Genomic DNA, 49,709 nt, shown 5'->3' with positions numbered 1-49,709 from the left:
TGTCATTTTTATGTCCTCTTCGCCAGTTTGCCTTTTTTGGGGCTTAAATTTTAAATTAACAAAGCAAAACAACAAGTAACATAAATTTTAAAATATTGCAACCTAAAATTCGATATAGTGTCTATACAACCAAAAACTGCTATATCCCTGAATGGGATGCGTTCCAATAGGTGAACATGGCTTTCGCAGGCAGTTGCTACTATGCGGAAAGCGTGATAGAATGGCAACCAGATTTGTCGGCAGCAACTTTCCGAAAATACAAAGATATTGCCGACAGCATATTTAATAAAATTGAAACCAGTATCTGGGGCGACCAAATGGCTGTGACATACTCGATTAAATCCCAAGATGGCAGAATTGTCAGCAACTTGTCTGTCGTCGAAATAAAAAGACTTTTTGACGAAGGAAAAATCAACGATCATGACATGATTTCAAAGGATGGCAGCGGGCAGTGGCATCCAGCTTATAGATACAAAGGAGGAAGTCAGAAAAATGATTCCAGTCGGCAAGTGAATAATCAGATCACTCCTGCTTCTGTTTCGCCATCGCCAAGGCCAGAAAGCAATACGCAAGAGACCAAGATGATTGCTGCGGACTCCACGGTGAAAAGCAAGCAAGATGAGGATCCTGCCGCGCTGCCGTGCAGTGAAGAATCAGAAATTCAAACAAGATCATGCGCGAGGGAATCGAAAACAACATGGGTTGAGGCTATCAAAAAAGTTCTGACGTTATCATCCATACCTCTTCATTACAATGAAATAACAGAGAAAATTATATCTGAAGGTCTATGTAAAAATCTTGGAGCAACGCCATCGAACACTGTCAACAGATATATAACATCTTCCATAAGAGACGATGGCGATTTTTCACCATTTATTCGTGCCGGAAGAGGTATTTTTGCCTTAAACTCTAACTTGCTTGACAAACAGTTAGAAATTTCAGAAGAATCTGCTGATGAAGAAGAAACGAAAGAATCGGAAGAACAGTATGAAATTATAACATCATTCGGCATGTTCTGGAGAAAAGAGTTCGTCGAGTGGAATTCAATGCCAAAAATTCTTGGTATGCAGCAGATAGGATCAAAGACTGTTGATTTCTGCAAACAGCTCGGTATCTATCTCCTCTATGACGGCAGGGAGGTCATTTATGTTGGCCGCTCAACGGACAGACCTCTCGGCAGAAGATTGTACGAGCATACCATTGACCGCCTCTCCTCCCGCTGGGATCGTTTTTCGTGGTTCGGACTGCTGCCCGTTTCCGACGACGGACAGATTGGCGTATTGCCAGACAATTACAAAGCGGCAAATCTGATTCCAGCCTTAGAGGCCATCCTGATTGAAGCCCTGGAACCGCGCCAGAACAGAAGGCGTGGCGATGACTTGGCCGCAGTCGAATATCTCCAGAAGGTTGATCCTGAAATTGAAAAGAAGCGAATCAAGGCGACGTTGGATGCAGCCTTGAACAAGCTATGACGACAATACCCTCTTCCTATCTCGCCTGCATCGGCCTTGGCTCCAATCTCGGCCAGCCGCTTCGGCTGCTGCGGGATGCGTGGCGCGCCTTGGCCGAATGCCCGGCCATCATGCCGCTGCGGCTTTCGTCGCCGTACCGCACCAAGCCGGTCGGCATGGACAGCCTGAACTGGTTTGTCAATGCTGCCGGGCTGCTGCGCACTGAGCTGCCGCCGGAGGCGTTGCTGAATGTCCTGCTGGAAATCGAGCAACGGTTCGGCAGAATTCGTTTCCCAGAACGCGCCGGATATCAAGACAGAACCCTTGACCTTGACCTGCTGCTGGCAGAGGAACTGGTGCTGCGGACGGAACGCCTCATCCTGCCGCACCCTTTCCTGCATGAGCGGCTGTTTGCGCTGGCACCACTGGCGGAAATTGCGCCGCAGCTCCGGCATCCGCTGCTGGGCCGGACGGTCGCCGAGCTGCTGACCGAGCTGGAGCAAGAGACTGCGCCGGGTGAGGTCGAACAGACGCGGTGGGAGGACTGACCGGCCATGAAGATCACCATCATTGGTGCGGGAGCGATGGGCTGCCTCTTTGGCGGGCTGCTGGCTGAAGGCGGGCAGGACGTGTGCCTGCTTGATGTTGGAGCGGAGAAGGTCAGGCTGATCAATGCGGAAGGCGTGCATATCCGCAAGGACGGGCAGGAGCGCATCGTCCGGGTGCGGGCCGTTCTTGATCCTGCCGCCATCAGCGCAAGCGAGCTGGCCTTGCTCTGTGTCAAGCACGGCCAAACTAAAGCGGCGGCGCAAGCAGCCGCCAAGTTGTCCGGCTGTCCGGCTGTGCTCACCTTGCAGAACGGCATGGGCAATCCCGAGATCATTGCTGAGGTGGTCAACCCGGAGCGGCTGTTGTGCGGCTGCACGGCGCAAGGAGCCATGCAGCTTGGGCTAGGCCGCATCCAGCATTCGGGCAGCGGCAGTACTTTCATTGGCAAATGGCCGCAAGGCAGCTCGCAGATTGCCGCGCAGATTGCCGCAGTTTTTTCTGCCGCAGGCATTGCTGCGGAAAGCACAACGGACATCATGCCTCTGCTGTGGCGGAAGCTGCTGGTCAATGTCGGCATCAATGCCATAACTGCCCTGACCGGCATCCGCAACGGGGAGCTGCTTGCGCTGGCGGCGACTCGCGAGCTGGTCACAGCCGCCGTGGATGAGGCCATGACTGTGGCCCATGCGCTGGCTGTGCCGCTGCCTGATGATGCGGCGGCCCAAGTTTTTGCTGTGGCGCAGGCTACTGCTGCCAACCGTTCTTCAATGGGCCAAGACGTGGATGCGCGGCGGCCCACCGAAATTGAGGCCATCAACGGCTGGATTGTCCGCCGGGCCGAAGAGCTGGGGCTGGCTGTCCCGGTCAACCGGACGCTGACCGCCTTGGTGAAGACCATCCAGCAGCACTACCGGTGAAAACATCCGTGATTTCTCCGCGCCAACCGGGTATCATGCCTTAATCCGGTACATCCTCTGCCAGCATTTTTGACTATGCACCTCGGCCAGCTCTTTCTTGTCGGTTTTGACGGCTGCACCCTTGACCGCAGCCCGTGGCTCAGTGCCGCGTTGGCGCAAGGCCAGCTCGGCGGGGTGATTCTTTTCGACCGCAATGTGGATGGTTCGGTGCAAAATTTCAGCTCGCCCGCTGAACTCCGCCGCCTGACCGCCGAACTGCGGGACCGAGCAGCAGAACCGCTGCTGATCGCGGTGGATCAGGAAGGCGGCAAGGTGCGGCGACTGAAAGAGCGGGATGGTTTCCCGGCCACGCGCTCTGCTGCTGAACTGGGCAAAGAGCCGCCGGAAAACACGACTGCGCAGGCTGCTGCCGCATTGGCGGCGACCTTGGCGGAACACGGCATCACTTTCAATCTGGCACCGGTCGCTGATCTCAATCTCAATCCCGCCAGCCCGATCATCGCCCGCTGGGAGCGCAGCTTCAGCAGCTCTGCCGAGCAGGCCGCCATCCATTGCCAAGCCTTTATTGAGGCGCACCGCCGCTGCGGCATCGCTTGCTGCCTCAAGCATTTTCCTGGCCACGGCAGCGCACGCGGCGACACCCATCTCGGCTTTGTTGACATCACCCACGACTGGCAGGACATTGAGCTGGAGCCGTATCGTCTGCTGATTGCGGAAGGTTGCGCTGACGCAATTATGACCGCGCATGTGACCCATCGCGGCTTGGAGCCAAACGGCCTGCCCGCCAGCCTGTCACCTGCGATAGTCACTGGCCTGCTGCGGGAGCGGCTGGGCTTCAATGGGCTGATCGTCACTGATGACCTGCAAATGAAGGCCGTCAGCGAGCAGTATGGCTATCGCGAAGCGGTGCAGCGTGCCGTTCTGGCTGGTGCTGATCTGCTGATAGTCGGCAATAACCTGCTCCGCCGCCCGGATGCGCATGCCGAAGGCATGGCGGCAGTTGCGGAGCTGCTGGAGCAGGGCCTGATTGAAGAAGAACGCATCCGCGCCTCGCTGGCCCGGATTGCGGAGCTGAAAGAAAAAATCAATGGAGAGCGGACATGGTGAAACAGGAAACGCACAGCGTGACTATTGGCTACATCCTCTGGATTTTTGGCTTTCTCGGTGTGCATCGCTTCTACTACGGCAAACCGATTTCCGGCACGATCTGGTTTTGCACACTGGGGCTGTGTGGCATTGGCTGGCTGATTGACCTGTTCCTGATTCCGGGCATGGATCGGGAGGCCGACCTTCGGTTCACGCCGGGTGCCAAGGACTATAACACCGCGTGGCTCCTTCTGGTTTTCCTCGGCCTGCTCGGGGCGCACCGCCTGTACATGGGCAAATGGCTGACCGGCATCCTCTGGTTTTTCACATTAGGCCTGTGCGGTTTCGGGTATCTCTATGATCTTTGGACGTTGAACGAGCAGCTCACGGTCATCAATGCGCAGACCGCCTGATTACGATGAGCCAAGGAGGGGATATGAAGAACGCAATTCAGGAAAAACGATGCTTGAACTGAAACCCGGCATGAAAGCTGTCGCTGTTGGCCTTGGCAAATCCGGCTTGGCGGCGGTGCAATATTTGCACAATCTTGGGTTGAAAACCGCTGCCTCGGAATATAAACAGCAGATCACGGCGGAAGAGCAGGCCGTGCTGGCTGAATGCGGCGCGGCAGTGGAACTCGGCGGCCACACGCCGGAATTTTTCGCCGATGCCGATTTGATTGTGGTCAGTCCCGGCGTACCAACGAATCTGCCGGTACTGAACGCCGCTCGCAGCCGGGGCGTGCCAGTGGTCGGCGAGCTGGCCTTGGCTGCCGGGCGTATTTCGGTGCCGGTGCTTGCTGTGACCGGCTCCAACGGCAAAACCACTGTCACCAGCCTGATCGGCCAGCTACTGCGCAGCTCCGGCAAAAAGACCTTTGTCGGCGGCAACATCGGCACACCAGTTTTGGACTGGCTGCGCGAGCCGGACGATGCGAAAGCAGCGGTGCTGGAGCTGTCCAGCTTTCAGCTTGAGATGGCGGGCGCGTTCCGGCCCAATATTGCCCTGCTGCTTAATCTTTCGCCGGATCACATTGACCGGCACGGCAGTTTTGAGAATTACGCCGAGGCCAAACGGCAGATTTTCGCCCGCCAAGGCAAGACTGATATCGCCATTCTTGGCGCGGACGATCCGTTAGTTGCAAGCAAGCCGGTGACAACTGCCGGAGCCGTGCTGTATTTCGGCACGCAGCCAGACTGTCGGGCTAAAATTGAAGGGCAGCAGGTACGGATTGAATCCGGTTTCGGCGCGGACGGCACGGCGGAGTTCTACGATTTGTCCGCCACCAGGCTCAGTTCGCTGGTCAACGCTTATAACGCAGCGGCGGCGATTTTGGCGGCGCGGGCCTTTGGTTGTTCTGTCGAAGGCATCAAGGCAGGTTTGGCAGTCTATCAGCCGCCGCTGCATCGGATGACTCCTGCTGGGGAAATCAACGGGGTTTGTTTCATCAATGATTCCAAGGCGACCAACATCGGCGCAGTGCAAGCGGCTTTGGCTGGCTTTAAGAAAGATGTGGTGCTGATTGCGGGCGGGCGGAACAAAGGCGGTGATTTCGGCGAATTGATTCCGGCTTTTCAGCAGCATGTCAAACAGCTTGTGCTGATCGGCGAGGCAGGGCCGGATTTGGCTGTCGCTGCCGAAGCCGCTGGAATCGGGCATCAATTCGCTGCCGACATGGCCGACGCGGTGTGCAAGGGCCTTGCAGCAGCCAAGCCGGGCGATACTGTGCTCTTAGCTCCGGCCTGCGCCAGTTTTGACATGTTCAATAACTACGAGCATCGGGGGCATGAATTCATGCGCTGCGCCGCCGAACTGGCAGCAGCTTTGCGCTGACACCGCTGCGACGCAGAAGAATTTGCAAGTCGCCGCCGGAACAGGTACTATTTTGCTGAAAAAACAGTCCGATTCAACCATTCATCCGCAGGAGCACAAAATCATCATGGCCGCTCAGAAAAAAAATACCAGCCAGCAGAAGAATTTCATCGTCACTATTGTGATCGTCCTGACTGCCGGAGCATTCATGCTCTTCACCGGCAGTGCTCCCGCATTTCTTAAGGAATACATTCCTGCGCCATTGCAAAATATTTTATATCCTGACAAGAAAAAAAGCAGCAGCAAGGTGCCGGATGTCAAAATCAGTGGACTGCCTGCGACTGAAGGCAACACCAAAATTGACTCCTTTGACAAGTCAAAGACGCTGCTGAAGAAGATGTACGTCTCCGCCCGGCATTTCACAGAGTTCTACTGCGGCAGCACCTATGACGAAGATTTTAATCTCGATCACAGCAAGAGCGGCTTTCATTTTCGCAAGAACGAGGAGCGGGCCAACCGGGTTGAATGGGAGCATATTGTCGCAGCGGAATCCTTCGGCCAGAGTTTTCCTGAATGGCGCGACGGCCACCCGGACTGCGTGGACAGCAAAGGTCAGCCCTACAAAGGCCGCAAATGCGCGGCCAAGGCCAGCAAGCAATTTGAGCTGATGGAGGCGGACATGTACAATCTTGTCCCGGCCATCGGCGAGGTCAATGGCGACCGCAGCAATTACCGTTTCGACATGATTCCGGGCGAAAAGCGCGAGTACGGGAAATGCAACATGGAGATTGAAGGCAGCGTCGCCGAACCGCCGGATGACAAATTTGGCGACATCGCCCGCACCTACATGTACATGGAGGCAGCCTACGGGCGCGGCGTGATTGCGCAGTCAAACATCAAACTCTTCGAGGCATGGAACAAGCTCGATCCGGTGGATAAATGGGAATGCGAACGCTCCCGGCTGATTGAGAAGATTCAGGGCAACAAGAATATGATTCTGGTGAAAGCCTGCAAAGAGGCTGGGTTGTAGTTTTTTGCCCTAAAACAAAAAAGTGCGGTGCTGCAAATGGCATCGCCGTTCTATAAAACAAGCGGAGCGTTCAGCCGTTTTAGGCATTCAACGTCAAGTTTTTCAGAAGAAAAAATGGCCACGTACTTATTGATATGGAATCCTGAGTATTATCCTTGGGATGATATTGCTGATGCGGCTCAGGAGATTAAAAAAAGAGGAGTCTTCTCAGGAGACGGGAGTACAGGATCACGGAAATCCATTCAAAAAGGTGATCGTCTTTTTCTTATTCGTTTAGGGAAAGAGCCAAAAGGCATCATGGCTTCTGGATGGGCTGCATCAGATGTGTATCCTGATACACATTGGAATAATAGTCAGACTCAGAAGGAAGCACTATACGTAGATGTAGATTTTGACAGAATACTTGTTCCTGGGATGGATTGCATAATAAATATTGACCTGCTTGAAAATCATCCTGTTTTAAAGAAAAAATATTGGCATCCGAGAGGGTCTGGGTCAGAGATTCCTGATGACGTGGCGAATGAACTCGAAGAAATTTGGAAGTGGGGTAAAGATAATAATCGCAATAAATCTAAAACATTTGACAGAGAAAACGTTCAGTCGGCTCAGAAGATCGCCGAAGAATTGCTTCCAGATGTTAAATTGAGAGAAAATATTCTGCATTTCTTGTCAGATGCGATTTTTTACGCCAATGAACTGAGATGTGATAATTGGAATATAAATCTTGATAAATATGGAAAATTTATAAGGTTTAATGTTGGCCAAGAATACTGCATAACTATATACAAAAAATATTCATTAGTACTCGTTCTGAAAGAAGTTTTAAATTTCACAGAGGCAGCATCTGTGAAATTTCAAGGGCATCAAGGAAAGAAAAAGATTATTTCCAATAATTTAAGAGAAACTCCCGACTGTCTTGCCAAAATTCCCGACTCTGTCGGCTGTCTTGTTTTGCATGAGCATATTGTTAATATTTTACCTTCCTTAGAAGAATCGAACAGACGTTTTATCGATTATGCGATACGCAACACCAAGATAACTTCGCTGATGAGAAGGACGCATTCCCGTGGATTAACTGCTTATTTGTCACAAGTGTTATCAAGTCGCACCCCTGATCCTGTTTACACTGCAATCGATGATTATTATTGAGAACAGGAGCAAATGGAAAAAGAAGTCAGAAAATTGAGTATTCACGATTTGGAAGAAAAAATAAAAAATGCAAACCGCTGCATTGAATCGTCACGATTACGTGTAACCGTTTTGAAATTTGAAAGAAATCCATATATTGCCGAGTATACAAAAAGAAAAGCGAACGGAATATGCTGCGACTGCAAGCAACCTGCGCCTTTTATCAGCAAATTGACGAATGAGCCTTTCCTTGAAACGCATCATATTGTTCCACTGGCTCAAGGAGGAGCAGACACCATAGAAAACACAGTCGCTCTTTGTCCAAACTGTCACAGGAAGCGGCATTACGGATGAACCGTATGGCTCCAGCTAAACCACAACTTATCTTCCTCTGCGCCAGCTGCGGTCATGAAAGCCGCAAATGGCTGGGCCGCTGTCCGCAGTGCGGCGAATGGGACAGCCTGCGCGAGCAGCAGGCGCAGGCCAAGCCGAAACTGCGCGGCTCGGCGGCGGCAGTTTTTCCGCTCAACGGCGAGGGCGGCGAGGAGGAAAAGCGGCTTGTCACCGGCATCAGCGAGCTGGACCGGACGCTCGGCGGCGGCATTGTGCCCGGCTCTGTCACCTTGATCGGCGGCGATCCGGGCATTGGCAAATCCACGCTCATCCTCCAGCTTTTAGCCGCGCTGGCCCAACAAGATCGCAAGCTGCTCTACGCCAGCGGCGAGGAGTCTGTCCGGCAAATCCGAATGCGGGCCGAGCGACTGGCAGTGCGGAGCGACAGCATTTTTCTTGCCGCCGAGACCTCGGTGCAGGCCATTATCCGGCAGGTGGAGGAGCTGCGCCCTGCCTTTCTCGCCGTGGATTCCATCCAGACCGTGTACAGCGAGGAGGTCGGCTCCGCGCCCGGCTCAGTCACGCAGGTGCGCGAATCTACCTCGCTTTTGGTCAATCTTGCCAAGCGCACGGACATGCCGGTGATCCTCATCGGCCACGTCACCAAGGACGGCAGCATCGCCGGGCCGCGTGTGCTGGAGCACATGGTGGACACCGTGCTTTATTTCGAGGGCGACAGCAGCCAGGTTTTCCGCCTCCTGCGCACGGTCAAGAACCGTTTCGGCTCGACCAATGAAATCGGGGTCTTCGAGATGAAGGAGAGCGGTCTGGCCGAGGTGGACAATCCTTCCGCGCTCTTCCTCGCCGAGCGGCCTGTCAACGTGCCCGGCTCAGTGGTCATGCCCAGCGTCGAGGGCACGCGGCCCATTTTGGTGGAAGTGCAGGCGCTTGTCAGTCCGTCCAGCCTTGGCACGGCGCGGCGCACCGCCATTGGCGCGGACCCGCAGCGGCTGGCCTTGCTCACAGCAGTACTGGAAAAGAAAATCGGCCTCACGCTCTTCAATCATGACATCTTCCTCAACATCGCTGGCGGCATCCGCATTGACGAGCCGGCACTGGATTTGGCGGTGATCGTCGCCCTGCTTTCCAGTTTGTATGAGAAGGTGGTTGATCCGGTCACAGCGGTCTGCGGTGAAGTCGGCCTGGCCGGAGAAATCCGCGCGGTCAGCCAGATGGAGATGCGCCTGCGCGAGGCCCGGCGGCTCGGCTTCAAGACCTTCCTCATGCCGGAATCCAGCCGCCGCCAGCTTGAAGCTGGCTCCGCTGAAGGCATCGTGGCGCATCCTGTCCGCACCGTGCATGAGGTGGTGGAGAAGTTATTTGTGTAAAACGCCATCATTTTACGCTGCGAAGTCAGCGAGGTACCGGGCGTTGCTGCTGCACTCTGTAGCGGCGCATCCAGCAGCTGTCGCCGTGATACCAAGAGCGAGTATCTCCCAAAACGACTTCTTCTTATCCTCATCAGCCATCTTCGCCCATTCCTCCTGCCCAGCAGCTTGACTTTTCTCCTGTATCAGGTCATACTCCAGAATTTTTCTTTAACCGCACCGACACGATGCTGGCCGCTGAAGAACATTCGGCAAATTCAGTCAACAATGTCAGGGCGCAGGCATCTTTCCTGCGCCCTTCAGATTTTCAGGCAGCGGCACAACCTAACCAGAGCGAATGATCATGGAACATCTTGAACGGACTAAGCCCGCCCATGAGTGCGGCATCTGCGGCATTTATGGCCATGAGGACGCGGCCAAGCTGACCTATTTTGGCCTTTACGCCCTCCAGCACCGGGGTCAGGAAAGCGCGGGCATCGCCGCAGGCAACGGCCAGCGCATGGCGTTGCACAAGGCGATGGGCTTGGTGCCGGAAGTTTTTACTGAAACCAGCCTCCAGAAGCTCTCCGGCCATCTCGCCGCCGGGCATGTGCGCTACTCCACCACCGGCGAGTCCTCAATCATCAACACCCAGCCCTTCATGGTCACGCACCAGGGGCTGCAATTTGCGGTTGCTCATAACGGCAATTTGGTCAACTCAATGGAGCTGCGCAACGAGCTGGAGAAGAACGGCTCCATCTTCCAAACCACGATGGACAGCGAAATTTTTATCCATCTGCTCGCCCGCAACATGCACGCCGGAATGGCGGCAGCCATCCGCGAATCCTTCCCCTGCATTCAGGGGGCGTATTCGCTTCTGCTGATGACCCCGGACACCCTGATTGCGGTGCGCGACCCCAACGGCTTCCGCCCGCTCTGCTTGGGCCGCTTGGAGAACGGGGCGCATGTGGTCGCCTCGGAGACTTGCGCCCTTGACCTGATCAACGCCGAGTATGTCCGTGACGTGCAGCCGGGCGAGGTGCTGATCATCAATCAGAACGGGCTGGAGTCGCTCTTCCCGTGGCCTGCCCGCAATCGCAGCTTCTGCATTTTCGAGCAGGTTTATTTCGCCCGCCCGGACAGCGACATTTTTGGCCGCAACGTCTATATGACCCGCAAGCGGATGGGCGAAATTCTGGCCCGCGAGGCGAAAATTGAGGCGGATTTCGTCATGCCCTTCCCGGACTCCGGCAACTACGCGGCCATCGGCTACTCGCAGGCTTCCGGCATTCCGCTGGAAATGGGCATGATCCGCAACCATTACGTGGGCCGCACGTTCATTCAGCCCTCGCAGGCGATGCGTGATTTTTCGGTGCGGGTGAAACTGAATCCGGTCCGCCCGCTGATTGAGGGCAAACGGGTGATTATTGTTGAGGATTCGATCATTCGCGGCACCACCGGCAGAAGCCGGGTGCACGCCCTGCGCAATGCCGGAGCCAAAGAAGTGCATCTGCTGGTCTCCTGCCCGCCGACCATCCACGCCTGCTACTACGGCATTGATTTTCCTTCCTCAAAAGAGCTGATCGCGGCTAAAATTTCCATCGCCGCCATCCGCGATCACATGGAGCTGGATTCACTGACCTACCTCAGCTTAGACGGCCTTGTTGAGGCCACTGGTCTGCAACGCGAGGATTTCTGCCTCGCCTGCTTTGACGGCAGGTATCCAGTCGCGCCGGACAAAGCCTTCACCAAGGACTGTCTGGACGGCTTGTGTTCGGTGTGATGCGCAAAAAAGCACCCTTCAGCTTCAATCGGGGTGCTTTTTTTGGCGCATACGCCCCTTGAGCGGAGCCGAAAGGAGGGAAAAAATGGCCGAAATCATTATTGACAGCTACCGGTGCAGCGGCTGCGGCACCTGCGTGGAAATATGCCCGGAAGTCTTTCACATGAACAGCATGACGGAAAAGGCGGAGCTGATTGCGGCGGCTCCGCTGGTCACGGATGCGGTCTGGCAGGCGGCGGCGTTCTGCCCGGAGAAGTGCATTGAGATGCGGGAATAACAGCATCTGCCGGAACATGATAAGCCGCATTACGTTCCATGCTCCGGCGCAGATCAAGCCATAACCATGCGTTCAGCCCTGGGCGGGCGGAAAAATTATGTCAGAGCAACCAAGCAGTTCAACAGGGAGAATCGCCAAATCCGCCGGTGCGGTCAGCGGGGCGGTGATGTGCAGCCGGGTTCTGGGGCTGGTGCGGGAGCAGGTTTTCGCCCACATGTTCGGCGCGGGCTACGCCTACGACGCTTTTGTCGTCGCCTTCCGCATTCCCAACCTGCTGCGGGATTTGTTCGGCGAGGGCGCACTTTCCGCCGCCTTTGTCACGGTCTTCTCCGATTACGACAGCAACAAGGGCGAGGAGGCGACATGGCGGCTGGCCTCGAATGTGCTGGTCTTTCTGACCATGCTGCTCAGTCTGATTGTCCTGCTCGGCATGGCCTGCGCATTGCCGATAGTCCGCCTGCTCGCGCCGGATTTCGCGGCGGCCGCAGGCAAGACCGAACTGACCGCCCTGATGACCCAGATCATGTTTCCCTTCCTGATCTTGGTCGCGCTGGCAGCGGCAGTGATGGGGATGCTCAACACAAAGGGCAAGTTCTTTGTCCCGGCCATGTCCTCGTCCTTCTTCAATCTTGGCTCGATCATCGGCGGCGTGTCTTTGGCCCTGCTGCTGCCGAAATTCGGCCAGCCCGCGATAGTGGGCATGGCTTGGGGCACACTGCTCGGCGGCCTGCTCCAGCTTGTTGTGCAGCTGCCGGAACTGCGCAAGACTGGCTTCCGCTTCCTGCCGCATCTTGACCTGCGCGACCCTGGTCTGCGCCGCATCCTCTGGCTGATGCTGCCCGCCACCATCGGCCTTTCCGCCACGCAGATCAACGTCTTCGTCAACACCAACTTCGCCGCCTCCTGCATGGAAGGCTCGGTGTCCTGGCTGAACTACGCCTTCCGCCTCGTGCAACTGCCTATCGGCGTGTTCGGCGTGGCCTTCTCCATCGCCGCCATGCCAGTGCTGGCCCGTCATGCCGCGCAGAAAGATTTGCCCGGACTGCGGCAGACCTTCTCCTCCTCCTTAGTCATGGTTTTCAGCCTGACTATTCCGGCCACGGTCGGCCTGATTGCGCTCGCCGGGCCGATCATCCGCCTGATCTTCGAGCACGGCGCCTTCACCGCCGCTGACACCGCCCGCACTGCTGAAGCCCTGATCTGCTACTCCTGCGGCCTCTTCGCCTATTCAGCCGTCAAGATCATGGTGCCGGTCTTTTACGCCCTTAATGACACCAAATATCCGGTGATCAGCTCGTTCATGGCCGTGGCCGTCAATATACTGTTCATCACCTTGACCATAGATATGCTCTCCTTCCGGGCCATCGCCTTGTCCACCTCCTGCTCGATGGTCTTGAATTTCCTCTTCCTTGGCTTTGTCCTGAACCGCAAGCTGGCTGGTTTCGCCCTGAAGCAGCTTGCCATAGGCACGCTGAAGATCATCGTTGCCAGCGCGGTGATGGCCTTCGGCATCATCGGACTGAAGATGCTGCTCAGTTCGATGCTTCAAGGAAGACTTCCCATGCAGCTTGTTAGCGTGGCTCTGCTGATCGGCAGCGCAAGTCTGCTCTACGCCGCCGCCCTGCATTTCCTCAAGCTGCCGGAGTTTGACGAGATCACGGGCAAGCTCCGGCAGCGTTTCGCCAAGCCAAAGCCACGAACCTGATTTTCATCTTGACAGCAGTGCCGCTCTTGCAGAAAATTTACCCAGATGCAAAATACCACTATTCTGCAACCAGGAGGAATTTTGATGAAAAGCAGACATGTTCTCGCAGCGGCATTTGTGACGGCGGCAGTGCTGCTCACTGGACTGAGCACAGCAGAGGCGGAGACCTTTTCCGGCAAAGTGCTGGCCATGACGAAACAAAACAAAGCGACCATGATTGAGATCGCTCCTGAAGGTGCTGGCGGTCAGCCGTCCTACCGCTACACCGTTTCGACGGAGTTTCAGGAAATTGCCGACATGCTGATGAAAGCGATGGAGACGCGAACCGGGGTCACGGTCACCAGCTCAGAAAGCTGCAAGCAGGAAGGCGCGCTGCGGCATTGCGGCAGCATCGTCACCGCAGAGACAGCGGCAAAATAGCCCTTTTTCCAAAAGCATGAACGTAAGGATGCAAGGATGAGCAGAGAGGAGGACAGGCCGGACGCAGGCCGACGTGCGCTATTTTGCATGGCCGCCGTGGCCGCTGCGGTGATTCCTGCGGCGGCAGTGCTGCTGCTGGAATCGCAGGCGGCAGGATGGCGCATGACGCACCCTTCATTGGCCAGCCTGCTGCTTGGCTGGAGCGCGGTGGCGGCAATCCTTTCCTCCTTGTTCATCACGGTCATGCGGCAGACTGACAACGCCGCGCCCTGTTCGGTATGGATTGCCGCCGCGCTGGCTGGCATGGGCGTGCTCGACGGCTGCAACGCCCTCAGCCCGCCGCCGGAAGTCACGCTCTGGCTGCACAGCGCCGCCGCCCTTGTCGGCGGCTTTTTTCTTGCCCTGAGCTTGCTGCCGGACCGGGCCGCGCTCCATCCTGTTTTGGAATGGCTGCCCTGTATTGTTGCCGCCTGCTGCGCCTTGCCCGGCAGCATTTTTCTTGCCGCGCCGGAGCTGATTCCAGCAGAAACAACCGTCCATGCTGTCAGCATCAGCGGCGGTGTGGGCTTTTTCGCCGCTGGACTGCGCTTTGCTTGGAAAGCTCGGCTGGAACCGCTGCTGCTGGCCGGATGCAGCCTGTTCTTGGCCATCGCCGCGTGCTTTTTTCCCTACACTGCCCCGTGGAGCGTGGCGTGGTGGCTCTGGCAACTGCTTCGTCTGGCAGCACTTTTCTTTTTGCTCGCCTTTTTTCTCCGCCGCTGCCGTCACAACATCCGGCAGCTTCGCCGCAGCCGGGATGAGCTGAATGCCGCCCGCAATCAGCTTGTTGATTTAATAGAAAATTCTCCGTCAGCGGTCACACTGAAGGATATTTCAGGCCACTTTGTCTTTGTCAACCGCCGCTTCGAGGAGCTGTTCGGCATCCAAAAAAAAGATGTGGTGGGCAAATGCGCCGCTGACGTGCTGCCCAATCTGACTCGGCAGCTGAAAACAGGAGCAGCTTGGACTGAGACTGTGACAGAATACGAGGAAAGCATTTCCTTGAGCGACGGCACCCGCACATTTCTCACCTCCTGCTTCACGTTGCCGAGCAGCGACTGCGTTGGCTGCATCCAGACCGACATCACCGAGCGGCGCAATTTGGAACAGCGGCTTCTGCTGGATCAGATGATTATTGAAAATGCCGCTGAGGCCGTGGTGGTCACAGATTCAGAGGCCATCATCCTTGATGTCAATGCTGCCTACACCGACATCACCGGCTACAGCCGGGAAGAAGCCGTCGGAAAAAATCCGCGCATCAACAAGTCCGGCCATCACAGCAAAGAATTCTACGAAGAGATGTGGCGGCAGCTCATTGAAAACGGTTCTTGGTCTGGCGAAATTTGGGACCGGCGCAAGAACGGCGAGGTTTTTGAGAAATGGCTGACCATCAGTGCGATCCGAGACAGCAGCAATGTCACGATCAACTATGTTGGAATCTTCAATGACATCACTGAAAAACGGAATGTCGAGCGGAAGCTGAAAAATCTGCTGTTCTACGATCCTCTGACCAAGCTGCCCAATCGCACCCTGTTTCAGGAACGCTTGGAGCAGGCCATGCTCACCAGCCAGCATCACGATATTCCGCTTGCCCTGTTCTGCATAGACCTTGACCGCTTCAAAGATGTGAATGATGCCCTTGGTCACAAAGCAGGCGACGAGCTGCTGGCGCAGGCGGCGAAGCGCATTCGGGGCGGAGTGCGCCAGAGCGATGTCGTGGCTCGGCTCTGCGGCGACGAATTCACTGTGATTCTTTCAGAAGTTAAATTTCGTGAGTCGGTCAGCCATCTTGCCCGGCGGCTGATTCATCTGCTTCAGCAGCCGTTTCATCTTGGCGGCGAGGAAGTCTTCGTTAACGCCAGCATTGGCATCAGCCTGTATCCTGATGACGGCAGAGATGCCGACTCGCTGATCCGCAATGCCGACACCGCCATGCACTTTGCCAAAAAACGCGGACGGGGAGATTTTCAGCATTTCCGGGCGCAGATGAACGAAAAATTGGTGCAGCGGATCAATCTGGAAAAGCAGCTCCATCATGCTTTAGAAGAAGGGCAGTTCGCGCTGTATTATCAGCCGAAATATTCGCTGGCCGAAGCGCGTTTTGTCGGCGCGGAAGCCTTAATCCGCTGGCTGCACCCAGAAGAAGGGGTGATTTCCCCAGCAGAATTCATCCCCATTGCCGAGGAGAGCGGCCTGATCAGCGAGCTTGGCGCATGGAGCCTGCTCACCGCCTGCCGCCAGATGAAAGAATGGGAGCGTCAGGGACTTGGTCCGCTGCGGCTGGCGGTCAATCTGTCTTCCCGGCAGCTCAAGAGCCGTGAGCTGCTGCTGCTGCTGCGCAACACCTTGGCCGAAACCGGCTTTGCTCCAGCTCTGCTGGAGCTGGAAATCACCGAAAGCGCGGTGATGGAAGACCCGGAGCTGGCGGTTGAGCTGCTGCGGGAAATCCAAGGCATCGGTGTCCGCATCGCCATTGACGATTTCGGCACCGGCTATTCCTCGCTGGCCTATTTGAAGAAGTTTCCGGTCAACACCTTGAAAATTGACCAATCGTTTGTCGCTGACCTGACCAAAGATTCTGACGACGAGGCAATTGTTGACTCCATCATCCAGATGGCGCACGGCCTGAATTTGGAGGTGGTGGCGGAAGGCGTGGAGACCGAGGAGCAGCTCAAGTTTTTTCAAGCGCGGAAGTGCCACGAAGTGCAGGGCTACTACTTCAGCAAACCGCTTCCGGCGGAGCAGTTTTTTGAAAAAATCCGCGAAGCGGAGCATAAACAGCTTTCCTCGTAAGAACAGGATGATGCAAAACAGCCCGCCCAAAAAAAACAACACCGAGAAAAAAATATCTGTTGACAGTCCAAAGCAGGCTTGCGGAGCTGCTGATTTTCATTTATTATGTTCGCCTTTTCTTGCTGATAGCCAATCCGTGCAGAATCGCCCCAAGCGAGCAATGGCAGAGCAACTGTCAGGAGCAAGAGAGTTGAGGTTTTTCATCTTCTGCAACCTTTAACTTGAGGGGGGTCTTATGTCCGTTATTCTGCCCAATCTGCCTGCCGCATCCGCTGCCCGCATCTCAGAAATCGTCAGTAAGCTGTCTGAGCGCGAGCAGATCGAAACTGCGGCAGCCCTCCACGGCACGCCGGTGATGCTGCTTGACTGCGAAGTTATCCGCCGTCAGTACCGCGCTCTCCGGCAGGCGCTGCCTGAAGCTGCCGCTCACTTTGCTCTGAAACCGCTGCCCCATCCGGCAGTGGTGAAAACCTTGCTCCAAGAAGGGGCAAATTTTGATCTGGCCACCAACGGCGAGGTGGATTTAGTCCAGAACGTCGGAGTTCCCGGCGAAAAAACTATTCACACCCATCCGATCAAACGGGATTCGGACATTCGTCACGCCCTGCGCTACGGCTGCACGGTTTTTGTGATTGATAACCTGAACGAGCTGGAGAAGTTCATTCCCTATCGGGACGAGGCCGAGCTGCTCATCCGCCTCAGCTTCCGCAACGCTGATGCCTATTCAGATCTGTCGAAGAAGTTTGGATGCAGCCCGGAAGGGGCGTTGGAGCTGATTCAGCAGGCGCATCAGTTTGGTATTCGCATCAAGGGCCTGTCTTTCCATGTTGGCTCGCAGACTGCTGATCCGCAGAAATACGTCACCGCGATTCAAACCTGCGGTGAGGTCTTCCAGCGGGCGACTGCGCTGGGCCTGCCGAAACTGAGCACCTTGGACATAGGCGGCGGCTTCCCGGTGCATTACATTGATCAAGTCTTGGCCATTGAGGAATTCTGCGTGCCGATCCGCGCGGCACTGGCCGAGTTCCCGGAAAGCGTGGACGTGATCTCCGAGCCGGGCCGCTTCATTGTTGCCCCGGCGATCATCTCTGTGGCTTCGGTCATGGGGCAGGCCGAGCGCGACGGCAAGACGTGGTACTATTTGGACGACGGCCTGTACGGCTCCTTCAGCGGCATGATTTATGACCATGCGGTATATCCGGTGCAGGCTCTGAACAACGTCGGCGAGCTGTTCCCCTCAGTGCTGGCCGGGCCGACCTGCGACAGCATTGATGTGATCTCCGAGAACATCATGCTGCCCAAGCTGAAGAACGGTGATTTGGTGATTGGACGGATGATGGGCGCGTACACTGCCGCTTCCGCTTCTGAGTTCAATTTCTTCCCCAAAGCGAAAATCGTCGTGCTCAATGAGCCGACCGATCTCCTGCCGTAATCCTGCCACACTCTGCCGCGCCGTCGTCTGATGAAGATGACGCGGCAGCCGTTCACACAACACACAAATTCCCTTCTGACGGAAGACTGTTCAGCGAATGCCTCCGGCATTCATCTCCGGGGTATATTTTTTGTCGATCCCATAGATATGGTTGATCAGCCAGTCAATGACCGTTTTGGCAATTTTGATCACCACAAAAATAGTTTTTCCCTGATCCACCTCTGCTGCTGCCGCATTGAGCTGATCCGTGAAGATTTTGTGCGCCCATTTATGCGCGGCGATGTCTGAATAGCCAATTGTCTCCATCGCCTTTTCCTCTTCAGCAAGATGGTAGCGGGTATATTCAATCAGATCGCGCAGCACCGGTTCAATCACGTCTGCGCCTCTGCCCAGTTTCATCATCTCGTGGAGCTGATTGGCAATGTCGAAAAGCCGTTTATGGTGATTGTCAAAGCGGGCCACGCCGACGCTGTAGTCGTCTTTCCAGTCATAAAGAGCCATTTTTTCTCCTGCGGGTTTTATTGATCAATTCCGGCAGCCCGTGTCCGCAGGGGTGGTTCGCGAGCCGCCCCTGCATTGAACCACCTCTGCGCTGCGGAAGTGCTGCGCGTCTGTGTATTATATTCTGAAACAAATTTTCCCGGCAGTTAAATTTTCAAAACAAAGGCAAGGACAGCGGCGGCTTCGGCCAGTTCGCAGGCCGCGCCGAGGGTGTCGCCAGTTGCTCCGCCGATTTTGCAGCGGCAGAGCAGGGCGAAAAGAAAGGTCAGCAGGAGGACGGCAAGAACGACGCTCAGGCCGGACGGCCCAGCAGCGGCATAAGCGGCCCAAGTGAGGAGAAGGAAGCCGCCCAGCGAGGCTATCCAGCCTGCGCTGCTGTTGAAATAGACAGCGAAAAGGCTGCCCAGTCCGCCTTCGCGGGCATAGGGCAGCAGGGCCATGAGCAGCAAAATTGCCGTGCGTCCGGCAACAGGCATGAGGAAGGCGGCGGCCAGCGTCTTGTCCGCAGGCAGGGACGCAAGGCAGGCGGTTTTGAGAAAAATGAGCAGCGTCAGGGCAGCGGCCCCCATTGTGCCAATATGGGAATCTTTCATGATTTCCAATATCCGCTCTTGGCTGCGGGCGGAGAGGAAACCGTCGGCGGTGTCGGCGAGGCCGTCGAGATGGAGGCCGCCGGAAAAAGCGAGCAGGAGGATAATCAGCAGGACTGCTGCGGGCAAAGGCGGCAGGAAATAGAAGAAAAACTGGGCTGCTGGTACAGCGATACAGCCCAGCAGCAGGCCGACGAGCGGAAAAAATGGGGCGGCGTGAGTTAATTCGTCTTCTGTTGTGCCGATTTTTCCCGGCAGAGGCAGCAGGGTGAGAAAACGCACTGCGGCGGCGAAAGAGCCGAAAGGCCGCAGCAGCAGCGTCGGCGGACGAAAATGCCGCGTCGGTCTCTCGCTGCCTTCATGGTGCGCCATTTCTTCGGCACGCTTGCGCCGGTTCCTCCGCCAGCGGTTCATGAGACTGGCGTGCCGGTGACACCGGCCTCGGCAAAAGTGGCGACTTCGGTCAGCACGGCCACAGCGGCTTCAACCACATTCATCGCCAAGGCCGCGCCGGTGCCTTCTCCCAAGCGCATTTTCAAATCCAGCAAAGGCTTGCAGCCGATCTGCGCCTGCATGGCCGCGTGGCCTTGCTCAACCGAGCGGTGGGCGCAAATAATATAATCGCGGACAAACGGCTCCAATTTGCAGGCGATCATTGCACCGGCAGTGGAGATGAAGCCGTCCACGATTACCGGCCTGCGGTTGGCCGCCGCGCCGATAATCAGCCCGGCAATGCCGCCGATCTCATAGCCGCCAACCTTGGCCAGCACGTCTAGACCGTCCTTCGCGTCTGGTTTGTTGACAGCCAAGATGCGTTCCAGCACCTTCTTTTTGTGTTCAAACTGGGCATCGTCCAAGCCGGTGCCGCGCCCAGTCAGCTCGTCAATGCTCTTGCCGGTCAGGGCGGCGACGATGGCTGTGCTGGCGGTGGTGTTGCCGATGCCCATGTCGCCGGTGGCGAAAACATCGGTCTCCGGCGCAAGCTGATTGGCAACCTCAATGCCCGCCTCGACCGCAAAGACCGCGTTGGTGCGGGTCATGGCCGGGCCGTGCGCCATGTTGGCGGTGCCTTTGCCGATTTTCTTTGAGATAATTTTGTCCGCATCCGTCAAGGCGGAAAGATCGGCGGCGCAGCCCATGTCCACTACCGTCACTTCAGCCCGCGCCTGCCGTGCCAAGGCATTGATCCCCGCGCCGCCGTTGATGAAATTGTAAACCATCTGCGCGGTGACTTCGGACGGATATTTCGACACGCCCTCGGCAGTCACGCCGTGGTCGCCGACCATGATCACCACCCGCTTGCGGCCAACTGGCGGGCGCAGCGAGTGAGTCATTCCGGCCAGATCAACGGCCAAATCCATCAGATCACCCAAGGCCCAGTGCGGCATGGTGAGCTGCTCCAGCCGCGCCTTGGCTTGCTCGCGGAACTCGACATCCTGCGGGAAGATGCGGCGAAAGGTGGATTGAAGGAAATCAACGTGGTCGGGCTTGCTGCTGGGCTGGTAGGTGCTGGACATGATGTATGGAAAAATGAATAAAATTTAAATAAAAGCAAACCGCCGCGCAGTTCTCTCACATGCTGTCGCTGCTGCCGTCTTTGTTGTTTTTGACTGAGGACTGGCCGAAGAAATAGCCGAGGATGACCAGAAAGCCGTTGCTGAGAATTTGCGATTCCCTGCCGAAAATCATGCCGCCAATCAAGGCGAGGGTAAGCATGAGGAGAACAAGGCCGCCGATGATGGAGGCGGCGGATTCGCGCTGAAGGAACGACAACCAAATTTTTGATTTGCGCTCAAGGCCGTCAATGCGCTGCTGCTCAAGTTTTATCTTTGCTTCGGTTTCAATATCAGTAATTTTTTTCAATTCCATTTTATGACGCAATTCTTCTTCTTGTAAAGAAATAAGTTCGATAGTTATCTTGCTTTCTATGTTTTTATCATTAAGTTGCATGGATAAATTTTTGACATTTTTTATTTTTTCGTTTATCGTTAACTCATTTATTCTATTTAGAATATACTTTTTTCGATCTACTAAAATAGGATTAGTGTCAATTCTATTTGAATATTCATCGTAAAAAATAAAAAAATCATCAGTATTTATTATAACATTATTTATTTTATCTAAACTGCTATTTAGATCAGATAAATTTTTTATAGATATTTGATCTTCAGTTAGACCTAATTTTTCTAATTCTTTTTCCAAACGAAAAGATAACATGCTTATTTTTTCTTTCATATTAAACTGTTTGTCGTATTTTTATATATCAATCTCCTGCTCAATGCAGGAGATCAGCTTAATGTTGACCTCCGACAATACTGAACCGCATACTTATCCCTTTGTAATCCGGGCCGAAGCGGCCTTCACCTCAGCCCAGCAGGCCGCAAGGACAAGCGGCCTGCTGCGTTCAAAGGCAGATCACTCTGCAACCGCTTCCGCCTGATGGGCAGCGATGATCTTCTGCGCGATCTGCGCGGGCACTTCCTCGTAATGCGAGAACTTGACCGTGAAACTGCCGCGTCCGCCGGTCATTGAAGTCAGGTCAGGGCCGTAGAGCTGCACTTCCGCCTGCGGCACCTGCGCCCGGATGATTTCCCGGCGGCTGTCGGAATCCATGCCCAGCACCCGGCCTCGGCGCGAATTGAGATCACCCATAATATCACCGACATGCTCCTTGTCCACCCGGATATCCAGCTCCATGATCGGCTCAAGCAGCACCGGGCTGGCGTTCATCACCGCTGTCTTGAAGGCCATCGAGCCAGCGATTTTAAAGGCCATTTCCGAGGAATCCACGTTGTGATAGGAGCCGTCCAAGAGGCTGGCTTTCAGGCCGACAAAGGGATAGCCCGCCAGCACGCCTTTGTCCATCGCCTCGATGATGCCCTTTTCCACTGCCGGGCGGTACTGCTGCGGAATCACGCCGCCAACGATTTTGTCAACAAACTCAAAATGCCCATCTTTGAGCGGCTCAATCTCAATCGTGCAGTCGCCAAACTGGCCGCGCCCGCCGGACTGCTTTTTGTGTTTGCCCTGCGCTGTGGCCTTGCCCTTGAGGGTTTCCCGGTAGGGTATCTTCGGCACAGACAAATTCATTTCTGCGCCAAACTTGCGCTTGATCCGTTCTTTAATGACCTCCAGATGCACTTGGCCCATGCCGGAAAGCAGCACCTCGTGCGTCTGCGTCTCGCGGGTCATGCGCAGGGTCAGGTCTTCGTCCAGCGTTTTCGTCAACGCGGAGAAGAGCTTGTCCTCGTCCTTCTCGACTTTGGCCGTGACAGCATAGGAAATGGCCGGAGAAAACGCTTCCAAAGCATCATAGAGCACGGGTTCGGCCTCGTCGCAGAGCGTGTCGCCGGTGCCGGTGCACTTCAGTTTGGCCACCGCAGCAATCATGCCCGCGCAGACGCTTTTCACCTCGTTCTGCTCTTTACCCTGCATCAGGAAAAGATGACTGAACCGCTCGCTCTCGCCTTTGCTGGCATTATAGAAGCTCTCGCCGTGCAGCGTGCCGGAGAGCACCCGGAACACGGTCAAGCGTCCAGTGAAAGGATCGGCGGTGGTTTTGAGGACTTGGGCGGAGAAAGGCGCATCTGCCGCGCCGCTGCGCTGCACTAATTCTTTGGTTTTAGGATTGGTGCCGATCAGCAAAGGCCTCTGCGCAGGCGAAGGCAGCAGGCTGATGATGGTGTCCAGAATAATCGAGCTGCCCTCGTTGTTCAGCGGCGAGCAGGGCAGCACCGGAGCGAGCCGACCCTGCCGCACTGCCGCTGCCAGCCCATTCTGCAAGGCCTCGTCAGACAGCTCGCCCTCTTCTAAGAAATGCTCCAGCAGGTCATCGTCAGTCTCAGCCACGTATTCCATCAGGCTGGCGCGGCGTTCAGCGGCTTCTGCGGCCAGCCCGGCAGGAATTTCGGCTGCTGTTGCCGTGCCGTCCGGGCGAAAAAGTAAAGCCCGGCGGTTGAGCACATCCACCACGCCTTTGAAATCCTTTTCGCTGCCAATAGGCAGATGCAGCACCACCGGATTCAGCTTGCTGAAGGTCTGGCGTATTTCATCAAAGGTCTCAAAGAAGTTGGCCCGCTCCCGGTCCATCTTGGTGATGCAGATCAGGCAGGGCAGCCTGCGCTCCAGCACAAAATCCACAAACCGCTCGGTCTGACTGCGCACACCCAGCACCCCGCCCACGGTGAGCAGCGCGCTGTCCGCCAGCCGGGCGGCGAATTTCGTTTCATTGACAAAGTTGTCGTCGCCGGGCGTGTCAGCCAGGAAGACCTCGCAGTTCTGCCAGTTCAGGTGGCCGAACGCAGTGCTGATGGAGATTTTCCGGCGGACTTCCTCCTCTTCAAAATCAAACGACGAGCTGCCCTCATCCACTTTGCCCAGTCGGCTGACTGCCCCGGCAGTGAAAAGCAGCGCCTCGGCAAGAGTGGTTTTGCCGCTGTGACCGTGTCCAAGGATGACTGTGTTCCTGATCTGCTGAACGTCGCGCATGAATGCCTCCGCTGCCCGGTGCTGGGATTGATCTGTCGGCAGAAGGCGCGGAAAAGGGGGCTTCCCTTTTGCTCCGGGAATGGCAACACCCATCTGCCGGGAGATGATGCGCTGTATTCTGCTCCGTAATCCCTTTCAAGTCAAGCTGCAACCAAAGGCGGTCGCGCTTCCAGGAAGAGATGGGAAAACATTGCCTGCTTGACACCTCTCTGCGGCGCAGGCAGAGCGTGTTGCCCTGCATTTTTTCTGGCGCACCAGTTTTAGACAACTTCAGTCAGTGCCTAATCATGCCTTTCCTAATCGCCCTGCTCAGAGTGGCTGGCCCTCCGGCATTTCCGGCACGTCGTTCCCGCCAAGGACAAAGCCGCCATCCAAGCGAAGCACCGCGCCGGTCATGAACTCCGCTTGCAGGAGAAACAGGACGGCCTCAGCCGCCTCTTCTGCTCTGCCGGTGCGCCGCAGCAAGGTGTGACGGAGCAGCCGCTCCTGCTCCGCCGCATGCAGCAAGCTCCAGCCGCGTGTGCCGGGGCCATGCCGCTGTTCAAAAAGACCGAGCATCAGCTCATTGACCCGGATACTGGGTGCGCCCAGTCTGGCCCATGTTTCGGTGAGCGAGCTGATGCCCCGGTTCGCGGCGGAGTAGCCGTCACTGAAGAGCAGTCCCGCTGGCCCGGAGCGGCCCACGACAGCAGCAACCGAAGAAATATTCACCACCGCAGCTTGCTCGGCCCGGCGCAGCAGCGGCAGGCACTGCTCAAAAACTAACTGCTTGGCGTGCAGGCTTGTCTCCATCTCCAACTGCCACTGGCGGCGGTTTTCCGGGCGGAAATAGCTGCCATGCACTATCGGCATTCCGCCCCGCTCAATATTGTTGACCAGCACATGAAGGCAGGGAACGCGCTCCGCAATCTGCTGCGCCAAAGCCGCCACGCTGTCCGGCTCGCGCAGATCGCTTTTGAGCAGAAGCTGCCCGGCGAATTCCCGCCGCAGCTCTGCCGCCGCTTCCGGCCAGTCGTCAATCCACGGCAGAATGAGCCGCGCTCCTGCTGCGGCCAACCTGCGGGCTATTGCCCGCCCAATACCCCGGCTGGCACCGAGCACCAGCACGTTTTTTTCAGAAAGATTCATTTATTTTCTGGAACCAGATGGACAAAGATGGTATTTATTTTCAGCGCAGCCTGCGCCATGCCGAACAATTTTCATGATGATAATACCATGCGTTTCGTCTGAAGCAAGCGACCAGCAATGAATCGTATTTGAATCGACTGTGCCATCTTGGTAGACAGTCGTACTGAGTACGAAATATTATGAAAACTACAAGATGTTTAAAATAGTGTTTAAAGCCAAAGATAAGGAAGAAGAAGTGAATCAAACGATCTTCACCTGCCGATAATGTGACGAATCTTTGATTCGAGGCCAATTTTTCGTTTTTTGATAAAACGGAAAAATAAAATAGATAATTCTGTCAACTCATGAAAAAAACAGCCGTCCTTTTCCCCGGCCAAGGCTCGCAGTATCTTGGCATGGGCAAAGCCTTTATCGAAGCTGATCCAGAGGCCGCCGCGCTGATGGACATGGCCGAGCGCGTCTCCGGCTTTCCTCTGCGCCAGCTCTGTTTTGACGGCCCGCTGGAGGAGCTGACCCGCGTGCTCCATCTTCAGCCTGCCCTGACCGCCGTCAACCTGATCTGCTGGCAGCAGCTGCAAAAATTGCTGCCCGGCTTCAGTCCGGCCTGGGCTGCCGGGCATTCGCTGGGCGAATATTCCGCCCTGCACGCTGCGGGCGTGCTGTCCGCCGAAGATGCCATAGCCCTTGTCACCAAGCGCGGTGAATTCATGGAGCGCGAGAACGCGGCGCATCCCGGCGGAATGCGGGCGGTGCTCGGCCTGAGCATTGAGGAAATTGAGCCGCTGCTGAACAGCTACGCCGGGCCGGGGGCGGTGGTTGTCGCCAATCACAATTCGCAGCAGCAGGTCATCATTTCCGGCGATGCGGAAGGGCTGGAGCGCTTCAGTGAAATCTGCAAAACCGCCGGGGCCAAAAAAATCGTGCCGCTGAAGGTGGCGGGCGCGAACCACAGCCCGCTGGTGGCGGGCGCGGTGCCGGATTTCGCCGCCTGCATGGAAAAAACTTGTTTCAACCCGCCCAAGGTGCCGCTGCTTTTCAACGTCACTGCCGCGCCGGAAAACGACCCGGCAGCCATCCGCTCCATCATGGCCCGTCAGATCGCATCGCGGGTGCGCTGGCATGAGTCGGCCTGCCGGATGATCGCCGACGGCGTGGAAGTTTTTCTGGAGCTTGGCCCCGGCTCCGTCCTCACTGGCCTGATGAAGAAAATTCTGCCTGCTGGCAGCGCGGCGGTCTGCGTGCAGGCGGACAGCCCGGAATCTTTGGCAAAAGCCGCGCAGTTCATTCAAGAAGACTGAGTTCCGGCGGCATCCGGCCCGCTGCCGCCGGAAGTATCATGAAATCCGGCTTTTTTTCTTCCTGCTTGACACAAGCCCGCGCATGAGGTAAATATTTTTGTTTCCTGCGCAGCCGCTGTTCAGGATGGCGGGGCATTTTTTCCTATCGGACTGATCATGTTTGAGAATCTAACAGAACGCCTTGAAGGTGTCTTTAAAAGGCTGCGCGGCCACGGCACGCTGACCGAAGAAAATATCGCCGAAGCCATGCGCGAAGTGCGCACGGCCCTGCTCGAAGCCGATGTCAACTTGCAGGTGGTGAAGGACTTCGTCGCCTCGGTCACGGAAAAGGCGGTCGGACGCGAAGTGCTGGCCAGCCTCGCGCCGGGGCAGCAGGTGATCAAGGTCGTTTATGAGGAGCTGGTCGCGCTGCTTGGCACTGCCGCCGAGCCGCTGCGCCTTGACGGACGGCAGCCGGTGGTAATCATGATGGCCGGTCTGCAAGGATCAGGCAAGACCACCACTTCGGCCAAGCTGGCCCGCCTGCTGAAAGAAAAAGGCCGCAAGCCCTTCCTTGTCCCTGCCGACGTGTACCGCCCGGCGGCCATTGAGCAGCTGCACGTGCTGGGCAGTCAGATCGGCGTTCCGGTTTTCAATTCCACCACCGAGCAGCGTCCGGCGGATATCGCCAGGCAGGCTGAGGCGCAGGCCAAAGCCGAGGGCTATGACACCGTCATCCTCGACACCGCAGGCCGCCTGCATGTGGACGAGGAGCTGATGGCCGAGCTGAAGGAGATCGCCGCTGCGGTGCCGCTCTCCGAGGTGCTCTTTGTCGCTGACGCGATGACCGGCCAGGATGCGGTGACGGTGGCGGCCAAGTTCAGTTCTGATCTCGACATCAGCGGCGTGATCCTGACCAAGATGGAGGGCGACGCGCGCGGCGGCGCGGCTTTGTCGGTCAAGCAGGTCACCAAGCGGCCTATCAAATTTGTCGGCGTGGGCGAGGCTCTCGATGCCTTGGAGGTCTTCCATCCTGACCGCGCCGCCTCGCGCATTCTCGGCATGGGCGACGTGCTCTCGCTGATCGAGAGAGCCGAGAAGGTTGTTGACGAGAAAAAGGCCCAGCAGCTGGCGAGCAAGCTGCGCAAGAACAGCTTCACGCTCGAAGATTTCCTCGACCAGCTTCAGCATATTAAGAAAATGGGCAGCTTGGAGCAGCTCATGAGCATGGTGCCGGGCATCAACAAGCTCCGCCAGCTCAAAGACGCGCCCCAGCCCAGCCAGAAAGAGCTGCTGAAGACCGAGGCCATCATTCTCTCGATGACCAAGACCGAGCGGCACAATTACAAGATCATCAACGCCAGCCGCCGCATCCGCATCGCCAAAGGCTCCGGCACCTCGGTGGAGGAAGTCAACCGGGTGCTCAAGAGCTACGCCATGATGCTGAAGATGATGAAAAAAATCAGCGGCAAAGCGGCGGTCGTGAAGGACGGCCAGCGGCGCAAGCTGCCCAAAGGATTACGGCGTTGATCAGATATAGGGGCGAAAAATCTTTCGCCCTTACATCTGCATAGCGCACAGAATTTATCAGCCGGGCAACCGGACTCACCATCCACAGGAGAAGAGAAAAAAATGGCAGTACGCATTCGCTTGACCAGAAGAGGCCGCAAGAAACAGCCGTTCTACCGCATCGTCGTCGCAGATTCGCATTCCTGCCGTGACGGCAAATTCTTGGACATCGTCGGCACCTACGATCCGCTTCAGGAGCCTGCGGCCATCCGCATTGACGAAGGCAAGCTGGCTGACTGGATGGGCAAAGGCGCGCTGCCGTCCGAGACCGTCAAAACTCTGATTGACAAGAACAAAGCGGCAGCGGCGCAGGCTGCCTGATTGAGGTCATGAAGGACTTGGTCTCGTTCATCGCCGCCAAGCTGGTGGACGCGCCGGAGCAAGTTGAGACTTCTCAGCGCGAGGAAGGCGACGCGGTGACGGTGGAGCTGAAGGTCGCCAAGGAAGACCTTGGCAAGATCATCGGCAAGCAGGGCCGCACCGCCCGCTCCATCCGCACCGTGCTGGCCGCTGCGGCGGAAAAGCGGCAGAAACGCTGCCGCATTGAAATCCTTGAGTGAAATGAAGGAGAAGGGCCTTGTCCTGCTGGGCCGGGTTTCTGGGCCGCACGGCATCAAAGGCGAGCTGAAAATCCGCCCTTATTCCGGCGAGCCGGAGAGCCTGCTCGGCTGGAGCAGCCTGCTGCTGGCCGTCGGCGAAAACGCGGAGCCGAAGGCATGGAAGGTGGAGCAGTCACGGGCGCACAAAAGCTGGACGTTGGTCAAGCTGGAAGGCTGCTCCGACCGCAGCAGTGCCGAGCTGCTGCAACGGGCTGATGTCTATATCCATGAGGACGAGCTGCCAGAGCTGGAAGACGGGGAATTCTATCTCCGCGATCTGGAAGGCAAGACAGTCAAGACCGAAGACGGCCAAATCGTCGGCGTGATCACCGGCCTGCTGACCGGCGGCGTGCAGGATATTCTTCAAGTCGAGAACAATGGTCAGGAGCATCTGATTCCGCTGGTGTCGGAATTTGTCGTCAGTGTGAATGAAGATGCCGTGATCATGGCTTTGCCGTCCGGCCTCTTGGAGATCAACGCCTGACGTGCGTTTTGACATACTGAGCATTTTCCCGGAGCTGTTCGCCTCGCCGCTACAAGAGGGCATCATCCGCCGGGCCATCGCTGCCGGACAGATTCAGGTCAATCTGCGCAACATCCGCGACTGGGCTGAGGACAAACACGCCATGACCGACGACCGGCCCTTCGGCGGCGGCGAGGGCATGGTGATGAAGCCGGAGCCGCTGGCCGCCTGCCTGCGCGATGCGCAAGGCGATGCTCCGGGACATGTGATTCTGCTTTCACCGCGCGGTGCAGTGTACAGCCAGCGCGCTGCCGAGCGGCTGGCCGGACTGGAGAAAATCGTCTTGGTCTGCGGGCGTTATGAAGGCGTGGACGAGCGTTTCTGCCAGCTTTATGTGGACGAGGAGCTGTCCATCGGCGACTACATCCTCACCGGCGGCGAGCTGGCCGCCTTGGTGGTGCTGGATTCCGTCACCCGGCTGCTGCCGGGCGTGCTTGGCTGTGCGGATTCGGCGGCGAAAGACAGCTTCAGCCGCAGCCTGCTCAAGCACGGGCAGTACACAAGGCCGCGTGAATTCGAGGGGCTGGCGGTGCCGGAGGTGCTGATGAGCGGCGATCACGCCAAAATTGAGGAGCACCGTTTTTTGGAATCGGTGCGGCTGACCTTGGCGCGGCGGCCTGAGCTGCTGGCTGCGGCGCAGTTCACCCCTGCTGAGGAAAAACAGCTTAAAAAGGCCGGACTTTATGCACAGGTGCAGCAGGCACGAGCCGGACATGGATGCTGAATTTCATCTGGATGTCGCGTTGATCCACCACCCGGTGGTCAACCGGCACGGCGAGATCATCGGCTCGGCAGTGACCAATCTTGATCTGCACGACATCGCCAGAGCAAGCAAGACCTTCGGCGTGAGCAGCTATTGGGTGGTCACGCCCTATCCGCTCCAGCAGGAGCTGGCCGCCGGGATTGTCGGCCACTGGACTGAGGGCTACGGCGGCGTGGCGGACAGCGACCGGGCTGCGGCCTTGGCTCTGATCAAAATCCGCTCCAGCTTGGCCGAGGTCATTGACGAGATGACCCGGCGGCATGATGGCCGACGGCCCAAAGTAGTGGCCACCAGCGCGGCTTCAAGCGGCGAAAAACGGGTCAGCTTCGCCGCCCTGCGCCAAGAAATCATCAGCGAGAGAATGCCCGTACTGCTGCTTTTCGGCACAGCGTGGGGACTGGCCCCGGAAGCCTTGGACTTGGCGGACGCGATGCTGCCGCCCATTGTCGGGCCGGGAGCGTACAATCATCTTTCGGTGCGGTCCGCCGCATCTATCATGCTGGACAGACTGCTGGGCCGCCGGGAAGAGGCTGATCAGCATTGAGACTATAACGAGCAATCACGCAGGAGCGGCAGGCCCGCATAAGAGGAAGAAAATGAACATTATTGACAGAATTGATCAGGAATCCATGCGCTTCGACCACCCGGACTTCCGTCCTGGCGACAATGTCAAAGTGCATATCCGCATCATTGAGGGCAACAAGGAGCGGGTGCAGATATTTCAGGGCGTGGTGCTGAAGCGGAAGCGCGGCATGATGAACGCCAGCTTCACCGTGCGGAAGATTTCTCACGGCGTGGGCGTGGAGAAGACCTTCGCCATGCACTCACCCCGGATTGACAAAATTGAGGTGGTTTCGCACGGCAAGGTGCGCCGCTCACGGCTCTACTACCTGCGCGACCTGCGCGGCAAGGCGGCCCGCATCGGCGAGCGGCAGCGGAACCAGCCGACCGAGGCTTGATGCCTGTTGGACGATGCCTTCCTGTTCCCGCCGCAGCCCGGCGGGAACACTTTTTTTCATGAGCAACGCCTGCACGAGCATGGTCTGCTCCGGGTCGCCGGAGTGGACGAAGCCGGACGCGGCCCTTTAGCCGGGCCGGTGACGGCGGCCTGCGTCATCCTTCCCCCTGCCAGCGATCATTCCCGCTGGAAAGATTCCAAAAAGCTGACACCGCTCCGACGCGAGCGGCTCTGGAGCGAGCTGCGCTGCTGTTCAAATACGCTGATCGGCACCGGCCTTGCTTCGGCAGAGGAAATAGATCAGCTCAATATCCACCGCGCCTCGCTGCTGGCCATGCGCCGGGCAGTCGAGAATTGCGCCGCCAGTGTCGGAAATCTCCCTGACTATCTCTTGGTTGATGGCCTGTTCAAAGTGCCGGTCAATCTGCCCCAGCTCGCTTTGGTCAAAGGTGAATCGAAAAGCGCGTCCATCGCCGCCGCGTCCATCATCGCCAAAGTGCTGCGCGATCATCTGATGGCCGAATATCACGAGCAGTATCCGCAGTACAACTTCCTCCAGCACAAGGGTTATCCCACCAAAGCCCACCGCGCCGCCATCGCCGAGCACGGCCCCTCGCCCATCCACCGCCGCAGTTTTCACGGCGTGCGCGAGTTCTGCCGCTGAAGAAGCGGTTGACATCGCCCTCCATCTGCCCTACAAAAAAAGAAGCGGTTGCATTTGCGGCAGCGGGCCGCGCCATTTTATTTCCTGAGGAGGACAGGAAGTCATGATTGATTCTATCGGCACCCCGGCCTTGTATCTCGGCTTCACCCTGCTGGTCATCGTCCTGCTGGCGGTGGACTTTGTCGCCCTGAAAGTGCAGGGCAGCCACAAGGTGAACGTGAAGGAGGCGGCGGCGTGGTCTGTGGTCTGGATACTCGTCTCGCTGGTGTTCTGCGGCGGCTTCTGGTGGTATTTAGACAGCGAGTTCGGGCGGGAACTTGCCAATAAAAAGGCTCTCGAATACCTTACCGGCTATCTGATTGAAAAATCATTGGCTGTGGACAACGTCTTTGTCTGGATCACGTTATTCGGCTTTTTCGCGGTGCCGCCCGCTTTCCAGAAACGGGTGCTGCTTTACGGCGTGCTGGGCGCGATTGTCATGCGGGCGGTGCTGATTTTCATCGGCGCGATGCTGCTGGCCAAGTTTCACTGGATACTCTATGTCTTCGGCCTCTTTCTTGTCCTGACTGGGGTGAAAATGCTGATCTTCTCCAGCCATGAGCCGGACTTGGAACAGAATCCGCTCCTGCGCTGGATGCGCCGCCATATCAAAATCACCAACAATTATCATGGCGAGCAGTTTTTCGTCTTCAAGAAAGGGGTGCGCCATGCCACGCCGATGTTTGTTGTCCTGATGCTGGTCGAGGCCACCGACCTGATCTTCGCGGTTGACTCCATCCCCGCCATCTTCGCTGTGACCAGCGACCCGTTCATAGTCTTCACTTCAAATATTTTCGCCATCCTAGGCTTGCGAGCTATGTACTTTCTCCTTGCCGACATGGCGGAACGCTTTCATCTGCTTAAATACGGCTTGGCCATCATCCTGATGTTTATCGGCGTGAAGATGCTCCTGCTCGACATCTACAAGATTCCGATTGGCATTGCGCTTGGTATTGTCGGCCTGATTTTAGCCGTATCCATCGTCGCCAGCTTTCTTACTTCACGCCGCAGCGAAACAAAATAAGGCCTGCTGCTTATTGCTTTTTCGCTGCTGTCAGGCTCCACGCGATGCCTGGCAGCAGATAAAGCAAGGCAAGCACTAAGACAATCCGGCGCGGATCAGCTCCTGCGTCCATAGCCGCGCCGGTGAGCCAGATGGAGCAGGTCAGCACAAGGGTGAGCATCGCCATTTCCGCCGAGAACACCCGGCCTCGGAAGCGGTCTTCGACGCGGCGGTGAATGAGGGTGGTGCTGAACACCCACTGCACCGAACCGCCCGCATGGCCGCAGCAGACCCAGACCGCCGCCCAGAGCATATTTGGTGCCTGACTGAACAGGACGTAGGCGGCAGCGGAAATAAAAAATGCCCCGGCAATCGCCTTCCGCATCGCTGTCGAGCCTTCGCCAAGCAGCTTCCAGGCGAGGATAGGGCCAATCGCTGCGCCCAAGCCGCGCATGGCGAAGAGTATGCCGCTGCCGCCGCCTTGGCCGCTGACCGCGAAGACCTGCTCGCCGAACACCGCCAGCATCACCAATATCCCGCCTGCCAGCGACCAGCCGCTTTTGACCAGCAGCAGCACGGCAATCTCCGGCTGGCTTCTGACATAAAAAAATCCCTCTTTCAGATCATCCCAGCCGGTGAGCCGTCCGATGGAAAAAGCGGCGGGCGGAGTGGTTCGTTTTCGATGCGGCAACAGCACGGTGGCCATGCTTGCTGCCGACAGGAGAAAACTGATGCTGTCGGCGAGGATTGCTGCCCGCCAGCCAAGATGCGCGGTGAAAAAACCGCCCAAGGCCGCGCCAAGGGCCAGCATTACAGACCACGACGCGCCAGACAGTCCGTTGGCAATGCCCAGCTCTTCCCGGCTGCACAGATTCGGCAGAGAAGCCTGCCGGGCCGGGTTGTAAAAAGTCCAGATTGCCTCTTGCGTGAAGGCGATCAAATAAATCAGCCAGATGTGCGATTTATCCCCGGCCAGCAAATAGCCCAGCACCAAAACAGCGCGGATCAGGTCGCAGCTGATCATGATGCCCTTGCGGCTGTAGCGGTCGGCAAGCACACCGGCTGCCGGGCCGAAAATGGCCGGTGATAGATGCTTGGCGATCAAAAACCAGCTCACCGCCTTGCCGGAGCCGGTGAGCTGACTGAGCAAAACGAAGATGGCGATATAGTTGAACCAGTCGCCGATCTGACTGACACTGCCGGAAAGCCAGTAGCGGCGGTAGTTCGCGTTATGCCGCAGCAGGCGCAGGTAGGAGGAAATCTGCCCGGCGGTGTAATGATTTTTTGTTTGCACGAGATGTTATTAGGAGTTACGCAGTTGCATAAAGATTGATTGGGTCAAGCGTATAAATCGGCTTCGTCAAATAAGCCCTGACATCAGCGCGGACAATAAAAATTTTAGCCTCGAACCAAGAGATTCATTTGACAATAAAGCAATAGACCTCTTGCATAAGTGCTGTCATGCTGATCTGACTGCAAGATTGCAGCAGGCAGCAATAAGATTGAACCTGAGACAGAACCTTTTTCTCCTGTTTCTGTATTTTCCTAGATTCTGAATATATGCTCACCCCTTATCCGCTGTTTTGAAAGATCAAAAATAGTATTAATAATTAGTATTAATAAAACTTCGTATATAAAATTTATCTTGTTTTTTTGCGCCTATATTATGATAGGCGCAATCAAGGCTGCCTCCAATACATGGTGGCTATATTTAATTAATCCTTTAAATGGATAAAATTATGGCACTGGTTGAAATTGAAGTTCTCGTTGTGATTGATACTAATTATATTTTCAAGAATTACCAAAATCCAAGTCGGGATGCTTCTAAGCCTACAGGTATTAACCATAGCAGTCAATACATGATCACCAACAGCCAGCGTGGGATTGTTAGTGGCCAAGGCACTGCTGATTTAAGCTTTAAGGCTAATGTTGGCGATATAGTTTCTTTCGTTGGCACTTCAATCGAAGCTAATTCTGATTCAGCGGTGATTATCTACGGTATCAACCACTGGAGCGGTGATAAAGTATTTAATCAGTTTGTTCCCAATCTGATTACCCGTAATCGTGCCGTCATGCCAAACAATACCACTCCAAACGGCCTGCCGGCAGTGCAGCAGCAAATCAATTTTGCTAGTTTTGATGCCAAGGTATCGAGATCTGGCAAGGAAAATTTCTATGTCAACATTGCGGTGTATAAACTGGCTGACGATGGCCAGGCACAGGATCTATACGGTTATTTCTACTGGGATCCAACAATTACAGTGCCAGCATGAGATAAATTCATAGCACTCTGCTTATCAGACGACCAAGGAGTGTTTGCTCCTTGGTCATTTTTTTAGATGGATACGATTTTCCAGATAATACTCAAAGGAGTTATAAAAAATGATTTGTCAATTTAATGCTCTTGTGATTATTGATACCGAAAAAATTATTGCAGCATACTTAGAGCCAGTTCAGGATGTAAAAAATCCTCCTGTCATCATTGATCCCTCATTTGCATTTATTTTATGTCCATCTGCAACATCAAACATCTCGACCGAACAGATTGATTTATATCTTAACGCTGATGGAGGTGATAATTTATCATTTCGTTGCACATCATTTTTTGGGAATTCTAATAATTCTGTCTTTTTTTATGACGATTACATAGAGAATAATAATCAAATTTTCGGTAAATTTATCTTGAATATTAATACTCTTTCAAGAGCGATTCAGCCTGATCCAAAACAGCAAGATGGGTTGCCGCCAATTCATGTTTGCGCAACTTTTTCCAACATAGAATCAAAAGTGTTAAGAAAGGGAAGCGAACAGGTTGATCTTATGTTTTCTCTCTATCAACTCGATGATGACGGTCAATCTCAATCCTTGTATGGCTATTTTGGCTTAAAACTACAGCTAACCGTGAGTTGAGCTTGGACGCAGCTCAACTCACGCCTGATATCCCCCCTTTTTTTACAGCAGCCCCTTCAGCCGCTTCATCGAGCAGAAGTCGCCGCACATGGTGCAAACGCCTTTGTCGGTCGGCTGGGAAGAGGCGCGGTAGGCCCGCGCTTTCTCCGGGTCAAGGGCAAGACTGAACTGGCCTTCCCAGTCCAAGCTGCCCCGCGCCGCGCTCATGGCATGATCTAAATCCGCCGCGCCGGGAATGCCTTTGGCCAAGTCGCCCGCATGGGCAGCGATTTTGGAGGCGATGATGCCTTCTTTCACGTCGTCCGCAGAAGGCAGGCGCAGGTGTTCCGCTGGCGTGACGTAGCAGAGGAAATCCGCCCCATGCATGGCTGCCAGCGCGCCGCCAATGGCCGAAGTGATGTGATCGTAGCCGGGCGCAATGTCCGTGACCAGCGGGCCGAGCACATAAAACGGCGCGTGGTGGCAGAGCTTCTTTTGCAGCTTCATGTTCATTTCCACCTCGTGCAGAGGAACATGGCCCGGCCCTTCGATCATCACCTGCACGTTGTGCGCCCAAGCCCGCTTGGTCAGCTCGCCGAGCGTGATCAGCTCTTCAATCTGCGGCGCGTCGGTGGAATCCTTGATCGCGCCAGGCCGCAGGCCGTCGCCTAAGCTGATGCAGACATCGTGCTGCTCGCATATCTCCAAAAGCCGGTCGAAGTGCTCGTAGAAGGGATTTTCCTTGCCGGTCTTGGCCATCCATTCATACAGAATTGCCCCGCCCCGGCTGACTATGCCGCAGAGGCGTTTGTTGAGGCGCAGGCTGCTGGCGCATTTCTGGTTCAAGCCCGCATGGATGGTGATGAAGTCAATCCCGTTCTCGGCATGAATGCGCACGGTCTCAAACCAGTCCTCCACCGTGATCTGCTCGGTGGGCTTGCCAGTGCGGGTGAGGGTGTCATAAATCGGCACCGTGCCGATCATCACCGGCACTTCCGCAACCAGCCGCTTGCGGAAGCCTTCGGTGTCGCCGGAGACGCTCAAATCCATGATCGCATCAGCCTTGTACTTGAGCGAGAGGCGGGCCTTGTTCATCTCGCTCTCGAACGAGCAGACATCCTTGGACACGCCGAGATTGACATTGATCTTGGTCTTCAAACCCTCGCCGACTCCCGCCGCCTTCAGGCAATGGTGATGCTTGTTGGCCGGGATGGCGATGCGTCCCTGCGCCACCCGCTCCAGCAGGAGCTGTTCAGAGATAATCTCATTGGCCAAGACCTCGCGCATCTGCGGGGTGATGATACCTTTGCGGGCCGCGTCCATCTGGGTGGTGTATGCTTGCGTCATGCCTGTGCTCCTGAAGTAGTGATGATAGCCTGAATCTCCCTGACCCGCTGCCCGATGTCCTCCGCGCCGATGATCTCCGTGACCAAGCAGACGGTCTTTGCGCCATGCGCGAGCACCTGCGGCAGGGTCTCCCGTTTGATGCCGCCGATGGCGACAAAGGGAATATGGACGTTTTTGGCAACATAGTCGAGATAATTCAGCCCAACGGGAGCGCAAACATCCTCTTTGGTCTGCGTGCTGAAGATCGGCCCCACGCCGATGTAGTCCGCGCCGTCGCGCACCGCCTGCTCGGCCTGCTCCGGGCTGTGGGTTGAGCAGCCGATGAGCAGCCCAGGCGCAATCCTGCGCAGCTCGCTCACCGGCAGATCATCCTGGCCCTGATGCACGCCATCCGCGCCAACCATCAGGGCAATCGCGGCATGATCATTGACAATGAACAACGCGCCCGCATCTGCGGTGATGCGGCGGATGGCCAAGCATTCCTCATAGATCGCCTTGATGCTCTTGTCCTTCAGCTTTTCCCGGTACTGAATGATCCGCACTCCGGCATCAGTCATCTGTTGGGCCACGTCCGCGTTGCTGCGGCCACGGGAGAATTTCTCGCCCAAGATGCCGTAGATGCCCGCAGGCAGCGGGCGGCGAAAGAGCGGCAGGAAACGCGGCTCCAGTTCATAAACCGTAAAGCGCAGCTGCTCCAGCCGCTTGCCCGCAGCGTATTCGCCCTGCGCCTTGAGAATTTCTTCCAGGACACGGGCCGCCTCCTGCACCCGCTTGCAGTTGGCCAGCACGGTGTCACGCAGACTGCCGCGCCGGTCGCCCGTGCTGTGCTGCGATGTGGCTTTGCCCACATCCTCCGCCGCGTTGCGGGCGGCAAGCAAACTGCTCTCACGGCCCTTGAAGAGGTCGCGCAGACTGTGGCGCAGGCCGCGCAGTTCCGCAGAAAGTTCCTGCCGGTCAAAGGCGAAGCGGGCAATGTCCTCAAGAACCCGCAGCCCTTCGGCAGCCCGGTTGATGTTCGCGTCAAGGAGTCTGTTCATGGCACAGAAAGAGAAAAAGATGGGAATTGTCGCTGCTGGTGTGGCTGCGGCAGTTACTCTTGCCAAAACTGAGATGGAAACATCAGGACAGGAAGGAAATTATAGGTCTCAAAGTAACGATTGCAGCATCCTTAACACCGCTACATATTTCGCGCTGACTGCCGCTTTTCGTTACTTTTTTAGTCGTTCACTAAAGCGATCAGGCTATAGAAGGAGGCACCTCGCCTCTACAGCACCGCCGCCACTGTATTGCTCGGCTCGCTCTCACCGGCTTTGTTGACCGCGATGACGCGATATTCCAACTCCTTGCTTCTTTGAGCAGCAGCGTCCGCCTTCATCCTGCGGACACAGCAGTGTCGTCATGGTTCTTATGAAGATTCTTCAGGAGAGCGGGAAGCTCAACGCCGGGCAGAAGTTTGGTCAACATGCCCATCAACCCATCCGCAGCAGTGCCGCTGCCCGCCACCAGGACATCTGGCACAATCTTGATGCTGCCGCGTTCAATAGCAGCGGCAATCAGCTCCACGATTTTGATCTGCTTGACAGCATTTTCGCCAAGGGCTTCCTGCTGTCTGGTGTACGCCTGGGCGGTCGCCTCGCCGATGGCGGCGATCTTGGATGCCTCGCCGTCGCCGATGGCTTTCAGCCGCTTGCCCTCGCCTGCGCCTTCCAGTGCCTTGGCCTCGGCTGTGCCTTCCGCAAGAGTGATCATCTCAGTCTTCTTCTGTGTGGCAACTTTCACCGCGATTTCTGAGGCGACCAGGACAGGCTGCTGATCAGCAGTGGCCCGCATCTTCTCCATCTCGGTGCGTTCCGTTTGCGACTTCTGCTCCATCTTGTACATCTCCTGCTGCTGCTCGGCGATGATCCGCTTGGTCTGCGTCTGCATCAGCTCTTCCGGCAGGCGGATCTGGCAGATCAGCACCGACACGCACTCCACATGATACTTTTCCAGATCAGCTCTGGCGCGAGTCTCCGCCTTCACTTGCTCTTCCGACCGGCTCTGAAGGAAGTTCATTGCCGAAGCTGTGGATGCCTGATTTCTGAAGGAGGAGTCAATCATCGGATGGATGACATGCTGGATCAGGTTGTCAATGGAGCCGACTTTGGCCACCATGTACGGGGCCTGATCAGGCCGGACACGGATGACGACCTTGACCGACACTTGGATCGGGAAGCCGTCTTTCGAGATGACGTTCAACTGGTCAAAGCGGGTCTCCTGCTGATCATCCCAGTCAATGGTGATGTTGGTCGTGTCAATGATATACACCATGAAGGCACGCCGGTTCAGATAATATCGGCCTGGCCCGGCAACCTCTTCCTGAATGCCCCGGAATCCTGTCGGCACCACATATTTCTCTTTGCCTTCCTCCTCCGACGCACCGATTTGGCTTGAGCCGAGACGCTGCTTCATCTCCTTTGTCGGCTCCTCGCCGACGTTTGACACCACGACTCCAACCTGACCGCGCTCGACCACCGCGACATCGTCGGTTTCCACGCTGAACATAAACGGGTTGATATAATAGGTGCCCGGCCGCAGGACATCCAGCTGCGGGCCGCGCTGTCCTTGCCGGGTCAGGAAGGCGGAACCATCCTGATAATCATTGTGGCCGGTTATCGGGGCGGCGACATATTCCCGTTCTGGCAGCGGAATGCCGTCCAAGGCCGTCACCAGCCCGACTTTGTTGGCTTCGATGACCACCGCAGGGGCAATCTGGACTTTGAAGAGGTTCAGATTGATGCGGTACGTGCCAGGCAGGAGGATGTCAATCTGCGGCCCCTTCTGGCCACCATTCTTCAGAAAGGCATCGCCGTTCTCGTAGTTCGAGTGACCGGGCACGCTCTGCGCCAGCAGTCGTCCTGTCGGGATCGGCGCGCCATCCTGAGCAGTGACCATCCCGACACTGCCCTTCTCAATCACGACAGCGGCGGACTTGGTGACTTTGAACAAATTTGGATGAATACGGTAAACACCTGGCGGCAGTATCTCTGTCTGCGGCCCTTTCTGGCCGCCGCTTTTAATGAAATTCTCGCCGGACTGGAAGGATTTGTGGCCGGGCATCACATCAGCAAAGATGCGCCCAGTGGGAATCGCCAGCCCGTCAGCAGATTCAACCAGGCCTATCTCTCCTTCGCCAATCTTAGTGGCCGTGCTTCTGGTGACTTTGAACAGATACGGATTGATGCGGTAGTTGCCCGGCGGAATGATTTCGATCTGCGGCCCTTTTTGGCCGCCGTTCTTGATGAATGCCTCGCCATCCTGAAAAGAGGAGTGGCCTTCCACCGCCCCGGCGAAAATTTTGCCTTCCGGGATCGGCGCGCCGTCCACTGACTCAACAATGCCTATTTCGAGGTCTTTAATTTCCGTGACATTCCCTTTGGTCAGTTTAAACAGGTACGGGTTGATCCGATATTTACCAGGAGGGAGCACCTCAATCTGCGGCCCTTTTTGGCCGCCGTTCTTGATGAATGCCTCGCCGTCCTGAAAAGAATTATGGCCAGGCACCACTGCGGCAAAAATGTTGCCGGTCGGAATAGATGTTCCATCGACTGATTCAATCAGACCAATTTCGTTTTCCAGTATTTCGGTGAAAACGCTTTTGGCCGCCTTGTAGATAAATGGAATCAGAAAATGCAGACCAGGACCAAGTGTCCGCGCTTGGATGCCGACTTCATCGCCCAGGGCCACAACCCGTCCCTGAGGCATCTTTCTGCCAAACCACCTTCGTTCAATCAAAGCAATTTCGTTGCCGCCAACAATAACGACGGACGCATACAACAGAATTGCCAATGGTACGAAAACAGCAAGGTAGCAAAAATGAACAATAATGAACTCTAGCAGAAACATATCTCCTCCTTTTTAAAGGATGCTAAACCGTAGTGGTTGGCAAGTCTGATTTTTCAAATCCAAAAACGTATGCGGCACCTTCGCCTCACAGCACCGCCGCCACTGTGTTGCTCGGCTCGCTCTCACCGGCTTTGTTGACCGCGATGACGCGATATTCCCATTCCTTGCCATGCGTCTGGTTATTGAGCGTGATTTCAATGTCAACCGCCATGCCAGCCAGTTTCCACGCCCCGCCTTCGCTCAAATCGCGGCGTTCGATCTTGTAGGAAGCTGCTGCGCCGCCGTCAGCAGGCTGCTTCCAATCCAGCGTCAGCCAGCCCGCGCCTTGCCGCAGCACTTCCAGCAGCCGTGGCTGGCCGGGAACTTCCAGCGCGTGCGGCGCAGACCTGCCGCCCCAGCCAAGTTCCGACAATTTGGCATCATCGCCCTGCACCGTGTCTTCGGCGTAATGGAGCACGGTTTTCATGTCGGTAATCAGCGCGTCAAAGTCGGTCTGCTTGGTGTCGGTGGCCTGCTTTGCCGCAGCCTGCGCCCTGACCTGCGCATCGCTGGAATTGGCTGCCGTGTCCAGCCGAGCCTGCAAAGCGGCAGAGGAGACCGGCGGTGAAGGAAAGTTCGGATTGTTTGCAAGCCCGCTGATGATGTTTTGCGCCAATGCTCTGATTTCAGACTCTGTTTTCGGAAAACGCATGATGTTTCCTCCTTGTCTGTGAGACAGTGTGGTTTTGTCTGGCGCGGTTGAGCTGCGCTTTGTGCAGATTTTACTGAATGAATACGCCGTTTCCCCTGCCTTAAAGCACGCCGGAAACGGCCTGATGCACACTGGAATTGCCTTAATTCCAATTTAAATCAGGCCATTTTCGATTGGAATCGGCTCGATTCCTGTTGAAATTGGGTCAAAGTCAATCGGAATTGCCCTGATTCAAATTGACTTTGGGCTGTTTTCGGTTGAAATCGCCTTGATTCTTATTGGAAACGGGGCAATTCCAATTGAAATCGTGTCAATGTCAATCGAAAACATGGTGATTCCAATTGACTTTTTGGCGATGCAAGCATTAAAAAATCTGTCGCTGGCCTTATTCGCCCTCGTTTCGTACTTAATCATAAAATCGTTATCCAAGATGGATCAAACTTGATCGACAGTAACACTTCATCGCGGTCAAGCAACGGAGGTTCTTGTATTCTGACTGCCAGCCGTTCTTCAGGAACATTTTCAATAATGGTGAACTGAGAGCCATGCGGCTGCCACGTGAAAAGATGCCGCTCATCCGCCTTGGCATAGCCTTCAAGATTGTTGCGTTCATTCCATTGCCACCAATACTGATCAGCAGGATACATGATGGTGTCAAACTCAAAGGCGGCAAGTTCAAGCAGATCATTAGACTTGATCAGCACCACTGTGCGGACATGCCGATACAGCTTGCGGACTCCAGCAACCCGTTCATTCCAGATTGCTAAAATTTTCTCGCCAAGCTCATTCGGTTCGCATCTGCTTATTTCTTTGTCGCCAAAGGAATACACAGGCGAGTTGCGTCCTGAAATGAGACGGACTTTGGCGACCGTGGATGGCTTGGGATTCTTGACGGTTTTGGCACCCCAAGCAGTCTGCTCCAACACGACATCATCAAGTCCGACATTGGAAGGTTTCCATTCCGCCCCAATCAAGCGTGCAAAAATCTCTTCCCAGTCTTGTCCTTCAAGCCGAGCATCCTTTCCCCTGCTGGCAAGCAGATAGATTACCTCACGGCCTAAATTGACTGCAAAATGCTCAGGAAATTTGTTAAGCGGATACGGCGGCTGGTATTTCTCCACCGTCCGCAGCTTTGGCGATTGCATTGTATTTTCTTTTTTCTGCAAACAAATTGAGCTGACGGATAGTTGTTTCCTGTGAATTCAAAGAAACCCAGCCGCAAGCCTCAAGCACATTCCTGATCACCGCTTTGGCAACAGGCACCGGCAGGCTGTTTCCTGCCTGTTTTCTGGCTTGGGCATAGCTGGATATGATCTTGAATTCTTCTGAAAACCCTTGCAGCCGGAACATTTCTCTGGCTGTCAGCCGCCGCTCTCCATTGACTAAAAGATAATTATAAGAAGCTCCTGCCCGCAAGGCGCAGGAAAAAGGATATGCGCTGATATTGCCGGATTTGTTTTCATGCCAGATAGTCGGCTCGGCTGAAGGCTGCTTTCGGCTCAACCGCTTCTTTCTGATATGCTCCGAGGCGAAATATTCTTCAGGCACCTCGTGTTCAAGAATATCCTTGAGCGGTCGCATGGGCATCTTGGCAGCAGGCCACTGAAACGGGCAAGATTTGCGGAAACCGACAAGAAAGATGCGCTCTCTTTTCTGCGGCAAGCCGAAATCCAGCGCATTGAGAATCTTGTATCCGGCATGATAGCCCAGTTCACGCAAGATTTCCAAGATTGTCCGCAAGGTTTCTCCCTTGTTGTGCCCGGCCAGCAATTTTACATTCTCAAGAACAAAGACAGAGGGTTTCTTTGCGTCGAGGATTCTTGCAATCTCAAAAAAAAGCGTGCCTCTGGCATCTTGAAATCCTTTTCGCTGACCGATGATGCTGAAAGGCTGGCAAGGGAAACCCGCCAGAAGAATATCATGTTCTGGAATAGATGCCGCCGGAATTGCCGTGATGTCGCCCTGCGGTAGTTCACCGAAATTTGCCTGATAGACCCGCTGGCATTCCTTGTCGATTTCGCTGCTGAAAACACATTCGGCAGCAAGGCCAAACTCTGCCGCAGCATGGCACATGGCATAGCGGAAACCGCCGACTCCGGCAAACAGGTCAATGTATCTGATCACGCTTCCGCTCTTCTCCAAGGTGCAAAAGTTTAGTTGGCTTCACCTCAGCTTCAGCGTCGCCAAAGCCATCAAACCAAGAATAATCGAGATGATCCAGAAACGCACCACCACTTTCGGCTCTGTCCAGCCCTTTTTCTCAAAATGATGGTGAAACGGTGACATGAGGAAAATGCGTTTGCCGCCGCTGGCCTTGAAATAGCCGACCTGAATGATCACCGACAGGGCTTCCATGACAAAAATTCCGCCGACAATGGCGAGCAAGATTTCCTGCTTGATGATGATCGCCACTGCACCCAACGCGCCGCCTAATGCTAAGGAGCCGACATCGCCCATGAAAACCTGCGCTGGATAGGCATTGTACCAAAGAAAGCCGAGACATGCTCCGGCCAAGGCTGCGCAGAATACCGCCACTTCCTCCGCACCTGCAACATGCGTGATTTGCAGATAATGCGCCATGCCCGCGTTGCCGACCGCGTAGGCGAAAATCAGATACACTGACGAGGCGATCATCACTGGCCCGGCGGCAAGGCCGTCCAGCCCATCGGTGAGATTGACTGCGTTTGACGCGCCGACGATCACTGCCACGGCAAAAGGGATATACCACCAGCCGAGATCAGGCTGCACGCCCTTGAGGAAGGGCAGGCTGATGCTGCCATCATAAGCCGGATGCAGGTGCAGGTACAGCCCGACTAGCAGGCCGCCGAGGATTTGCAGGATCAGCTTGCCCCGCGCCGACAGCCCTTTGCTGCTGCTTTTCGTCACTTTTTTCCAATCGTCCACCGAGCCGATCAGGCCGTAGAACAGGGTCAAGCCGAGACAGACCCAGACCAAGCCGTTGCGCAAATTCGCCCAAAGCAGCGTTGCCGCCGCGATGGCGACCAGCATCAGCAGGCCGCCCATTGTCGGCACACCGCGCTTGCTGAAATGACTTTCCGGGCCGTCGTCGCGCACCACTTGGCCAATGCGCTGACTTTTCAGCCAGCGGATGAAGGCTGGTTCAAAGAGGAACAGAATAAGAAAGGCGGTGAGCGCGCTGCCGATAGAACGGAAGGTCACATAGCGGAACACATTGAGCGCGCTGAAATATTCGTGCAGCGGGAAGATCAGATTGTAGAACATCAGCAAGCTCCCTCGTTCAGCTTGGCCTGCACGGCCTCCAGCGCCTTTTCCATCCGCATCCCACGCGAGCCTTTAAGCAGGAGCCAGTCGCCCGCTTTGATATGGTTTTTGTCAATTTCATCCAGCAGCCAGGCGGCCATTGCGCCGGTGTCGGCAAAAAGATGAATCCGCTCTGCGGCCATGCCTGCCTGCCGCGCTCCTTGCGCAACATATTCAGCAAAATTGCCGACAACAGCCAGCGCATCGTAAGCAAGTTCCGCAGCCTCGCGGCCAATTTTCTCATGCGCCTCGATTGAAGATGCGCCCAATTCCAGCATGTCGCCGAGCAAAGCAATATGCTGACAATCTTTGCCAAAACTGAGCAGAGTTTTCAAAGCCGCAGACATTGAGCCGGGATTGGCGTTGTAGCAGTCGTTGAGCACCTGCACGCCGTTTGACAGCGTGACAATTTGCATCCGCTTGTCCGTCACGCCCTGCTGCGCGGCCAGAGCGGCGGCGATGGTTTCCGGCGCAATGCCCGCCGCATGGGCGACCGTAGCCGCAGCGCAGCAGTTGCTGACGCTGTGCAGGCCGGGCAGGGAAATCGTTATTTCCTGCTCCCAGCCGCTGATGCGCAGGGTGAAGCGCATTCCTTTTTCACCGAGATCAGCAATGCTCACCGCGTTGACCTCCGGCTTGCAGCCAAGTCCTTCCGGCGTGACAGCAAAGCCGATGATCCGTGCTGAATTCGTCGGCAGTTTGCGCACCTGCGGATTATCCATATTCACCACGCTGACCGTGTCTGGCCGCATTCCGGCGAACAGCTCGCCCTTCGCCTTGGCCACACCTTCAATGCTGCCCAAGCCTTCCAAATGCGCAGCCTGCACGTTGGTGATGCAGGCGATGTCCGGCTGCGCGGAGGCAACAAGGCGGGCAATTTCGCCGGGATGATTCATGCCCATTTCCAGAACTGCCGCCCGATGGCCTGCTTCCACCGGCAGGAGCGAGAGCGGCATTCCGACCAGATTGTTGAAATTGCCCTGTGTTTTCAAAACCGGGTTGATGCCCGTCTTCACCTCAGCAAAATGGCGGCTGAAAATTGCCGCAACCAGCTCCTTGACCGTGGTTTTGCCGCAGCTGCCGGTAATCGCGGCCACAGTCAGGTTTTTTCCCAGCAGCCTGCGGCGATATGCGGCCAAATTAAGCAGGGCTTGCAGCGTGTCCGCAACCTGCACAAGCAGCACGTCGGCAGGAACCGGCACCTGCACTTCCCGATGAACAATAACCGCAGCGGCTCCGGCCTTGACCGCTGTCTGCACATAATCGTGGCCGTCGAATTTCTCCCCGGCTAAAGCGACAAAAATATCGCCTGGCTGCAAGCTGCGGGTGTCTGTGGAAATATTTCCAAACATCGCAGGGGCAGGCCCCTGTGCCGTGCCGCCCGTCGCCGCCAGCAAATGCCGCAGATTCCAGCGCAGCAGCCCGTTGACCGCCTCAATCCGGTCATCAAAGAAATGCCGCTCCGCGCCGATGATCTGATAATCCTCATGGCCTTTGCCTGCCAGCAGAACGATGTCTTCCGGCCCGGCTGAAGCGCAGGCCGTCTGCACGGCAGTTCGGCGGTCAGTTATGCAGGCAAAACACCCGACAAACAGCTCCTCTGGCGCAACTTCGACCAAACCAGCAGCCCGGCAGCCTGCCGCCACCTCGCTGATGATCGTCTCCGGCTTTTCCGAGCGGGGATTGTCCGAAGTGACTATAGTCAAATCAGCATATTGCGCCGCAATCGCGCCCATTTGAGGCCGCTTGCCTTTGTCGCGGTCGCCGCCGCAGCCGAAGACGCAGATCAGCCGCCCGGCAGCCAAGGGACGCAGCGTTTGCAGCACATTTTCAAGGGCATCCGGGCTATGGGCGTAATCCACTAAAACCACCGGCTGCTGTTCCTCAGGCAAACCGGGCAGACGCACCCGCTCCAAGCGGCCCGGCACCTGCCTCTCCTCTGATAAACCAGAAATAATTTGTTCTGACTCCAAGCCCAAAGCCAGCCCGGCTCCGGCTGCGGCGAGAATATTCAGCACATTGTGCCGTCCGGTCAGACGGGAGCTGAAAGGAAACGCCTTGCCGTTCAAGCTGAGAGTGCAGGAAAAGCCCCGGATATTCTGCTGCAAATCAGCGGCGGAAACCGTGCAATCGGCATCAAGACCGCAGGTGAATTGCGGCAGCGCAGGCAGCTCCGCCGCCAATTCCCGGCATAGCTGCTGGCTCCAGTCGGAATCGGCGACAATCACCGCCTTGCCGTTCTCTTTAAGATAACGGATGAAGAGCAGCTTCTTTGCGGCAAAATAGGCCTCCATCGTGCCGTGAAAATCGAGGTGGTCGCGGGTCAGATTGGTGAAGAGGCCGAGATCGAAACGCAGCCCGGCCAGCCGTTCCTGCTGAAGGGCGTGCGAGGAGGTCTCCATCACAACATGCGTCACGCCTGCGTCGGCCATTGCCCGCAGCGTGGCTTGCAGCTCGACCGGGCCGGGCGTGGTCAGCTTGGCAGGTTCGGCAATCAGCTTGCCAGAAGAATCCGGCCAGCGGCTGTTCACTGTGCCAATCACCCCGACACGGCAGCCCGCCGCTTGCAGCATTTGCTCAATCAGCCAGGAAATCGTGGTTTTGCCGTTGGTGCCGGTCAGGCCAATCAAGGTCATGTTCCGTGCCGGAAAATCATGCAGCGCGGCGGCTAACCAGCCCAAGGCGGCATGGCTGTCGCTGACCTGCACCACTGCCGCGCCGTCTATCTGGCCGGGATCGTCCTCGACCACCACGCAGCGGCAGCCTTGAGCAATCACCTGCTGAATGAATGTGTGGCCATCCGCCTTGCCGCCTTTGACCGCGACAAAGAGGCAACCCGATCTGGCCTCACGGGAATCAGGGGTGATTTTGCTGATCTTGCTATTCGCTGTTCCGTGCAGGATTTTTGCGTTGAGTTCGGGCGGCAGGCAATGCAGCAGCAGATGCAGTTCGATAGTCATTTTTCTTTAAAAAGCGGCTCTAAGCGCAGCTCGCAAGTGTCAATTTTGGTCAATGATGTTTTCGCCGCCGGTTTCTGGGCGACAACTCGTCCGCTGCCTTTGATCTGCACCCGCAGCTTGTGCGGATTGAGGCGGCGCAGGGCTTGGCGCAGGCTGAGGCCAACTACGTCAGGCATAACTTGCGGAGCCTGCTCGTATTCTTTTTCTTCCGCAGCAGGCCGGTTCAGGCGGCGGCTGAGAAGAAAACGGCGCAAATTCGCCTCATTCCGGGCGGTCGGAGGCTCTTTCAAGGTTGCTGTGCTGTCGCCAGCAAATTTGGCAAGAACCGGCAGCAGATTGCGGCCCAGTTCAGCTAATTTATTTGGATCGTGAAAAAGCGTGAAATCAGCAGGCTGCGGATATAGCGCGCCATAATCAGCAGCCAGAACCAGCAGCAGGTTTGGCTTGCTCTGCGGCGCGGCAGCGATCAGCACAGCCTGAAGATGCTGCTCCCGCAAGCCGTTTTTCTCGGCAGCGGCAGCCACGCTGTTGGTGTACAGAAAGCCCTCGCTGCTGGCCCAGAAGGAATCATGCAGCAGGCTGCGGCGCAGCTGCACGCCAGCAGTGGGAGAAACGAGCCGCTGCGCCGGACTGGCATCAGCTTGGCGGCTGAAAAACTGCCGCCGGTCAGGATCATGCACCGCTTCAAGAAACCACGGTGTGAGCCGTTTGCCGCCGTTGAGCAGCGCAGCCGCGCCGACAGCGATATCTGCCGCACTCAAGCGACCATTGCGGAGCAAACCGTTTTCCGCCGCCGGATGTTTTGGGTCAAGCGGGAGCAGTTCCGGCACTGGCTGATCAAAACCAAATTTCTGCCAGATGGCATCCCAGTCTTCTTGCGTGAACTCAGAGGGAATTCTGACTGCCGCAGGCAGCAGGTCGCCGCCCAGTTCTGCGTTGCCCGCTGCGGCTGCTTCGGCCAGCAAAGGCCGCAGCAGTTCAGGAAAAAATTCCGCCGAAAAGAACGGCCCATCCTCTTTCGGCAAAACAGCCTGCGCCCCGGTCTGCCAGAAATAGTTGGGATCAAAGCCGGGCTGCCGCACCGCAGCCAGCAGGCGGCCTGTCTCTACATCAAGCACCAAGGCCGCGCCTGCCGCTGCGCCGTTCTGCCGCCGCCAGTCACTCAGCCCTTCTTCAAGCCGTTTTTGCAGTTTGAGATCAAGGCTCAACACCAAATCAGCGGCCTGCGGTCCCAAATGCGTCTGCCCGGCAAAATCAATTTCTTGAGCCTCGGCAGGCCGGAACGCGCCCGGCTGGAGCAGGCTGTCGTAGAGTGCCTCCGTGCCGCTCAACCCATTTTCCTCATTGACAAAACCGAGCAAACGCCCTGCTGCTGCATGACCGGGATAATAGCGGGCCTCGACCGGCTTGCACGACACTCCCGGCAAGGCAAGCGTTTCGACAGCCTTGGCTTGCTCTGCATCTAAGCCGACGGTCAGCTCCACCATCTGTTCTCTGCTGGACAGCCGCCGGAACAGCTCTTCCGCATCCGCTCCTGCGGCAGAAGCGAGCCGCGCCGCTGCCTCTTGCAAGTCGGTCAGCTCTGCCGGATGCGCCTGAAGGGAGTACAGACGGTAGGAAACCGCCAGCTCCTCCAAGTTCCGATCATAAATGGTGCCGCGCAGGGGAGCTGACGCTGCGGGCGGAGCAGCAGGCGGCGGCGAGTTAGGTTGCTCCGCCTCCTCTTTGAAAAATTTATTGATTGCCCAGCCTGTTCCCGCAGGTGAAACAACAAAGAAGCGCAGCAGCCCTGCAGTGACCGCCAGCAAAAGCAGAGCCAGCAGCAGGCAAAAGCGATGCCACCGCCGTTGCCGGGCTTCGTTCTGCTGCTGCGCAGTCCGGCTGACTGCTGGCTTGCTGACAGGAGAGGCAGGCGCACGCATGGCGGGTTCAGTACAACTGGTGTTCCTGCTCTTTGGTCGGCAGTTGCAGGCCGAGACGGACCGCTGCTGCCGCAACAACACGCGGTTTGGAGGTCAGCTCGTCACGCTTGGCGGTCAGACTGGCATGATCGCGGCGGACTTCAGCATTGACCGCTGTCAGACGTTCCAGCTCCGCTGTTTCCTGGCGGATGCGCCAATGCAGCAGCAGGCTGATCAGCAGAGTCGCCAAAGCAATGGCAGCCAGCAGCCGCGCCAGCAAGCGGAAAAATTCCGCAGAAATTTCCTCTCTGCCGTTGCTGGAACGGGTGGGGGGACTGGCAATGCGAATCCGCACCTCCTGCCTGATATTGTGTCCTTTTTTGCCTACGGCCAGCATCAGCTTGTTTCTCAGATTTTTTCCGCCACGCGCAGCTTGGCGCTGCGGCTGCGGGGATTGGCGCATAATTCCGCCGCAGCGGGCAGCACAGGCTTTTTGGTCAGCACCCGCAGAGCCGGATTGCCAACAAAAG

The 49,709-nt window shown here is 56.3% G+C and carries 49 protein-coding genes (1 of these 49 cut by a window edge); 28 read left to right on the top strand and 21 right to left on the bottom strand.

Annotated features, from left to right (window positions below; translation table 11 throughout):
• Positions 1-176 precede the first annotated feature (176 nt).
• The 10 genes from ACNKH6_RS08830 (at position 177) to radA (ending at position 9,694) form a co-directional block, all read left to right on the top strand.
• Positions 177-1,472, top strand: coding sequence for an HTH domain-containing protein (locus ACNKH6_RS08830; protein ID WP_417915189.1), 1,296 nt, complete (start codon positions 177-179; stop codon positions 1,470-1,472).
• On the top strand, positions 1,469-1,999 hold the full coding sequence (gene folK / locus ACNKH6_RS08825) for a 2-amino-4-hydroxy-6-hydroxymethyldihydropteridine diphosphokinase (protein WP_417915188.1): 531 nt from the start codon (positions 1,469-1,471) through the stop codon (positions 1,997-1,999). Before ACNKH6_RS08830 ends, folK begins: the two co-directional genes overlap by 4 nt.
• A 6-nt stretch (positions 2,000-2,005) precedes the next feature.
• Complete coding sequence (locus ACNKH6_RS08820) at positions 2,006-2,917, top strand: ketopantoate reductase family protein (RefSeq protein WP_417915187.1); 912 nt, start codon at positions 2,006-2,008, stop codon at positions 2,915-2,917.
• Between the two features lie 75 nt (positions 2,918-2,992).
• A complete protein-coding gene (locus tag ACNKH6_RS08815) occupies positions 2,993-4,024 on the top strand; it encodes a glycoside hydrolase family 3 protein (RefSeq protein WP_417915191.1) in 1,032 nt (343 codons plus the stop codon).
• Entirely contained in the window at positions 4,018-4,416 is a 399-nt protein-coding gene (locus ACNKH6_RS08810) for an NINE protein (protein WP_417915186.1), read from the top strand. Before ACNKH6_RS08815 ends, ACNKH6_RS08810 begins: the two co-directional genes overlap by 7 nt.
• A gap of 49 nt (positions 4,417-4,465) precedes the next feature.
• The gene (gene murD / locus ACNKH6_RS08805; protein WP_417915185.1) at positions 4,466-5,836 is read left to right on the top strand and encodes a UDP-N-acetylmuramoyl-L-alanine--D-glutamate ligase; all 1,371 of its coding nucleotides are present in this window, start codon (positions 4,466-4,468) and stop codon (positions 5,834-5,836) included.
• Positions 5,790-6,845 (top strand): endonuclease I family protein, encoded by a 1,056-nt coding sequence (locus tag ACNKH6_RS08800; RefSeq protein ID WP_417915184.1) that lies wholly within the window; start codon positions 5,790-5,792, stop codon positions 6,843-6,845. The genes murD and ACNKH6_RS08800 overlap by 47 nt, the downstream gene beginning before the upstream one ends.
• Before the next feature lie 36 nt (positions 6,846-6,881).
• Positions 6,882-7,994 (top strand): EVE domain-containing protein, encoded by a 1,113-nt coding sequence (locus ACNKH6_RS08795; protein ID WP_417915183.1) that lies wholly within the window; start codon positions 6,882-6,884, stop codon positions 7,992-7,994.
• Between the two features lie 12 nt (positions 7,995-8,006).
• Complete coding sequence (locus ACNKH6_RS08790) at positions 8,007-8,327, top strand: HNH endonuclease (protein WP_417915182.1); 321 nt, start codon at positions 8,007-8,009, stop codon at positions 8,325-8,327.
• On the top strand, positions 8,324-9,694 hold the full coding sequence (gene radA, locus ACNKH6_RS08785) for a DNA repair protein RadA (protein WP_417915181.1): 1,371 nt from the start codon (positions 8,324-8,326) through the stop codon (positions 9,692-9,694). The genes ACNKH6_RS08790 and radA overlap by 4 nt, the downstream gene beginning before the upstream one ends.
• Before the next feature lie 12 nt (positions 9,695-9,706).
• Here radA and ACNKH6_RS08780 read toward each other — a convergent pair whose 3' ends face one another.
• Positions 9,707-9,835: a hypothetical protein gene (locus ACNKH6_RS08780; RefSeq protein ID WP_417915180.1), complete on the bottom strand. Its 129-nt coding sequence runs from the start codon at positions 9,833-9,835 to the stop codon at positions 9,707-9,709.
• A gap of 202 nt (positions 9,836-10,037) precedes the next feature.
• Here ACNKH6_RS08780 and purF point away from each other — a divergent pair, with 202 nt between their 5' ends.
• The 6 genes from purF (at position 10,038) to ACNKH6_RS08750 (ending at position 18,122) form a co-directional block, all read left to right on the top strand.
• Positions 10,038-11,456, top strand: a complete 1,419-nt coding sequence (gene purF, locus ACNKH6_RS08775; RefSeq protein WP_417915179.1) for an amidophosphoribosyltransferase — start codon at positions 10,038-10,040, stop codon at positions 11,454-11,456.
• Between the two features lie 85 nt (positions 11,457-11,541).
• Positions 11,542-11,733: a ferredoxin gene (locus ACNKH6_RS08770; protein ID WP_417915178.1), complete on the top strand. Its 192-nt coding sequence runs from the start codon at positions 11,542-11,544 to the stop codon at positions 11,731-11,733.
• Between the two features lie 97 nt (positions 11,734-11,830).
• Entirely contained in the window at positions 11,831-13,438 is a 1,608-nt protein-coding gene (gene murJ, locus ACNKH6_RS08765; RefSeq protein ID WP_417915177.1) for a murein biosynthesis integral membrane protein MurJ, read from the top strand.
• Between the two features lie 84 nt (positions 13,439-13,522).
• A complete protein-coding gene (locus ACNKH6_RS08760; protein WP_417915176.1) occupies positions 13,523-13,858 on the top strand; it encodes a hypothetical protein in 336 nt (111 codons plus the stop codon).
• Between the two features lie 36 nt (positions 13,859-13,894).
• A complete protein-coding gene (locus tag ACNKH6_RS08755) occupies positions 13,895-16,690 on the top strand; it encodes an EAL domain-containing protein (protein ID WP_417915175.1) in 2,796 nt (931 codons plus the stop codon).
• Positions 16,691-16,925: 235 nt separating this feature from the next.
• Positions 16,926-18,122: a type III PLP-dependent enzyme gene (locus ACNKH6_RS08750; RefSeq protein WP_417915174.1), complete on the top strand. Its 1,197-nt coding sequence runs from the start codon at positions 16,926-16,928 to the stop codon at positions 18,120-18,122.
• 90 nt (positions 18,123-18,212) lie between these two features.
• Here ACNKH6_RS08750 and ACNKH6_RS08745 read toward each other — a convergent pair whose 3' ends face one another.
• The 6 genes from ACNKH6_RS08745 to ACNKH6_RS08720 all read right to left on the bottom strand — a co-directional run bounded on the left by ACNKH6_RS08745 (position 18,213) and on the right by ACNKH6_RS08720 (position 24,829).
• Complete coding sequence (locus tag ACNKH6_RS08745) at positions 18,213-18,623, bottom strand: bacteriohemerythrin (protein WP_417915173.1); 411 nt, start codon at positions 18,621-18,623, stop codon at positions 18,213-18,215.
• 146 nt (positions 18,624-18,769) lie between these two features.
• On the bottom strand, positions 18,770-19,627 hold the full coding sequence (gene cobS / locus ACNKH6_RS08740) for an adenosylcobinamide-GDP ribazoletransferase (RefSeq protein ID WP_417915172.1): 858 nt from the start codon (positions 19,625-19,627) through the stop codon (positions 18,770-18,772).
• On the bottom strand, positions 19,624-20,730 hold the full coding sequence (gene cobT, locus ACNKH6_RS08735) for a nicotinate-nucleotide--dimethylbenzimidazole phosphoribosyltransferase (RefSeq protein WP_417915171.1): 1,107 nt from the start codon (positions 20,728-20,730) through the stop codon (positions 19,624-19,626). Before cobT ends, cobS begins: the two co-directional genes overlap by 4 nt.
• 55 nt (positions 20,731-20,785) lie before the next feature.
• Positions 20,786-21,448: a hypothetical protein gene (locus tag ACNKH6_RS08730; RefSeq protein WP_417915170.1), complete on the bottom strand. Its 663-nt coding sequence runs from the start codon at positions 21,446-21,448 to the stop codon at positions 20,786-20,788.
• Positions 21,449-21,628: 180 nt separating this feature from the next.
• Positions 21,629-23,701 carry an elongation factor G gene (locus ACNKH6_RS08725; protein ID WP_417915169.1) on the bottom strand — a complete coding sequence of 691 codons (2,073 nt, stop codon included), beginning with the start codon at positions 23,699-23,701 and terminating at the stop codon, positions 21,629-21,631.
• Positions 23,702-24,010: 309 nt separating this feature from the next.
• Positions 24,011-24,829 (bottom strand): SDR family NAD(P)-dependent oxidoreductase, encoded by an 819-nt coding sequence (locus tag ACNKH6_RS08720; protein WP_417915168.1) that lies wholly within the window; start codon positions 24,827-24,829, stop codon positions 24,011-24,013.
• A 344-nt stretch (positions 24,830-25,173) separates the two neighbouring features.
• Here ACNKH6_RS08720 and fabD point away from each other — a divergent pair, with 344 nt between their 5' ends.
• Positions 25,174-26,127 carry an ACP S-malonyltransferase gene (gene fabD, locus ACNKH6_RS08715; RefSeq protein ID WP_417915167.1) on the top strand — a complete coding sequence of 318 codons (954 nt, stop codon included), beginning with the start codon at positions 25,174-25,176 and terminating at the stop codon, positions 26,125-26,127.
• Here fabD and ACNKH6_RS08710 read toward each other — a convergent pair.
• Positions 26,111-26,263 (bottom strand): hypothetical protein, encoded by a 153-nt coding sequence (locus ACNKH6_RS08710; protein WP_417915166.1) that lies wholly within the window; start codon positions 26,261-26,263, stop codon positions 26,111-26,113. The two genes, fabD and ACNKH6_RS08710, sit on opposite strands and share 17 nt — an antisense overlap.
• 20 nt (positions 26,264-26,283) lie before the next feature.
• Here ACNKH6_RS08710 and ffh point away from each other — a divergent pair, with 20 nt between their 5' ends.
• From ffh to ACNKH6_RS08665, 9 genes are all read left to right on the top strand, one after another.
• On the top strand, positions 26,284-27,636 hold the full coding sequence (gene ffh, locus ACNKH6_RS08705) for a signal recognition particle protein (RefSeq protein WP_417915165.1): 1,353 nt from the start codon (positions 26,284-26,286) through the stop codon (positions 27,634-27,636).
• A gap of 102 nt (positions 27,637-27,738) precedes the next feature.
• Positions 27,739-27,996, top strand: coding sequence for a 30S ribosomal protein S16 (rpsP, locus tag ACNKH6_RS08700; RefSeq protein WP_417915164.1), 258 nt, complete (start codon positions 27,739-27,741; stop codon positions 27,994-27,996).
• Positions 27,997-28,004: 8 nt separating this feature from the next.
• A complete protein-coding gene (locus tag ACNKH6_RS08695; protein ID WP_417915163.1) occupies positions 28,005-28,235 on the top strand; it encodes a KH domain-containing protein in 231 nt (76 codons plus the stop codon).
• 1 nt (position 28,236) lies between these two features.
• Complete coding sequence (rimM, locus tag ACNKH6_RS08690; protein WP_417915162.1) at positions 28,237-28,758, top strand: ribosome maturation factor RimM; 522 nt, start codon at positions 28,237-28,239, stop codon at positions 28,756-28,758.
• 1 nt (position 28,759) lies between these two features.
• Entirely contained in the window at positions 28,760-29,521 is a 762-nt protein-coding gene (trmD, locus tag ACNKH6_RS08685; RefSeq protein WP_417915161.1) for a tRNA (guanosine(37)-N1)-methyltransferase TrmD, read from the top strand.
• Positions 29,511-30,104 (top strand): RNA methyltransferase, encoded by a 594-nt coding sequence (locus tag ACNKH6_RS08680; RefSeq protein WP_417915160.1) that lies wholly within the window; start codon positions 29,511-29,513, stop codon positions 30,102-30,104. Before trmD ends, ACNKH6_RS08680 begins: the two co-directional genes overlap by 11 nt.
• A 52-nt stretch (positions 30,105-30,156) precedes the next feature.
• The gene (gene rplS / locus ACNKH6_RS08675) at positions 30,157-30,519 is read left to right on the top strand and encodes a 50S ribosomal protein L19 (RefSeq protein ID WP_417915159.1); all 363 of its coding nucleotides are present in this window, start codon (positions 30,157-30,159) and stop codon (positions 30,517-30,519) included.
• A gap of 6 nt (positions 30,520-30,525) precedes the next feature.
• Positions 30,526-31,182 carry a ribonuclease HII gene (locus ACNKH6_RS08670; protein ID WP_417915158.1) on the top strand — a complete coding sequence of 219 codons (657 nt, stop codon included), beginning with the start codon at positions 30,526-30,528 and terminating at the stop codon, positions 31,180-31,182.
• A 103-nt stretch (positions 31,183-31,285) separates the two neighbouring features.
• Positions 31,286-32,245: a TerC family protein gene (locus tag ACNKH6_RS08665; protein WP_417915157.1), complete on the top strand. Its 960-nt coding sequence runs from the start codon at positions 31,286-31,288 to the stop codon at positions 32,243-32,245.
• A gap of 10 nt (positions 32,246-32,255) precedes the next feature.
• On the opposite strand, the gene ACNKH6_RS08660 is transcribed toward ACNKH6_RS08665, so the two are convergent.
• Complete coding sequence (locus ACNKH6_RS08660) at positions 32,256-33,518, bottom strand: MFS transporter (protein ID WP_417915156.1); 1,263 nt, start codon at positions 33,516-33,518, stop codon at positions 32,256-32,258.
• A gap of 445 nt (positions 33,519-33,963) precedes the next feature.
• Here ACNKH6_RS08660 and ACNKH6_RS08655 point away from each other — a divergent pair, with 445 nt between their 5' ends.
• Together ACNKH6_RS08655 and ACNKH6_RS08650 are read left to right on the top strand one after the other, a co-directional pair.
• Entirely contained in the window at positions 33,964-34,497 is a 534-nt protein-coding gene (locus tag ACNKH6_RS08655) for an inclusion body family protein (protein WP_417915155.1), read from the top strand.
• 109 nt (positions 34,498-34,606) lie between these two features.
• Positions 34,607-35,134, top strand: coding sequence for an AidA/PixA family protein (locus ACNKH6_RS08650; protein ID WP_417915154.1), 528 nt, complete (start codon positions 34,607-34,609; stop codon positions 35,132-35,134).
• Positions 35,135-35,176: 42 nt separating this feature from the next.
• On the opposite strand, the gene thiC is transcribed toward ACNKH6_RS08650, so the two are convergent.
• The 12 genes from thiC to rsmH form a co-directional block, all read right to left on the bottom strand.
• A complete protein-coding gene (thiC, locus tag ACNKH6_RS08645; protein ID WP_417915153.1) occupies positions 35,177-36,460 on the bottom strand; it encodes a phosphomethylpyrimidine synthase ThiC in 1,284 nt (427 codons plus the stop codon).
• A complete protein-coding gene (gene thiE, locus ACNKH6_RS08640; protein WP_417915152.1) occupies positions 36,457-37,497 on the bottom strand; it encodes a thiamine phosphate synthase in 1,041 nt (346 codons plus the stop codon). The genes thiC and thiE overlap by 4 nt, the downstream gene beginning before the upstream one ends.
• 227 nt (positions 37,498-37,724) lie before the next feature.
• A complete protein-coding gene (locus ACNKH6_RS08635) occupies positions 37,725-37,835 on the bottom strand; it encodes a fibronectin type III domain-containing protein (RefSeq protein WP_417915151.1) in 111 nt (36 codons plus the stop codon).
• The gene (locus ACNKH6_RS08630; RefSeq protein WP_417915150.1) at positions 37,832-40,204 is read right to left on the bottom strand and encodes an SPFH domain-containing protein; all 2,373 of its coding nucleotides are present in this window, start codon (positions 40,202-40,204) and stop codon (positions 37,832-37,834) included. Before ACNKH6_RS08630 ends, ACNKH6_RS08635 begins: the two co-directional genes overlap by 4 nt.
• A 226-nt stretch (positions 40,205-40,430) precedes the next feature.
• A complete protein-coding gene (locus ACNKH6_RS08625; RefSeq protein ID WP_417915149.1) occupies positions 40,431-41,036 on the bottom strand; it encodes a fibronectin type III domain-containing protein in 606 nt (201 codons plus the stop codon).
• A 410-nt stretch (positions 41,037-41,446) separates the two neighbouring features.
• Entirely contained in the window at positions 41,447-42,181 is a 735-nt protein-coding gene (locus ACNKH6_RS08620) for a hypothetical protein (RefSeq protein ID WP_417915148.1), read from the bottom strand.
• Positions 42,126-43,160, bottom strand: coding sequence for a DNA cytosine methyltransferase (locus tag ACNKH6_RS08615; protein WP_417915147.1), 1,035 nt, complete (start codon positions 43,158-43,160; stop codon positions 42,126-42,128). The genes ACNKH6_RS08620 and ACNKH6_RS08615 overlap by 56 nt, the downstream gene beginning before the upstream one ends.
• A gap of 39 nt (positions 43,161-43,199) precedes the next feature.
• On the bottom strand, positions 43,200-44,279 hold the full coding sequence (mraY, locus tag ACNKH6_RS08610; protein ID WP_417915146.1) for a phospho-N-acetylmuramoyl-pentapeptide-transferase: 1,080 nt from the start codon (positions 44,277-44,279) through the stop codon (positions 43,200-43,202).
• On the bottom strand, positions 44,279-47,278 hold the full coding sequence (locus tag ACNKH6_RS08605) for a UDP-N-acetylmuramoyl-L-alanyl-D-glutamate--2,6-diaminopimelate ligase (protein WP_417915145.1): 3,000 nt from the start codon (positions 47,276-47,278) through the stop codon (positions 44,279-44,281). Before ACNKH6_RS08605 ends, mraY begins: the two co-directional genes overlap by 1 nt.
• Positions 47,275-49,200, bottom strand: coding sequence for a PASTA domain-containing protein (locus ACNKH6_RS08600; RefSeq protein WP_417915144.1), 1,926 nt, complete (start codon positions 49,198-49,200; stop codon positions 47,275-47,277). Before ACNKH6_RS08600 ends, ACNKH6_RS08605 begins: the two co-directional genes overlap by 4 nt.
• A 7-nt stretch (positions 49,201-49,207) precedes the next feature.
• Positions 49,208-49,576 (bottom strand): hypothetical protein, encoded by a 369-nt coding sequence (locus ACNKH6_RS08595; protein WP_417915143.1) that lies wholly within the window; start codon positions 49,574-49,576, stop codon positions 49,208-49,210.
• Positions 49,577-49,587: 11 nt separating this feature from the next.
• Positions 49,588-49,709, bottom strand: the final stretch of a protein-coding gene (rsmH, locus tag ACNKH6_RS08590) for a 16S rRNA (cytosine(1402)-N(4))-methyltransferase RsmH (protein ID WP_417915142.1). The gene runs 766 nt beyond the window's last position; 122 of the gene's 888 nt are visible here — the last part of the coding sequence; its start codon lies off the right edge, out of view; its stop codon occupies positions 49,588-49,590.

Origin of the sequence: Candidatus Electronema sp. JM (genome assembly GCF_048287415.1) — a bacterium.
GTDB lineage: Bacteria > Desulfobacterota > Desulfobulbia > Desulfobulbales > Desulfobulbaceae > Electronema.
The sequence above is the reverse complement of the archived record's forward strand: the minus strand, read 5'-3'. Positions and strand labels throughout refer to the sequence as shown.

Coding starts and splice junctions, on each gene's coding strand:
- fabD (WP_417915167.1), top strand. CDS start 25,174: ATGAAAAAAACAGCCGTCCTTTTCCCCGGCCAAGGCTCGCAGTATCTT.
- murJ (WP_417915177.1), top strand. CDS start 11,831: ATGTCAGAGCAACCAAGCAGTTCAACAGGGAGAATCGCCAAATCCGCC.
- ACNKH6_RS08815 (WP_417915191.1), top strand. CDS start 2,993: ATGCACCTCGGCCAGCTCTTTCTTGTCGGTTTTGACGGCTGCACCCTT.
- rplS (WP_417915159.1), top strand. CDS start 30,157: ATGAACATTATTGACAGAATTGATCAGGAATCCATGCGCTTCGACCAC.
- rimM (WP_417915162.1), top strand. CDS start 28,237: ATGAAGGAGAAGGGCCTTGTCCTGCTGGGCCGGGTTTCTGGGCCGCAC.
- ACNKH6_RS08720 (WP_417915168.1), bottom strand. CDS start 24,829: ATGAATCTTTCTGAAAAAAACGTGCTGGTGCTCGGTGCCAGCCGGGGT.
- ACNKH6_RS08600 (WP_417915144.1), bottom strand. CDS start 49,200: ATGCGTGCGCCTGCCTCTCCTGTCAGCAAGCCAGCAGTCAGCCGGACT.
- ACNKH6_RS08770 (WP_417915178.1), top strand. CDS start 11,542: ATGGCCGAAATCATTATTGACAGCTACCGGTGCAGCGGCTGCGGCACC.
- ACNKH6_RS08695 (WP_417915163.1), top strand. CDS start 28,005: ATGAAGGACTTGGTCTCGTTCATCGCCGCCAAGCTGGTGGACGCGCCG.
- ACNKH6_RS08760 (WP_417915176.1), top strand. CDS start 13,523: ATGAAAAGCAGACATGTTCTCGCAGCGGCATTTGTGACGGCGGCAGTG.
- ACNKH6_RS08750 (WP_417915174.1), top strand. CDS start 16,926: ATGTCCGTTATTCTGCCCAATCTGCCTGCCGCATCCGCTGCCCGCATC.
- ACNKH6_RS08820 (WP_417915187.1), top strand. CDS start 2,006: ATGAAGATCACCATCATTGGTGCGGGAGCGATGGGCTGCCTCTTTGGC.
- ACNKH6_RS08620 (WP_417915148.1), bottom strand. CDS start 42,181: ATGCAATCGCCAAAGCTGCGGACGGTGGAGAAATACCAGCCGCCGTAT.
- ffh (WP_417915165.1), top strand. CDS start 26,284: ATGTTTGAGAATCTAACAGAACGCCTTGAAGGTGTCTTTAAAAGGCTG.
- radA (WP_417915181.1), top strand. CDS start 8,324: ATGAACCGTATGGCTCCAGCTAAACCACAACTTATCTTCCTCTGCGCC.
- ACNKH6_RS08795 (WP_417915183.1), top strand. CDS start 6,882: ATGGCATCGCCGTTCTATAAAACAAGCGGAGCGTTCAGCCGTTTTAGG.
- ACNKH6_RS08800 (WP_417915184.1), top strand. CDS start 5,790: ATGAATTCATGCGCTGCGCCGCCGAACTGGCAGCAGCTTTGCGCTGAC.
- ACNKH6_RS08655 (WP_417915155.1), top strand. CDS start 33,964: ATGGCACTGGTTGAAATTGAAGTTCTCGTTGTGATTGATACTAATTAT.
- ACNKH6_RS08780 (WP_417915180.1), bottom strand. CDS start 9,835: ATGGCTGATGAGGATAAGAAGAAGTCGTTTTGGGAGATACTCGCTCTT.
- ACNKH6_RS08730 (WP_417915170.1), bottom strand. CDS start 21,448: ATGAAAGAAAAAATAAGCATGTTATCTTTTCGTTTGGAAAAAGAATTA.
- ACNKH6_RS08745 (WP_417915173.1), bottom strand. CDS start 18,623: ATGGCTCTTTATGACTGGAAAGACGACTACAGCGTCGGCGTGGCCCGC.
- ACNKH6_RS08680 (WP_417915160.1), top strand. CDS start 29,511: ATGGATGCTGAATTTCATCTGGATGTCGCGTTGATCCACCACCCGGTG.
- ACNKH6_RS08665 (WP_417915157.1), top strand. CDS start 31,286: ATGATTGATTCTATCGGCACCCCGGCCTTGTATCTCGGCTTCACCCTG.
- ACNKH6_RS08635 (WP_417915151.1), bottom strand. CDS start 37,835: ATGAAGGCGGACGCTGCTGCTCAAAGAAGCAAGGAGTTGGAATATCGC.
- ACNKH6_RS08810 (WP_417915186.1), top strand. CDS start 4,018: ATGGTGAAACAGGAAACGCACAGCGTGACTATTGGCTACATCCTCTGG.
- murD (WP_417915185.1), top strand. CDS start 4,466: ATGCTTGAACTGAAACCCGGCATGAAAGCTGTCGCTGTTGGCCTTGGC.
- ACNKH6_RS08595 (WP_417915143.1), bottom strand. CDS start 49,576: ATGCTGGCCGTAGGCAAAAAAGGACACAATATCAGGCAGGAGGTGCGG.
- ACNKH6_RS08790 (WP_417915182.1), top strand. CDS start 8,007: ATGGAAAAAGAAGTCAGAAAATTGAGTATTCACGATTTGGAAGAAAAA.
- ACNKH6_RS08725 (WP_417915169.1), bottom strand. CDS start 23,701: ATGCGCGACGTTCAGCAGATCAGGAACACAGTCATCCTTGGACACGGT.
- ACNKH6_RS08605 (WP_417915145.1), bottom strand. CDS start 47,278: ATGACTATCGAACTGCATCTGCTGCTGCATTGCCTGCCGCCCGAACTC.
- rpsP (WP_417915164.1), top strand. CDS start 27,739: ATGGCAGTACGCATTCGCTTGACCAGAAGAGGCCGCAAGAAACAGCCG.
- ACNKH6_RS08710 (WP_417915166.1), bottom strand. CDS start 26,263: ATGCCCCGCCATCCTGAACAGCGGCTGCGCAGGAAACAAAAATATTTA.
- ACNKH6_RS08830 (WP_417915189.1), top strand. CDS start 177: ATGGCTTTCGCAGGCAGTTGCTACTATGCGGAAAGCGTGATAGAATGG.
- ACNKH6_RS08625 (WP_417915149.1), bottom strand. CDS start 41,036: ATGCGTTTTCCGAAAACAGAGTCTGAAATCAGAGCATTGGCGCAAAAC.
- ACNKH6_RS08630 (WP_417915150.1), bottom strand. CDS start 40,204: ATGCCTCAGGGACGGGTTGTGGCCCTGGGCGATGAAGTCGGCATCCAA.
- ACNKH6_RS08755 (WP_417915175.1), top strand. CDS start 13,895: ATGAGCAGAGAGGAGGACAGGCCGGACGCAGGCCGACGTGCGCTATTT.
- ACNKH6_RS08650 (WP_417915154.1), top strand. CDS start 34,607: ATGATTTGTCAATTTAATGCTCTTGTGATTATTGATACCGAAAAAATT.
- mraY (WP_417915146.1), bottom strand. CDS start 44,279: ATGTTCTACAATCTGATCTTCCCGCTGCACGAATATTTCAGCGCGCTC.
- folK (WP_417915188.1), top strand. CDS start 1,469: ATGACGACAATACCCTCTTCCTATCTCGCCTGCATCGGCCTTGGCTCC.
- thiC (WP_417915153.1), bottom strand. CDS start 36,460: ATGACGCAAGCATACACCACCCAGATGGACGCGGCCCGCAAAGGTATC.
- purF (WP_417915179.1), top strand. CDS start 10,038: ATGGAACATCTTGAACGGACTAAGCCCGCCCATGAGTGCGGCATCTGC.
- cobS (WP_417915172.1), bottom strand. CDS start 19,627: ATGAACCGCTGGCGGAGGAACCGGCGCAAGCGTGCCGAAGAAATGGCG.
- thiE (WP_417915152.1), bottom strand. CDS start 37,497: ATGAACAGACTCCTTGACGCGAACATCAACCGGGCTGCCGAAGGGCTG.
- cobT (WP_417915171.1), bottom strand. CDS start 20,730: ATGTCCAGCACCTACCAGCCCAGCAGCAAGCCCGACCACGTTGATTTC.